Here is a 56146-nt window from a genome sequence, read left to right on the forward strand (position 1 = left end):
GCACCCGCGCCGGCGTACCAGTTGCCGTTCGTGTAGGTGGTGCCGGCCCAGGACGTGGCGCTCGCCCCCGGTCCTTCCGCCGAGGCACGGTTCCCGGAGGGGACCCCGGCCTCGAACGTGGCCTCGGGCAGCACCGGGTTCGGTGCGTAGATGTCGAGCAGCGCGTCGTAGAGGTCGGTGCCGGCCGTGTCGAGATCGGTCTGCAGAGACCTGGCCCTGGACCAGAGCCGGTCGTTCTCAGCCGCGAGTCCGGGGGCGTCGCGCCACGTGCTCCAGGTCTCGTCGTCGATCGAACCGCCCGCTTTGGCGAAGTCGTCCATCGCCTCGGCGCGCGTGACGAAGTCCCTGACGTCGGCCTCGAGCGTCGCTGCCCGGGTCTTGAGCCTGCCGAGAGTGGTGCCGGCGGTCGAGAGCGCGGTCCCGAGCGCGGTCATGTTGGAGCTGATCGTGTCCATCGGTGCCGTGATCCTGGGCACCGACTGGAACACGGCCGGCGACTCGGGCGTGTGGTAGTTCGCCTCGCTCAGGCCGCTCCAGGCACCGGTCACGGCGCTCGCGGCGTCGGTGGCCCCCTGGGCCGAGCCCGTCAGGTCCGACCCGGCCGTCTCGACCGTCTCGGGGTTGCCCTTGACCTGCGGGACGTCGGTCACCTGGATCATCGCGTACGTCATGGCGCCACCGGGAGGTCGGTCCGACCGGTCGTCTCGACGCTCGGCCTGCCGAAGCCCGACTGGTAGGTGGTCGTCTCACCGCTCGCGCTCGTCTGGCCGGACCCGTCACTGGTGCGATGACCCGAGCCCGAGTAGGTCTCGTACGTCAGCCGCTCCCTCATCGAGCTGGTCGTCTGCGTCGTGGTCGTCGACACCTCGGTGCGGCCGTTGCTGCCGTGAGCCGTCCGGTCCGAGGTCGTGGTGGTGACGCCACCCTCGCTCGAGGCGCTCGATCGCGTCGTGGTGGTGCCCGTGCTGTTGCTGGCGTACTCGAAACCCTTGCCGCGGGTGTCGTTCGGCGAGTTGTTCGGAAGCCTGTCGTTGACGGCCGTGGCGTGCTCGTTGGCCGCCTCGTTCCACCCCTGCTCGGTGATCCCGAGGATGCTGCCGTGCTCGAAGGACACCTTGGCCTCCGTGGCCTTCTGCTCGGCGACCATCTCGGCGCTGCTGCTCTCGTAGACCGTCAGGCAGGCGCGCAGCGCTCCGACGCAGCCGGTCGCATAGGTCTTGATCGCCTTGACGTCGCGCTCGTGGTTCTCACGGAGCGTCTTCAGCCGCGCGAGGGCGCCGGCGAACTCGGGCGGCAGCCCGCCCTCGGCGTCGGTGAGCGGATCGGTGATCGAGGTCGTCACGTCGTCGAGGTCGCCGACCGCCGTCTCGGTGTCCGTGGCCACCTTGCCGGCGCTCTCGTTGTCCACCGCGTACTTGTCGCCCATGCTCTCCCCCGCCGTACCAGCCACGAACACCGACAACCCTAGTTGCGATCGGTCCGGTCGCTGAGGGCAGAGGTCCCCATCGCGGCTACCCGCCCGCGGCTCGTGCCTCCTTCATCGCCGCGGAGGCGTAGACGCCGTTGACGACGACGCCGTCGAGCCACGCCGTGACCCGGTCCGCCTCGGCTGCCAGCGCCCGGCGGGCCCGGGCGGGCACCTCCTCGAGCAGATGGACGCGCACGGCGCCGTCGGCGTCCTGCACCCAGCAGCCGACGACGCGCCCGTCCGACCACGCCGTCGAACCCGCGTTGCCGGCCGAGTCGAACGTCATCGCGCGGTGCGGTCCGATGTAGAAGTCCCGTTCCCGCCACCCCATCACGGTGGGATCCAAGGTCGGCAGCAGCGCCACCCACGGCGCCGGCGGCTCGACCGGGTCATGGTCGGCGGGCAGCAGCCAGCCGAGCGCCTCGGTGCGGTCCAGGCTCACCGGGACCGCCTCGACGTCGGCCAGGGCCGTGCGCACGGCGCCGAGGGTGCCTCCCAGCCACCACGCGAGGTCGGCCTCGGCGCCCGGGCCGAACGTGTGCAGCCAGCGCCGGACCAGCTCGGCGTAACCCTCGCGTTCGGCCATCGGCTCCGGCACCTGGCCGAGCCACGCCGACGTCGACGTCCACCGTGGCTTCGAGAGGCGCCAGTGGCCGCCGTTGTGGCCACGCTGCACCCTCGCCTGCGCGTGCAGCAGCCAGAGCACCTGGGGCGCGACCGGGGTGGCCACGCCCCACCTGCCGGCACCGCGCTGCACCTTGGCGTCCAGCACCGGCACGACCTGCCGCAGCTCCGCCGCGCTCACCTCCCGCTCACCGAGGGCGTCGACCACGAGCTCGGCGACCTCTGCCAGCCAGGCATCGCCGTCGGCAGCCAGCCCGGATGCCTGGACGTCCTTGGCGAGCCGGGCCCGCAACGACCGGGCCACCCGGGCGCTCGCGCTGCCCCACGCCGCGGGCAGCAGGTCACGCGTGAACCCGAACAACGTCTGCCGCATCGCCCCCTGCTTGACGATGGTGCGGTCCTGGTAGAGCGCGGCTTCGACGTCGGCGATCGTCACGTCCTCGACACGGGCCCGCAGCGCCAGGTGCACGCTGGCGGGCTCGGTCGCGTGCAGCACCGTCATTCCGCGGGTCGCGGCCACCACGTCGCTGAAGCGTCGCTGCGGCGCCAGCCCGTGTCGGATCCCCAGGCGCGCGCGGCGCTCGTCGTCGTCGACGTGCCGGACCGGGTGCGGTGCGGGCCGGCTCATCGACCTGCCGGGCGTCGCTGGCAGCGCGGGCAGCGGAACGAGGACCTGTTGGCGAAGGCCTCCCGCGTGATCGGCGTGCCGCAGCGGTCGCAGGGCCGGCCCTCGCGCCCGTACACCCGCAGCGACCGGTCGAAGTAGCCGCTCGAGCCGTTGACGTCCACGTACAGCGAGTCGAAGCTCGTGCCACCGGCCTTCAGCGCGGCACGCATCACGTCGGTGGCCGCGTCCAGCAGCAGCTGCACCCGGGCGGACGGCAGCCTGCTGCCCGGGCGGTCGTAGTGCAGCCGCGCCTCCCACAACGCCTCGTCCGCGTAGATGTTGCCGACCCCCGAGACCAGCTCCTGGTCCAGGAGCGCGCGTTTGACGCCGCGCTCGGAGGACCGGATGCGGCGGACCAGCGCCGCCCGCCCCGGGCTGCCCTGCGCGAGCAACGGGTCGAGCAGGTCCCTGCCGATGTGCTGCGCCACGTCCGGGAGCACCGGCTCGGACAGGCCACCACCCGCGTCGCCTCCCGGTCCGCCGTCGAGCGTGGGCACCAGGTCGGTCACGGCGAGGTGACCGAACGTGCGCTGGTCGTGGAAGTCGAGCACGCCGTCATCGGCGAACGTGATGCGCACCCGCAGGTGCGGGTGCTCCGGGAGCTGCTGTCCCTGCGGCACCCGATCGGGTAGCAGGAACTGGCCGCTCATGCCGAGGTGGGCGAACAGGGTCTCCTCGGCAGGGCCTCCGGCCTCCCGCAACGGCAGCCACAGGAACTTCCCGCGCCGCACCGCCGAGGTGAAGCGGCGGCCCACCAGCCGTGCCGCGAGCTCGTCGGCACCGCCGAGCTGGCGGCGGATCACCCGGACGCCGAGCGGCCCGCGCACCTCCACGGCGGCGATCTCACGGTCGAGAACGTGGCGCGCCAGCCCGGCGCGCACGGTCTCGACCTCAGGGAGCTCCGGCACCGCTCTGCTCGACGTGGGCGAGCAATGCCGCGTAGGCGCGCGAGGCTGCCTGCTGCTCGGCGATCTTCTTGCTGGTGCCCTCGCCGACGCCCCAGGGCACACCGCCGAGCACCAGCCGCGCCTCGAAGTAGCGCTCGTGGTCGGGGCCGCTGCCCTCGACGAGGTAGGTCGGCACGCCCAGACCGCGTTCGGCGGCCAGCTCCTGCACGCTCGTCTTCCAGTCGAGCCCGGCACCGAGGTTGACGGCGGTCTCGAGCGTCGGCCCGATCAGGGCCTCGACGACGTGCCTGGTGGGCTCGAGCCCGTGGCTCAGGTACACCGCCCCGATCAGGGCCTCGAAGGTGTCGCACAGGATCGAGTCCTTGTCGCGGCCGCCTGTCGAGAGCTCACCCTTGCCCAGCAGCGCGTAGCTGCCGAGGTCGAGCGTCCGGGCGATCTGGGCGAGCGCACGCTGCGAGACCGACGCGGCGCGCATCTTGGCGAGATCGCCCTCGGGGCGGTCGGGCAGGCGCTGGTACAGGTACTCGGTCACCACGAGACCGACGACGGCGTCGCCGAGGAACTCCAGGCGCTCGTTCGTCGGGATGCCGCCCGCCTCGTGCGCGAAGCTCCGGTGCGTCAGCGCGAGGATCAGCAGCTCCGGGTCGAGCTGGATCCCCAGCTTGTCGACCAGGTCCTGCGCCGCGGCGCTCACCGGGGCGCCTCTTCCTCGCCCTCGCTCTCCTCCCGGGAGGCGAGCGCCGACAGGGCGGCCCAACGCGGATCGAGCACCTCGTGGTGGTGGTCGGGCTCGGCGTCGTCGAGACGCACGCCGCACTCCGAGCACAGACCGGCGCAGTCGGGGTCGCACAGCGGCTGGAACGGCAGCGAGGGCACCACGGCGTCGGTGACCGTGGCCTCGAGATCGAGGAGGTCGCCGTCGAGCACCGGCAGCGGGTCGACGTCCTGGGAGTCCTCGGAGTCCCCGGCGACCGTGCGCTGGCTGCGCGTGCCCTCGTAGGCGAACAGCTCGGTGAGGTCGACCTCGACGTCCTCGGTGACCTCCCGCAGGCAGCGCACGCACTCGCCGGTCGCGACGCTGCTGGCGGTGCCGGTCACCAGCACGCCCTCGCTCACGGCCTCCAGCCGCAGGTCGAGGTGGATCGGCGTGCCGGCGGGGATCGCGATGACCTCCGAGCCGAGCGGCTCGGATGCGGCCACGGTCAGCGCGACCTGGCGCATCGAGCCTGGTCGGCGCGCGAGGTCGCGCGTGTTGATGATGAACGGGGCGGCCATCAGGACTCCTCTCCGTCGTCTCGGACGCGATCGATGCGGCTCACGCGCTGGGGCGGGGCCGCGCGCTCGTTGTCGAGCTTCGCCTTCTCGGCGCGGCTGCGCGCGCGCTCGATCAGGCGCTGCCGCCCGGCAGCGACCTGGTTGGTGATCGCACCCAGGTCGATCTCGAACTGGGCGAGCTGGCGGTCGCAGTAGTCGTCGGCCTCGCGGGCGAGGACCTCACCGCGCTCGCGGGCCTCGGCGACGATCTGCTCGGCGCGCTGGTTCGCGGCGGCGACGACCGACTCCTCGGAGACGAGGTGCTCGGCGCGGGCGCGCGCCTTCTCCAGGATCTTCGCCGCCTCGCGGCGCGCACGGTCAAGCACCGCGTCGGCATCGGCGACGAGCGTGTCGGCCTGCGAGATCTGGCTCGGCAGCACGGACTTCGCGGACTCGATCAGCTCGAGCACCTCGGCCCGGTTGATCAGCGCGGACGCCGACATCGGCATCGCCCGCGCTCCGGCGACGAGGTCGGTCAGCTCGTCGAGGATCGCGACGAGGGACTCGCCGCTGCTCGGTTCGGTCATGGGTTCTTCCCCTGGTTGCGACGGGCCTCGAGGGCACGATGGACGGCGTCGGCGACACCGGGTGGCACGAGGTCATCGATCGGCCCGCCGTGGTTGGCCACGTCACGCACCATCGAGGAGGCGATGTGCGCGAGCGCCGGGTCGCCGATCACGAACACGGTGTCGACACCACTGAGGTGCCGGTTCATCAGCGCCATCGGGTGCTCGGCGTCGAAGTCCGCACCACCACGCAGACCCTTGACGATCGCCGTGGCACCGACCTCGCGGCAGAGATCGGCGAGCAGCCCCGGCATCGGCGCCACGCGGACGCCGTCGAGCTCGGTGACAGCCGCCTCGAACAGGGCGACGCGGGTCGCAGCGTCCAGGAGCGGCGACTTGGAGGCGTTGACCCCGACCGCAACGACGACCTCGTCGAACATGCCACGAGCGCGCCGCACGACATCGAGGTGACCGAGGGTCACCGGGTCGAAGGACCCCGGACAGACCGCCACTCCCGCCATGACGCCAACCTACCGCGCGGGCGCCGCGCTATCGGCCGTGACAAGCGAAGGCAAGCCCGGGGTACCGCAACCCCTCGCGCCTACCATGGAGCGAGATGCCCGAACCCATCGAAGAAGAGGCCATGCCCCCCACGCGACTGACCGACGTCGCCCTCCTGCTTCGCCCCGAGGACGACGTCGCGATCACGACCAGCGACGTGGCCGCAGGCACCGCGCTCCTCACCGAGGACGGCGTGCTGACCGTCGCCGCCGATGTCCCGCGTGGCCACAAGCTCGCCGTCCGCGCCGTCGCCGCCGGTGAGCAGGTCCACAAGTACGGGCAGTCGATCGGTCTCGCCACCGTGATGATCGCGGCGGGCGACCACGTGCACAGCCACAACCTCGGCATGGACACCAGCGAGCGGGCCCACGAGTTCGGCACCGCACGCGTGGTCCCGACCTTCCCCGAGGGCCTGCCTCGGACGTTCCTCGGCTACGACCGGGGCGACGGTCGCATCGGCACCCGCAACTACATCGGCGTGATCACCTCGGTCAACTGCTCGGCGAGCACCGCCAAGCTGATCGCCGACCAGTTCCGTGGCCTCGGCACGTTCGACGAGTACGCATCAGTCGACGGCGTGATGGCGCTCGCGCACACCTCGGGCTGCGGGCTGGTCTCGGGGTCCGACGGCGCCGACCTGCTGCTGCGCACGCTGCGCGGCTACGCCCGGCACCCCAACTTCGGTGGTCTGCTCGTGCTCGGGCTGGGCTGCGAGATGCTGCCGGTCACCTCGCTGGTCGAGGGGCTGGGACTGCCCGAGGGCATGCACATCGAGTCGATGACGATCCAGGACACGGGCGGCGTGCGCGCCACCGTGCGGGCCGGCGTCGAGAAGATCCGGGAGATGCTGCCGGTCGTCAACCAGGCACGGCGCACCCCGCAGGACGTGAGCGAGCTGGTGCTCGCGACGAACTGCGGCGGCTCCGACGGGTACTCCGGCATCACCGCCAACCCGGCGCTCGGACTGGCCGGGGACTGGCTGGTCGCGGCCGGCGGCACCTCGGTGCTCGCCGAGACGCCCGAGGTCTACGGCGCCGAGCACCTGCTGACCCGTCGAGCCGTCTCCCCCGAGGTGGGCCAGAAGCTGCTCGACCGGCTCGAGTGGTGGAAGCACTACACCGCGGCCGGTGGCGGCACGATGGACAACAACCCGTCCCCGGGCAACAAGGCCGGCGGGCTGACGACGATCCTCGAGAAGTCGCTGGGCGCCGTCGCCAAGGGTGGCGCGGCGGAGATGGCGGCCGTCTACGAGTACGCCGAGCCGATCACCACCAAGGGGTTCGGCTTCATGGACACCCCGGGCTACGACCCGGTCTCGGTGACCGGGCTCGTGGCGGGCGGCTCCACGGTGGTCGTGTTCACCACCGGCCGCGGCTCGGTGTTCGGGTGCAAGCCCGCGCCCTCGATCAAGGTGGCGACCAACACCCCCATGTACGACCGGATGAGCGAGGACATGGACCTCAACGCCGGTCGCATCGTCGACGGCACCGCCACGCTCGAGCAGGTCGCGCGCGAGATCTACGAGCGGATCGTCGCGGTCGCCTCGGGCGAGCAGACGGTCAGCGAGGAGATGGACATCGGCCAAGAGGAGTTCATCCCCTGGCAGCTGGGCGCGGTGACCTGAGCCCTGCTCAGGCCAGCAACCAGCCCACCTCGCGGCGCAGCAGGTCGGCGCGCGTCTCGCCGTAGGCGCGCAGGTCGTGCCCGAGCGTGTCGACCACGACACGGACCCGCGTCGTCGCGCCGTCGCTCGGCTCACCTTCGTGCGCCCAGACGATCGGGTGGACGACGGCGTCGTGGACCTGGGTGACCAGCGGCACGATCGCGGTGCTCACCTCGAGGAAGGAGTAGCGCTCGTCGACCACGTCGATCTCGGCGGGCATCCCCGCGGTGATCGGGTGTGCGTTCGGGGCGACCTGCGCGGTCGCGGGCCCGCCCGGCGGGTGCATCGAGGTGCCCGGCACCCACCGACCACCCAGCACGCCGGGCCAGCGGGCCTCGTCGTAGAAGGTGTTGGTCGCGGCGTGCGTGGCGAGCACCGGGCCGCCCGCGAGCGCGTGGTCGAGCACGGCGTCACGCCACTGCGAGCCCCGGTCGCCCTCCCCCGGGATCGCGTCGGCGCCACCACCGGCGTTCACCACGACCAGCCGTGCCGGTACCGGTGCCGTGGAGTCGCTGCCGCACACCTGCACGGTCAGGCCCTCCGCGCGGAGGATCTCGGCGATGCGGGCCGAGGTCCCGGGGAAGTCGTGCCAGGGGTCTGCGTAGCGGCCCTCACCGCTGAGGACGACGACGTCGAGGTCAACCATTCCTCCACCCTACGCGGTAAGCGATTACCGTTACTATCGGGACGTGCCCCATGACCCGGTGACCCTGACCGTGGCCGACAGCGATGTCGCGACCTATCACGACGGCTCCGACCTCGCGGCCGAGCTCTCTCCCCGGCCCTATCTGCACCCGGTGCGCACACCGGCGGGCGTGGCCGTCACCGAGACCTACCCGGCCGACCACCGCCACCACTACGGCGTCAGCGCCGCGGTGGCCGACGTCGACGGCGTCACCTTCTGGGGCGGCAAGTCCTTCGTTCTGGGCCAGGGCTACACGATGCTCCCCAACCAGGGCCGTCAGGACGGACCCGTGCCGACCGTCATGGCAGGTCCGGACGGCACCGTGCTGCAGCAGCAGCTCTCCTGGACCGGGCCGGACGGCGAGGAGCTCGTCGTCGAGGACCGTGAGATCCGGCTGGCTCGCGTCGAGCGCGAGGTCCCGGCCAACCTGCTCCTGTGGCGCAGCGACCTGCGCGCCGCGCACCGGGACCTGACCTTCGGTTCCCCGGCGACCCGCGGCCGCACCGGCGCCGGCTACGGCGGCCTGTTCTGGCGCGTCGGCCCCGAGGCCCCTACGACGGTCCGCGTCGCCACCGCCGACGGCGTGGTGAGCGGCGAGGAGAACGCCCTGGGCGCCGTGGGGCCCTGGTTGACCCTGACCCAGGTCCGCGACGACGGCCCGGTCACGCTGCTGCTCGCCCAGCCCCGCCAGGACGGCGAGCACCCGCTCCCCTGGTTCGTGCGCGTCGGCGGGTACGTCGGCGCCGGGCCGGCGGTCGCGTGGGGCGAGCAGCCGGTTCCGTTCGCTCGGGGCACCACCCGGCGGCTGCAGCTGGCGGCCGCACTGGTCGACACCGACCTCGACCCGGCCGCCGCCGAGGTCCTCTACCGCGACCTGGAGCAGCTCGCGTCATGACCACCTCCACGATCCCGACCTTCGCCGTCCTGGGCGTGCACGGGTACGGCCGGCTGCACCTGGCCGAGCTGGCCACGCTCGCCGCCGAGGGCGTCGCCGAGCTGGTCGCCGTGGCGGACCCGCGCGGTGCCGAGGGGGTCGAGAGCGTGCCGGAGGGCACCCCGTGCTACCCGGATCTCGACGCGCTGCTGGCGGCCGTGGTGCCGGACGTCGTCGTGCTCGCGACGCCCATCCACACCCACGCCCCGCTCGCGATCCAGGCGATGCGGGCGGGGGCGAACGTGCTCGTCGAGAAGCCGACGGCGGCGTCGCTGGCCGAGTTCGAGCAGATGGTCGCGGTCTCAGAGGACACCGGCCGTGCGGTGCAGGTCGGCTTCCAGAGCTTCGGGTCGCACGCGTTCGCCGAGATCGAGCGGCTCTGCGCCTCGGGCACGATCGGTGAGGTGACCGGGGTCGGCGGCGTGGGCACCTGGCTGCGCACCCTCGCCTACTACCAGCGCTCGCGCTGGGCCGGCATGCGGAGCCTCGACGGCGTCCCTGTCGTCGACGGCGTCGTGACCAACCCGCTCGCGCACGCGATCGCGACCGCGCTGAAGATCGCCGGCGCTGTCCGCACCGAGGATGTCGCCAGCGTCGAGGTGGAGCTGTTCCACGCGCACGACATCGAGGCCGACGACACCTCGAGCGTGCGCGTCGTCACCGCCGCCGGGACCACCGCCACGTTCGGGCTGACGCTCTGCGCGGCCGACCAGGACAGCCCGGTGATCACGGTGCAGGGCACCGAGGGCGAGCTCGTGCTCGCCTACACGGCCGACGTGCTCGAGGTGCGCACGGCCGCGGGGACGAGCCAGCAGCGCACCGGGCGGACCAGCCTGCAGCGCAACCTCGTGGAGCACCTCGCCGACCCGGACGTACCCCTGCTGGCGCCGGTCGCGGAGACCGGCGCGTTCATGCGCGTGCTCGAGGCGGTCCGCACGGCCCCGGACCCGGTCCAGGTGGGCGAGGCCCACGTCACCTGGCTCGGCGAGGGCGACGAGGCGCACCCGGTGATCACCGACGTCGAGGCCTGGTGCCGCCGCGCCGCGGCCGAGCACAAGCTCTTCAGCGAGCTCGGCGCGCCCTGGGCGCTGCCGGCCGACCGCTGACGGCGACCCCGCCGGGCCCGGAGCTCAGCAGCGCCCAGCGCGCGAGCGCACGCGGTCAGGACCCGGCGCCGTCGAGCAGTCGTGGCATCAGCAGGCGGATCTGCTCGCCCAGCTGCTCCTCGACACCCTCCGCGCCCGCGAGGTGACGCTGGACGGCGTGCGAGAAGACGCCGTCGAAGAGCGCGTACGCGGTAGCCGCGTCGACCACCACGGATCGCTGGGCGAGCTCGCCGTAGCGGACCAGGATCCGCCACACCATGTCCCGCAGAGCGGCGTCGATCCCGGCGACCTCGCTCCGGAAGCTCGGCTCGAACAGGCTCTGGACCCGCAGGTCGTACCAGAGCCGCTGCTCGTGGGAGTCCTCGCGCATCGAGACCAGCAGGGCGGTCAGGAATCGCTCGATCAGGTCGTCGGGCCCGGTCGCGCCCGTGCCGACGTCGTCGTACCGGCGCACGCACCGCTGCTTGTACAGCTTGACGCAGTACGTGATCAGCTCGGTCTTGTCGGCGAAGTAGTAGTGCAGCACCCCGTGCGAGAACTCGGAGTGCTGCGCGATCTCGCGCAACGAGGTGTTGGCGTACCCCCGCTCGGCGAGGGTCCGCAGCGCCGCCCGGGCGAGCTCGTCCCGACGGGTGGCGACCTTGTCGGGCCTGGCGAGCGCCGGCGCTACCGCGCGACCGGTCGCCGCCTGCGGGGCGTCGGTACGGTGCGGCGCAACGGTCACAAGGCTCCACGGTAGTCCTGGGACGGGCCGACCAGCTGCGCCATCCATCTGGACAACTGTCCAAGAAAGTCTTGACGACTGTCAAGGGTTGCTGCCAAGGTGGACCTCCGGCGCACAGTCGTTCTCCTGGTCGCGCGGGTTCTGCCCGATCCGCCGCGAACGGAGATCGTCGTCTCCCGAGACGGCGCCGCTGGCGGCCGCGGAGCCCGGGACGGCATGGAGCCAGGAGCTCGCCGACGTCGCCCTGATCAGCTCACGGCCTTGCGCACCAGCGTCCGCAGCGTCTTCTCGACGTCCTCGGTCCACTCGAGCACCGCGAACGACGTGGGCCACATGACGCCGTCGTCGAGGTGGGCGCCGTCGTCGAAGTTGACGGTCGGGTAGCGGGTGTCGAACTTCGACGACGGCTGCACGAACATGATGACCTTGCCGTCACGGGCGTAGGAGGGGAACCCGTAGAACGTCTTCGGGTCCAGCTCCGGCGCCTCCTCCGAGACCACGACGTGGAACCGCTCCGAGAGCTCGCGGTCGAACCCGGACAGCGCATCGATCGCCGCCACGCACGCCTCGAGCTCCTTGGCCTTCTTGGCCGCGCCCTTGACCCCCTTGGTCGCCCGCAGCTCCTCTGCCCGCTGCTTCATCGCGTCGCGCTCGGTCTTGCTGAACCCGCTCATCGTTCCTGCTCCCTCTCGTGGTGCCTGTTGACACGTTCGAGCCTAGGAACGTCGTCGTCGGGGCGCTTCTTCGTTCCTGATCAGTTGTCGGAGCGCGGCCTACCCGCCGGCGATCTGGTTCAGCGTCCGGAGCAGCTGCCTGAACTGCCGCTCCCCCTCGGCGCTCAGCCGGACCAGCGTCTGCCCGTAGCGGTTCTTGCGCCCCTTGGTCACCTCGACCAGCCCGCGCTCCTCGAGGTCGCGCAGGATCTTCGACAGGTCCGGTGTCGACATCCCCGTCGACTCGGTCAGCGCCGGGTAGTCGGCCTGCTCGACCTGACTCAGGTGTGCGAGCGTGACGAAGCGCTTGGGTGCGACCAGCGCGGGGTCGACGTCGCGGTAGCCCATCGAGATGCTCAGCGGCGGATCAGGAGCACGAGGTAGAACCCCAGCCACACGACGGGTGCCAGGCCGGCCAGCACGAGGGACTCGGGGAACGGCGCCTCGTCACCGCGGGTGACACCCCGCCAGATCGGCAGCAGCAGCCACACGGTGAACAGCGCGACTGCGATCGTGTGGGCACCGAGGCGAGGCTCGTTCGGCCGGGATCGGCGCCCGTCCAGCCAGGTGTGCGCGACCAGCAGCGCTCCCAGCGCCGGGACCAGCGCCCACCACGGCTGCCCGGCGAGCGCCACGAGACCCGCCGCGAGGGAGAGCAGGATCGTGGCGACGGCGCAGAGATGGTCTCTCGCGCTCATCTCACGTCGACGCCGCTTCGGGACGGACGCGAGCAGGTCGCGCGCCTGCTGCGGTGCCACGACGTCCTCGGACCGCTCGCTCATGCGAGCGATCGTGGCATCTAGTTGCCGATAGTGCAACTAGATGCTCTCGGTGGCCAGCGCATCAGGAGGCGCCGGCGAACCACAACGTCGTCTCGCCGTAGACCTTGCTGTCCTCGAGGGTGAGCCCCTCGGGCCAGCTCGGCTCTCCCGCGCGGGTGGACCGCTCGAGCACGACGACGGCGCCCTGAGCCAGCCAACCGGGTCGCGTCAGGAGGCGCAGCGTCTTGTCGACCCCGAGCTCGTAGGGCGGGTCGATGAAGACCAACGTCGAGGTGCGGGTCGGCGGGTGACCCATGAGGAGCTGCTCGACCTTGCGAGCGATCACCGTGACCTGGTCCGCGAACCCGAGCGCGCTCGCGTTCGAGCGGCACACCGCGACCGCGGTGCGCGAGGAGTCCACGAGCACGGCGGTCGCGGCACCACGCGAGATCGCCTCCAGGCCCAGCGCTCCCGAGCCCGCGTACAGGTCGAGCACCTGTGCACCGTGGAGCACGCCTCGGTGGTCGAGGCGGGAGAACAGGGCTTCCCGGACCCGGTCGCTGGTCGGGCGGGTGCCGGTGGCCGGCACGGCGAGCCGCCGACCGCCCGCGGTGCCGCCGACGATCCTGGTCATCGCTTGGTGCCCGCCTGCCCGCCCTGGGCGGCCATGGCCTGGGCGAACGCGCCCTGAGGGTTCGGTACGTGCACACCGATCGCGATCGCGATCAGGGTCGCGGCCAGCTGCCACGGCAGCAGCGTCACGGGTGAGGCCACGGCCACGATGCCCAGGATCAGCGGGACGAGGCAGATCACGACGATGTCCGGCCCCTTCGCGATCATGCCGAACAGGCCGGGCGGGATCGGTGGCCCCATCGGGTTGGCGACCAGCGGCTTGGACCAGTCGGCCGGCTTGCGGTAGGCGCCGCGGATGGCGCCGGCGGCGAACACCGGGCCGGCTGCGGCGGCCAGCGGCAGCCACGGGGAGATGTCCAGACCGGTCAGCCAGGCCCAGGAGCCGACGGTCACGACGGTCCAGAGCAGCATCACGCCCCCCGGCCAGATCAGCCGGATGCGACGGATCTGCTCGGCGGCGATCGGGAACGCGCGGTCGAGCACCGGGGCCATCTCGGCGCGGCGGGCACCCTCGGCGAGCGCCAGGGCGGAGGCGTACCCGGCCACGAGGACACCGACCAGGGTGGTCCAGCTCGCCCAGCCCGCGAGCGTGACGACGATCGGGACGACCGCCCAGACGAGCACGGCGATCACGTGCCGCCGGGAGCGCAGCGTCACCAGCGCGTCACCGCTGACCAGCGCGGTCACCGGGCCGCGGACCCAGCCGAACGAGCGGGACCGGCGTCGGGCGTCGGGCTGGGAGGTGATGCTCAGCGCGCGGCCGAGCTCACGGGTGTCCAGGGAGGTGACCGCGCCCGCGGCATAGGCGGTGACCGCACCCCGCGCGCGGATCTGTGCGCCCGAGATGTCGTCGAGGTGCCGCTCGGTCGAGACGTGCAGGAACACGGCAACGACCAGGAGCACGGCCGCCGCCACGGTCGCGACCTGCGGCGAGAGCGGTGCGGGGGCGGCGGGGCGCAGCAGCACCAGGGCGATCGCGAGCAGCGGTGCCGCGACCACCAGACCCTCGCCGATCGCCACGGCCGGGTGCGCGGCCCGCCCCGAGCCGCTCACCTGCGTGCGGGCCACCGCGAGCACCGCGGTGAGCCCGATCGTGCCGCCGAGAGCGGCGGCGAAGCCGATGTCCGCGCCGCTCGCTCCCGCCATCGTGCCCGCGAGCGCGCCGATCCCGAGACCGAGCGCGGCCGCGATCACCGTGACGACGGTCAGCCGCGGACGCAGCAGCCCACGCCTGTCCACCGGCGTCGGCAGCAGCCAGGCGGCCTGCCCGCCGCCGAGGCCCACCGGCCCGAGCCGCCCGGCGAGGCTGATGGCGGCCCCGGTGGCGACCACGCCGGCGGCGATGCCGAGCCAGGCGGGGTCGAGCACCACGTCCGCTGTCGAGGACCGCAGCCTGGCACTGAGCATCTGGCTGGCACCGAACGCCATGGCTGCCGCCACCAGGAGGCTGAAGACGAACGTGTAGACCTCGCCGACGACGTCACCGATGGCACCGCCGCCGTGGGACTCGGTGGCCGCGCGGGTGAGGCGCCGCAGGTCTCGGCCGGTGAGCGGCGTGACCTCCGCGAGCCCGGTCACAGCGCCTCGATCGCCGCGGCTGCCTGCTCGGGCTTGACGACGCGCGCCTGGTCCTCACCGATGATGAGCGCCTTGGTGGCGACGGTGCGCACCAGCACCGGGTCGTGGGTCGCGAGCACCACACCGCCCTTCGCGGCCACGCGCTCATCGACCAGCCGCTCGGCGAGCCTGTCGCGCATGCCGGCATCGAGCCGCTGCTCCGGCTCGTCGAGCAGCATCAGGGTGCGCGGCCGGACGAACGCCGACGCGAGCAGCAGCCTGCGGCGCTGCCCGGAGGACAGCGCGGTCGGCAGCGCGTGCTGGCGCGGCGTGAGGCCGAACTCCTCGACCACCTCGGTGACGAGATCGCTGACCTGGGTCATGCCGTGCCCGCGCGCGGTCAGCAGCAGGTGCTCACGCACGGTGAGCGCGGGGAGGTAGGAGTCCTCGTCGAGCACCGTGGCGACCTCGGCACGGAACCGCTGAGACCGCTCGTCGACCGGTTCTCCCAGCACGTCGATATGACCGCCGAGCGGCTCGAGCAGTCCCGCGATCGCGCGCAGGAACGTCGACTTGCCGGTGCCGTTGGCGCCGACGACGGCGAGCGCCTCGCCGCGCCCGATCGCGACCTTGATCGGCGGGCAGACGGCGGACTCGGCGGTGCTGCCGTACCCGACGAGGAGTCCCGTGGCGCGGACCAGCACGTCACGCTTGTCAGACACGGTCCAAGAACTCCTCGTGGTCGGGATCGACGAGCTGCGTGATCGCGATCAGCAGCTCGGGGTGGTGCGCGAGGTTGGGGTCCTCGCTGATGAGCTCGCGGGCGTCGGCGCGTGCCTGCTCGATGATGTCGGCGTCCGCGATCACCCGCAGCAGCCGCAGCGAGGTGGCACGACCGGACTGCGCGGCCCCCAGGATGTCACCCTCACGGCGCTGCTCGAGATCGGCCTCCGCCAGTCGGAACCCGTCGAGCGTCTCCGCCAGGATCGTGAGCCGTTCCTGAGAGCTGGACCCGGCCTCGGTCCAGCTGACCACGAGGCAGGTGCCGGGCTTGCTGCCCCGGCCGACGCGACCGCGCAGCTGGTGCAGCTGGGACAGGCCGAACCTGTCGGCGTCGAGCACCACCATCATGGTGGCCTCGGGCACGTCGACGCCGACCTCGATCACGGTCGTGCTGACGAGCACCGGCACCGCGCCCCAGGCGAAGGCGGCCATCGCCGCATCCTTCTCCTCGGTGGTCAGGCGGCCGTGCATGACGCCGATCGCTGCGGGGTCGAGCCCGCTGAAGCGCCGCAGCCACGCCGCCGCGTCCTCGACGTTCGCCGTGCTGTCGGGGCCGCCGTCGACGAGCTCGGTCGCACCCGGTGACCGCTTCTGCTCGCCCTCACCGGTGAGCGAGGCGTCGACGTCGACCCCCTCCTCCTCCTGCGTGGAGGAGATCCGCGGGGCGACGACGTAGACCCGCCCGCCGCCGTCGATCTCCTCGGCGACCTTGGACCAGACCCGCTCCATCCACCGCGCGTTCCCGGCCGGGACGACATGGGTCGCGATCGGCGAGCGGCCCGCGGGGATCTCGCGCAACGTGGACACCTCGACATCGCCGAAGAACGTCATCGCGACCGAGCGCGGGATCGGCGTGGCGGTCATGTAGAGCTGGTGAGGCATGACCTTGCCCTTCGCCCGCAGCGCGTCGCGCTGCTCGACGCCGAAGCGGTGCTGCTCGTCGACGACGACGAGCCCGAGGTCGGCGAACTGGACCCGCTCCCCCAGCAGCGCGTGGGTGCCGACGACGATGCCCGCCTCCCCCGATGCGGCCTGCAGCAGCGCGGCCTTGCGTGCGGCCGCGCCGAGCGACCCGGTCAGCAGCGCGACCCGGGTGCCCTCGGACGAGCCGCCGAGCATCCCGGCCTCGCCGAGCGGACCCAGCAGGGCACGGATCGTGCGGGCGTGCTGGTGCGCGAGCACCTCGGTGGGGGCCAGCAGCGCTGCCTGCCCGCCGTTGTCGACCACCTGCAGCATCGCGCGCAGCGCGACGACCGTCTTGCCGGACCCGACCTCGCCCTGCAGCAGACGCTGCATCGGGGCGGCGGCGGCCAGGTCGGCGCCGATCTCCCCGGCGACGGCGACCTGGCCGTCGGTGAGCGTGAAGGGCAGCTGGGCGTCGAAGGCGGTGACGAGACCACCCTCGACCGCCGGGCGCGGCTGGGCGTCGAAGGCGGCGAGATCGGCCCGACGCCGTGCGAGCGCCGTCTGCAGGAGGAAGGCCTCGTCGTAGCGGAGCCGGTGCCGGGCACGGCTCGAGTCGCGCTTGTCCTCGGGCATGTGGATCGCACGGAGCGCGGCGAGCTCGGACATCAGCCCGCGCCGGCTCACGATCTCGGCCGGGACCGGGTCGAGGACCTCCGCCTCGGTCAGCGGGTCGAGCACGGTGCGGATCGCGTCGCGGATCTTCCAGGACGGCAGCTTGGTGGTGGCGCCGTAGATCGGGACCGGCCGCCCCGCCTCGCGCCGGGCGGTCTCCTCGTCGTCCCAGGAGTCCAGCGGCTCGACCTCCGGGTGGGTGAGCTCGCGCTGCCCGTGCAGACCCTGCTTGAGGGTGCCGGCGAACATCGCGACCGTGCCGACCTTGAGCTGCCGCTCGAGATGGCTCGCGAGGTAGGCCTGCCGCGCGAAGAACGTCAGCGGCAGGGTGCTCGTGCCGTCGGAGATCGTCACCGAGATGATCTGCATGCGCCGGTCGCGGGCGAACCGCTTGGTGAGGTGCACCACCTCGGCGATGTAGGTCACGGGCTCGCCAGGGGTCCCGACATCGAGCGGCGTGCACGCCCCACGCTCGACGTAGCGCCGCGGGTAGTGGCGCAGCAGATCCTCCTCGGTCTCCAGACCGAGCTTGGCCAGCTCGACGCCGGTCCGCTCACCGAAGCGACGCCCGAGCGGTGAGCGCGCACCGATGGCCTTCGCCTTGTGCCCGCTCACCCGTGCCACGCAGCGATGCTATCCGCGGCCACCGACGCCGCGGCCGCCGTGGTGGCTCAGGCCATCTCGCAGTAGTCGCACTGCCCGCTCGCCGGCAGCGTCGTGAAGTGGATCGGGCACCGCTCGGGCGCCGGCTCCTCACGCTTGGGGGGCTTGCGCGTGCGGCGCGCCAGCACCTGCGCCGTCAGCGCCGGGGTACCGCCGTCGGCGGGCAGATCGACCGCGTACCGCTGGTAGCAGAGCAGCCGGTGCTCGGCCGCGACCATCTCGATGTCGGTACCGGGCGCGCGCGCCGGCTCCTTCTGGGACTGCGGGTACAGCTTGCCCATCGTGCCGTCGTGGTGCACGCACAACGACGTGAGCGGCGGCTCGCCCGCGGCCTCGGCGCGCTTGGACACCTCGCCGAGCAACCACCCGATCCACTTGGCCACCGCCATCCGGGTGCGGATCCCCGACACCCCCTGCACGCGGGCGGCGAGCTCGTTGTGCGTCGTGACGGCGTGATACTGCTCGGCGACCCCGAGCAGGCGCTCGTGCGCGAGCGGCACCCAGATGTTGAGGGCGTCCTGGATCTCCACGGGCGAGCCGTCGCTGACGCGGTATGTCCCTCGTGGGATGGTCATCGAGCGGCGCTCGCCGTCGGCTTGCAGGTCGGTGTCATGTCCTCGACACTAGCCCTGGCTGGCGAATCGGGTGCCGCCGGCGCCCGCTCGGGCACCTGCCCTCAGCCCGGTGAGCGGTTCCGGGCACCCGCCCGACGGTCGTGGTCACTGCGCCCCTGCGGCTCGGTGTAGACTTCCGTGGTTGCCCAGGGCCGGTCGTGGCCCGGCGACCCGACGTCGAATCCTGCTGTCCACCGCGACGGCGAACAAGCTAGGAGAACCCCGTGGCCTCTACGTGTGACGTGTGCGCCAAGTCGCCGAGCTTCGGCCACAGCATCTCGCACTCCCACCGGCGGACCAAGCGCCGCTGGAACCCGAACATCCAGACCGTCCGCGCGATGGTCGGTGGCACCAAGAAGAAGCTCAGCGTCTGCACCAGCTGCCTCAAGGCCGGCAAGGTCCAGCGCGCGATCTGAGCGTCCCGCTCGTCGCCTCGAGCCGCTCACCGGTCCCGGTGGGCGGCTCTTCGCGTCCCACCACCCGTGCCCGCACCGGAGGTTCGATGTCCTGGCAGGTCCGCCGCCCGTCCGCCGCCGATGCCGACGCGATCGCGACGATCAACGTCCGCGCCTGGCAGCACGCCTACGCGGGCCTCATGCCCGCGTCCGTGCTCGAGCGCCAGGAGGTCGCGCCGCGCGCGGAGCGGCTGCGGGAGCGTCTCACCTCCGGCACCGGTGCGCCCGGGTTCGTGGCGGTGGCTCCCGACGGGGTCGTGGCCGGCTACTGCTGGTTCGGCGACTACCGCCCCGACGAGGACCTGCCCGCCCCCGGCGAGGGCTGGGGCGAGATCTACGCGATCTACGTCGATCCCGACAGGATCGGGACCGGCGCCGGCGCAACGCTGATGACGGCGGCGCTCACCGCCCTGCATCCCCGCCCGGTCGCCGTCTGGGTGCTCGAGGGCAACGCCCGCGCGCGTGCCTTCTACGAGCGGTTCGGGTTCCGGCACGATGGCACCGTCACCGACTTCGACGCCGGCGGCACCCCGGTTCCCGAGATCCGCTACGTGGGTCCGTCCTAGCCCCTACTGCTGGACGTACGTGACCAGCTGGTCGCGCTCGTCCTGGAGCTCGTCGAGCCGGTTCTTGACGACGTCACCGATCGAGACGATCGCGTGCAGGTGTCCGTCGACGAGCACGGGCAGGTGCCGCACCCGCAGGTCGGTCATCCGGCGGGCGAGCGACTCGAGCTCGTCCTCGGGGGCGCAGGTCTGCACCTCGTCGGTCATGATCTCGGCGACCGTGCGCTCCAGCACGCCCGCCCCGTCGGTATGCAGGTGGCGGACCACGTCACGCTCGGACACGATGCCCACCACGGTCGTGCCACCGTCCGGTGACACCACGAGGGCACCGATCTTGTGCTCGTCCAGCAGCGCGACCAGCTCGGCGACCCCCGTGTCCGGAGCCACCGTGACCACATCCGCGCCCTTGCGTCTGATCACTTCGGCGATACGCATGCTCCACGGTATGCCAGAGAGGACGTGCCGGTGCGGGGAACCGAGCACGGGTTGACTCGACAACCATGCGCGACCGGGACGAATTCGTCACCCGTCGGGGCGGCAACCGGTTGCCTGGTCCGGATGGTCGCGACGGGCGCCCAGTTCTTCCCGGCTCAGGCGCGGAAGTGGTCCCAGCCGAGACCGGCGACGTCCGGCGGGGCGCCGTCGACCGTGACGCGCGCACCGGCGGCGGCCTCCCGCACGGTGCCGATCGCCCGGAAGCCGCCCGGCAGCGCAGATCCGGGCGGGAAGGTGGCCAGCAGGCCGTGGTCCTCGCCGCCGGTGAGCGCGAGCGCGAGCGGATCGGTCCCGAGGGTGGCGGCGGCCGCTGCCACGGTCGCGTCCACCAGCGCGGCTGCCGTCAGATCGAGCACCACGCCCGAGGCGCGCGCCAGCCGGCCCGCGTCCCGGAGCAGGCCGTCGGAGACGTCGAGCAGGGCGGTGGCACCGGCGTCGGCGGCAGCCGGACCGTCGGCGAGCGGCGGCTCGGGCCGCAGGAACGCGCCGACCGCCTTGCCCAGCTCCGCCGCCCGACCGGCCTCGAGCGCGGCCAGACCCGCCGCGGCCCAGCCGAGGCGGCCCGAGTGCGCCAGCACGTCTCCCGGGCGGGCACCGCTGCGCAGCACCGGTCGCCGGCCACCGAGGTCACCGAGCGCGGTGACCGCCACCACGAGGCTCTCGCCCGCGGACAGGTCGCCTCCGACCACACCCACGTGCGGTCCGCAGCCCGCAGCAAGACCCTCGGCCAGCCCGAGCACCCAGGCCACCTCGGTCTGCGGTGGCAGCACGAGCCCGACCACCAGCCCCGTGGGACTCGCACCCATCGCCGCGACGTCCGCGAGGTTCTGCGCGGCGGCACGATGCCCCACGTCGGTCGCCGAGCCCCAGTCGCGGCGGAAGTGGTGGCCCTCGACGAGCAGGTCGGTGGTCACCACCACCCGTGCGTCCGGCGCCGCCAGCACGGCCGCGTCGTCGCCCGGTCCGATCTCGGTCCTGTCGCCGAACGGGAGCAGCGGGGCGAACCGGGCGATCAGCTCGGTCTCGTCGAGATCAGCGACCCGCTCGCTCGAACCGCCCACCTGCGACACTGTAGGGGACGGCAGGATCGGTCGACGAAGAGAGGTCAGGCGCGTGCGCATCCTTGTCAGCGGCGGCACCGGCATGATCGGATCGGCCCTGCGCGACGCCGCGGGCAGAGCCGGCCACGAGACCGGGCTGCTGGTGCGCGGCGAACCCCGGGGTCCGCGCGAGTGGCGCTGGGACGCGAGCCGCGGCGACGTGCCGGCCGAGGCGATCACCTGGGCCGACGCTGTGGTGAACCTCTCCGGAGCGCCGATCGGGCGACTGCCGTGGACCAAGGGCTACCGGCGTGAGCTCGTGCAGAGCCGCGTGCAGGCGACGCGCGCGCTCGCGAGCGCGATCACCCGGTCGGACTCCCCGCCGTCGGTCCTGCTCAACAGCTCGGGTGTCGGGTACTACGGCGACCGGCCCGGCGAGCGTCTCGACGAGACGTCGGGTCCGGGCAAGGGCTTCCTCGCCTACCTGAGCCGGCGCTGGGAGGCGGAGGCGCGGGCAGCCGAGTCGGACCGGACCCGGGTCGTGACGATCCGCACCGGCCTCGTGCTGGCCGACGGCGGAGCGCTCGCGCCCCTCATGCTCGCCACGCGGCTGGGGCTGGGCGCCCGGATGGGTCCGGGAACGCAGGTGTGGCCCTGGATCGCGCTCGAGGACGAGGTCGGCGGCATCCTGCACGCCCTCACCCACGAGGAGGTGAGCGGTCCGGTCAACCTGGTCGCGCCGGTCAGGAGCACCAGCGAGGACGTCTCGCGCGCGCTCGCGCACGCGATGGACCGGCCGCACCTGTTCGCGCTGCCCTCGTGGCTGCTGCGGATCCCGCTCGGCCCGGCTGCCGACGAGGTGCTGCTGCTCAGCCAGCACATCGAGCCCAGCGCCTTGCTCGGCTCCGGGTACCGGTTCCGGGTGACCGAGCTCGACGACGCGATCGCTCGGGCCCTGCGTGGTGACGACGGTGGTGGCTCCGTCGCAGCCACGGAGCTGAACGCGATGCCGAGGGACCGCTGAACGGCCGCGAGCGGGCCGACGACGGCCGCTCCGAGACCGAGAACGAACGGCTCGACCGCAACTGGTCGGAGATCCTGCAGGAGCTGCGGGTCACGCAGACCGGCACGCAGATCATCAGCGGGTTCCTGCTCGCGGTCGCCTTCCAGGAACGGTTCGACGCGCTGGACTCCTACGAGCGGGCGTTGTACCTCGCGCTGGTCGCGCTCGCCGCGCTCGCGACGGCGGTCGGCCTCGCTCCGGTGGTCGTGCACCGGGTGCTGTTCCGCAAGCTGCGCAAGGCACGCGTGGTGCAGCTGGGCAACCGCTACCTGATGGCCGCGGCGATCCTCGTCGCCACGCTCGCCATCGGGGTGAGCCACCTGATCTTCAGCTTCACCGCCGGGCGAGGCGCGGGGGTCGTGGCCGGTATCGGCGTCCTCGTGGCGGTGCTGGCCCTGTGGGTGCTGCCGCTGACGATGCGCCGCCGTGACGACGACCGGCCACGGTGACCTAGGTTGGGATCGTGGCTGGAGCGTGGCGAAGGATCGGCGTGATGGTGGCGACCGGGTGCACGCTCGTCGGCGCCACCGCGTGCGCGAACCCGGTCGGTGTGGACCCCGCCCCCAGCGCGAGCGAACCGGTGTGCGCCGAGCTGTTGCTCGAGCTGCCGGACGAGCTCGGTGGCCAGGAGCGCCGGTCGACCACCAGCCAGGCCTCCCGCGCCTGGGGTGACCCCGCGATCGTGCTGCGCTGCGGCGTGACCCCGCTGGGGCCGACGGTCGAGGGCTGCGTCACCGTGGCGAGCGGCGACGGCACCGAGGTCGACTGGGTCGTCATCGAGCACGAGGACCACGGCTCGTTCACGACCTACGGGCGGCTGCCCGCCGTCGAGGTGAGGATCCCGAGCGAGTACGCGGGCGACCAGACGATCATGACCGAGCTGAGCGCCGTCGTCGCCGACCTGCCGCGCGACGGCGACCGCGCGTGCCTGTGAGGCTCAGCGCAGCCCGACCGGACGTTCGCGCGCGAGCTCGATCAGCTCGGTGATGAGGTCGGTGTAGCTGAGCCCCTCGGCCTGCCACAGCATCGGGTACATCGAGAACGGCGTGAACCCCGGCATCGTGTTGATCTCGTTGACGAGCACGTCGCCGTCGTCGGTGTAGAAGAAGTCGACGCGGCCCAGACCCTCGCACCCCAACGCCTCGAACGTGGCGGCGGCGAGGCGCTGCATGCGGCGCACGACGTCGGGCGGGACGTCGGCGGGGACGCGGATGTCGAGGTGGTCGGCGTCGAAGTACTTGGCCTCGTAGTCGTAGAACGCGTGCTCGCTGCCGACCACGATCTCGCCCACACCGCTCGTGCGCGGCGGGTCGTCGCCGCGGCCCTGCAGGACGGCGCACTCGATCTCACGGCCGGCGATGCCGGCCTCGACGAGCACCTTGGGGTCGTGCTGCTGCGCAGCCTCGACGGCGGCGGGCAGGTCGGCGAGGTCGTCCACGCGCGTGATGCCCATCGAGGAGCCCGCGCGCGCGGGCTTGACGAAGACCGGCAGGCCGAGATCGGCGATCGCCGCGACCGCGGCCTCCCGGTCGGTGCGCCACTGCCGCGCCGTGATCGTGGTGCTGGGCCCGATCGGGATGCCGGCGCCCGCGAGCACGACCTTCATGTAGTGCTTGTCCATGCCGGCCGCCGACGCGAGCACGCCGGACCCGACGTAGCCGATCCCGGCGAGCTCGAGCATGCCCTGGATGGTGCCGTCCTCACCGAACGGGCCGTGCAGGAGCGGGAAGACGACGTCGACCTGGGCCAGCTGCTCGGGCACCCCGCCGGGCTCCACGACCGTGAGTGCGCCCGCGGCGCCCATCGGCACGGTGACCTCGGCGCCGTCGGCGGCCGTGACCTCGGGGAGCCGCCCGGGCTCGATCGCCCAGCGACCGGCCTCGTCGGCCGCCACCACCCACCGGCCCTCACGCGTGACACCGATCGGGACGACGTCGTAGCGGTCGCGGTCGATCGCCGCGAGGACACCGGCTGCGGTGGCGCAGCTGATCGTGTGCTCGGAGCTCTTGCCGCCGAACACCACGGCGACCCTGGTCCTGGTCATCGCGCACAGGCTACCCGGGCGGTCGCCCCGATCCCGCTCCCCTACGCTCGTGTTGTGACGGGCAAGCCGAACCTTCGAACCGACTCCCTCGTGGTCGCCGCGGGACGACCGCCGCGCCGGACCGGGGCACCGGTGAACCCACCGGTCGTGCTGTCCTCGACGTACATCGGTGTCGACACCCCCGGCGCCGAGGACCTCCTGTACGCCCGCTACGACACCGAGTCGTGGCGGCCGCTCGAGGACGCGATCGGAGCGCTCGAGGGCTCGACCCGGCGCGCCCTGGCCTACGGCTCCGGCATGGCGGCGATCAGCGCGGCGCTCGCGCTCGTGCGCAACGGCACCACGCTCGTGATGCCGCGGCACAGCTACAACGTGGCCCTCGTCGCCGCCCGCGCCCACGCCGAGCAGCGCGATCTCACGCTCGTCGAGGTCGACATCGCCGACACCGCCGAGGTGCAGGCCGCGCTCGAGGTGACGGACTCCCCCACGCTGTGGCTCGAGTCCCCCACCAACCCGATGCTGGAGATCGCGGACATCCCCGCACTCGTCAGCGCCACCCGGGAGCGCGGCGGTCTGGTCATCGCCGACAACACCTTCGCCACCCCGCTCGGCCAGCAGCCGCTCGCGCTCGGGGTCCACGTGGTCGTGCACTCGGTGACCAAGTACCTGGCCGGGCACTCCGACGTCGTCATGGGTGCCGCCGTCACCGACGACCCCGACCTGTGGTCGCGGCTCAAGACCCACCGCGACGTGCACGGTGCGGTGCCCGGACCGTGGGAGGCCTGGCTCGCCCTCCGTGGCCTGCGCACGCTGGCCCTTCGCGTGCAGCGCTCCCAGCAGAGCGCTCTCGACCTGGCCCAGCGCCTCGAGGAGCACCCCGCCGCGCTCGAGGTCCGCCACCCCGGGCTCGCGAGCCACCCCCAGCACGAGCGTGCCGCCGCCCAGATGACCGGCTTCGGATCGATCATCACGCTCCGGCCCCACGGGGGCGCAGCCGCGGCCGCGGCGATCGCCGGCGCGGTCGAGCTCTGGGTCCCCGGCACCAGCCTCGGCGGCGTCGAGTCGTTGATCGAGCGCCGCCGTCGGCTGCCCTCGGAGCCCGTCACGGTGCCCGAGGACCTGCTCCGCCTCTCGGTCGGCATCGAGGACGTGGAGGACCTCGCCGAGGACCTGCTGGCTGCCCTCGAGGCCAGCCAGCGGTGACCCTGCCCGAGGTCGTCCACGCGACGGCCGCCGAGCTCGCGCGCGAGCGCCACGCGGACGCCGAGGAGGACGTCCACTTCACGCGCGGGCTCGCTCGCACCGTCATCGAGGCGCTCAGCCTCCCGGGTGACGTCGTGCTCGACCCGTTCGCCGGCTTCGGCACCACCCTCGAGGTCGCGCGCGAGCTCGGACGCACCCCGCTCGGCGTCGAGCTGTTGCCCGAGCGGGTGGCGACGATCCGCGCCCGGGTGCCGGGCGCGGTCGTCGTCGAGGGCGACGCGCGCGGCCTGCTCGGCCTGGTCGACGCGTGCGCCCTGCCGGTCGCGCGCGGCTCGGTCGCGCTCGTGCTGACCTCGCCGCCCTGGATGACGGCGAACGACCATCTCGCCAACCCGCTCACCGCGTACGAGACCGACGACGGCGACTACCGCACCTACCTGGACAGCCTCACCGATGTCGCGAGGCAGGTGCGCGCGCTGCTGCGGCCGGGAGGCCATCTCGTGCTCGACGTCGCGGACATCCGGCACGAGGGGCAGCTGACCACGCTGGGCGCCGACGTCACCGCAGCGGTGTCACCGGTGCTGCGGCACATCGGCTCGGTCCCGGTCGTCTGGGACGAGCTCCCGCAGGACCTGACCTCGAACAGCCTCGTCGTGTTCTCCCGGGCTTGGTGAGGCTCGCCGCCTAGGCTGGCGCCAACCCGAGCCGAGGAGAACGCCATGCGACGCGGCACCATCACCACCCTGCTGACGCTGGCCGTCAGCGCCAGCATGCTCGCCGCGTGCGGCAACGACGGCGGGGACGACCCGACCACCGAGCCCACCAGCGACGCGACCACCACGGCCGAGCCCACCGACGAGCCGACCACGGACGAGCCCACCAGCGACGCGCCGACCGACGGCACCGACGTCCCGTCCGACGAGGGCGCCGACGGCCCGCCGTTCCCGGCGGACGCCGCCGACCAGAGCAACGAGGCGTTCGAGAACGCGCTCAAGCTGGTGGACGTCCGGGTCGCCGAGCACCCCGAGTTCGACCGGCTGGTGCTGGAGTTCGAGGGCGAGGGCGAGCCGGGTTGGCGCGTGGGCTACGTCGAGGAGGCCGCCCGTGAAGGGAGCGGCGAGCCGATCACCCTCGACGGTGACGCGATCCTGCAGGTCGCGGCCACGCACGTGATGCCGGACGACATGACCGGCTACTACGACGGCCCGCAGCAGTTCGACCCCGACACCGAGGTCATCGACGACGTGTTCGTGGACGGCGCCTTCGAGGGGTACACCACCGTGTTCCTGGGTCTGGACGAGGTCGAGGTGTTCCGGGTCTTCGTGCTCACCGAGCCCTCACGCCTGGTCGTCGACGTCCAGGACAGCTGAGCCGCCGACCGACGCTCCTGGAGCGCGTTCCTCGAGCCGGGGGGCTCGGTCTCAGCCGCGCCCGAGCTGGAGCCCTCTCGGTGACGTCGTGCACCTCGTCGTCGACGTCCTCGACGCCGACGACGGACGTCCCGGCCGGCGGCGCCAGTCCGTGGCCCGCCTCCCCCGAGCGACGGACTCGCGCTGCCCGCGCGCGTTGACGGCTGCTGCCACCCGAGCTACTGTCGGTGTTATCGAAGCGCCTTCGACATTGTCGAACGCATAGATCGAACGGCACGGTCTTCGACGACGAAGAGGGAACCCCGATGGCAGACCGCAGCGGACCGGAAGCGCAGCGCCCGGCGGTGCCGCGCACCCCGATCCAGGCGATCGACCGCGCGATCGCGCTGCTGGACGTCGTCGCCGAGGGCGGTCCCCACGGGATGACGCTCGGCGCGCTGGCCGAGAGCACAGGGCTCGCGCCGTCGACCGCTCGGACGATCCTGTCGTCGCTCGTGATGCACGGGCTGATCGCCCAGAGCGGCAGCGGCAGCAGCTACACGCTCGGCTCGCGGTTCTTCGAGCTCAACCGGCGGTTCGCCATGCAGGCGGACCTGTCGGCCGTCGCCGCACCCGTGCTGCGAGCGCTCTGGGAGCGCACGAACGAGACCGTGCACCTGGCCGTCCTGCAGGGCAACCGGCGTGTCGACCTCGCCGTGCTCGTCAGCCCGCAGCTGCTGCGCGTGGACCCGACGTCGACCGGCTACCTCGACGCCTCGGCGTCGCCGCTGTACAAGACCGCAGCCGGCAAGGTCCTGTTCGCGGGCCTGTCACGAACCGACCGGCTCGGCATGCTGCGCACCTCGGCGTGGCAGGACGAGACGCCACCGGCTCCCGAGGACCTCATGGCCGCCATGGATGCCGTGGTCACCGAGGGCTACGCCACCAACCTGGAGGAAGAGGCAGCAGGTGTCTGCGGTGTCGCAGCGCCGGTCCACGACCAGTCCGGTGCGACCATCGCCGCCGTCTGCCTCGGCTATCCCTCGACCCGTCACACCACCTCCCACGCGGGCTCCCTGCGCGACGAGGTGATCGCGGCAGCCGCGGAGCTCTCGCTGCTGCTCGGTGCCGACCCGGATCGGGCGGCGCGATGAGGGACCGGTACGACGTCGTGGTGGTCGGCGGCGGACCCGCCGGCTGGCCCGCAGCGGCGCAGGCTGCACGGCTGGGCGCGCGCACGCTGCTGGTCGAGAAGAACGGTGCCCTCGGAGGAACGACAACCGTGGCCGGCGTCGCCCTTCCCGGCCTGTTCCACGCCTGGGGTCAGCAGGTGATCGCGGGCATCGGCTGGGACGCCGTCACGCAGGCGGTGGCGGAGGCCGGCGGCACGTTGCCCGACTTCTCGCGCTGGGACCAGCCGCACTGGCGGCTCCAGGTCCCCGTGGTCCCCGGGGTGCTCGCCGGCGTCATCGACGAGAGCGTCGTGGGGTCCGGCGCCGACCTGCTGCTGCACAGCCTGATCGGCGAGGCCCGCTGGGACGGCGGGCGCTGGCGGCTCACGGTCGCGACCAAGGAGGGGCTGCACCCGGTCACCGCCGGCGTGCTCATCGACTGCACCGGCGACGCCGACGTCGTCGCCCTCGCCGGGCACACCCGCCGCACCAGCCCGCGCCGCCAGCCCGGCACGATCATGATGCGGCTGGAGGGTTACGACCTCGAGCGGCTCGACGCCGATGCCCTGCAGGCGGCCCACGACGACGCCGTTCGCCGCGGCGACCTGCTCCCGGCCGATCTCGCGCACAAGCCGGTTCGCTCGTTCCTGCGGGCGCACGGGGAGAACGCCACGCACGTGGTCGGTGTGCAGGGCGGGACGAGCGGCGACCGGACCGCAGCCGAGCTCGCCGGGCGCCGGCTGCTGCGGCGCGTGCTGCGCTTCCTGCGCGCCCAGCCCGGGCTCGAGCAGATCCGCCTGGCGTGGACCGCGATGGAGACCGGCATCCGTGAGAGCTGGTCGATCGAGGGCCACGAGAGGATCACGGTCGAGGACTACAACAGCGGGCGCGCGTGGCCCGACGCCCTCTCCTACTCGTTCTACCCGATCGACGTGCACCGCCCGGACGGGGACGGCATCGACATCCGTCCGCTCGGCTACGGCACCGTGCCGACGATCCCGCGCGGCGCGATGATCCCGGTGGGCACGCAGCAGCTGCTCGTGGCTGGCCGCGCGATCAGCGGCGACCAGGAGGCTGCCTCCGCCTACCGGGTGCAGGCCTCGTCGATGGCGATGGGTCAGGCCGCCGGTGCGCTGGCTGCGATGGCCGTGAGCCGCGCCTGTGACGTCCATGACGTCCCGGTCCCCGAGGCTCGCGAGGCGATGCGAGCCCACGGCGCGATCGTCCCCGGGGACGTCGTCGTGCCACCCCTCGACCAGAACCAGCCCCAGCCCGATCCCGCAGCGACGCGAAGGAGCACGACATGACCCCCGCACCGACCCGACCCACCCGACGGCACGTCCTGCTGGCCGCTGCAGCCGCCGGCGCGACCGGAGCGCTCACCGCGTGCAGCGGCTTCGTCAACTCCGACGGCGACGACACCGACGGCGGCGGCAGCGGCAGCGGGGGCGACACCGTCACCGCGTACGTCAACACCGAGCAGAGCGCCGGTCTGGGGGCCCTGATCGAGGCGTTCGAGGCCGAGTCGGGCCTCACGGTCGACATGTCGTCGGCGAGCACCGACGAGCTCAACCAGCAGCTGCGGGTGCAGCTGACCTCCGGCACCGCGCCGGACCTGATCCGCGTCTCCCCCGGCTTCTCGAGCCCGGTCGCCGCCGGCGTGCTCGGCCAGGAGGGTGAGCTCGCCGACCTCTCCGACGCGTCCTGGTCGGGCGACCTCACCCCCGACACCCAGTCCCTCGCCGAGGTCGACGGTCAGGTGATGGCGTTCCCGGTCAGCCGCAACGCGATCGTCATGGCGTACAACCGGGACGTCTTCGAGCAGGCAGGCGTGGCGGCGCCCACCACCTGGCCGGAGCTCCTCGCGGCGTGCGAGGCCCTCGCCGCTGCGGGCGTCACGCCCATCTCGACCCCCTTCCAGGGCGGCATCTTCTTCCAGTTCTGGGTCTACGCGATGGCCTCGACGCTCGTCTACCCGGTCAACCCCGACGTCGATGCGCAGATGGCGTCCGGCGAGACGACGTTCACCGACAGCCCCGAGTGGAACGAGGCGTTCGCGCGCATCGCCGAGCTCAACGACGCCGGCTACTTCTCCGAGGGCATGCTGGGCGTCCCGCCGGACCAGGGCATGCAGTCGGTGGCCACCGGCGAGTCCGCGATGGTGCTGCTGGTCTCGGCCGGGCTGCCGCAGCTGTACGGCTACTCCGAGGCAGGTGAGGAGGGATTCGGCGTCTTCGCCCTGCCCGCGACCGAGAACGCGGGCGACACGCACGTGCCGCTCGCGCCGGACTTCCTCGCGGTGAACGCGAACGCGACCAACCCCGAGGGCGCGCGAGCGCTGCTCGACTTCCTCGCGCAGCCGGAGAACGTCGAGGCGTACGCCAACGAGATGGGCGTGCTGCCCGGGCTCGGCGTCGAGGTCAGTCTCGAGTCGACCGCGCTGGAGCCGATCATGCCGCTGCTGGACGAGGGCCGCAGCACCGGGTACGCCAACTACCTGTGGCCCAACGGTGACGTCCAGCAGACGATGCTGCAGTCGGGGCAGGAGTGGCTCGACGGGACGATCGAGACCGCTGACCTGCTCGGCCAGATGGACGAGGAGTACGCGAAGGGCACTCCGTGACCCTCGCGCAGGCGCCGGCACCGGCGGAGGTCGAGGAGCCACCTCGACCTCGCCGGGGGCGCTCGGGAGCCGCCCGGGTCGCGCGGATCCCGTACGCGTTCGTGGTGCCCGCGCTGCTGCTGTACGGGCTCGTGGTGCTCTACCCGACCGTCGCCGGCGGCGTGTATGCCTTCACGGACTGGACGGGCCGGCGCGTCGCACCGACCTTCACCGGGCTCGCCAACTTCGCGGAGCTGCTGGCGGCGCCCGCGGCACGCTCGGCGCTGAAGAACACGCTGCTCATCGCGCTCTCGACGACGGTCCTGCAGACCGTGCTGGGGCTCGCGCTCGCGCTCGCTCTGCACTCGAGCCTGCGCAGCCGGCATCTGCTCCGCACCCTGTTCTTCGCACCGGCGCTGCTGCCGCCGGTCATCGTCGGCTTCCTCTGGCAGTACATCCTGACCCCGCAGGGCCCGCTCAACGAGGCGCTCGGCGCCGTGGGCCTGTCCGCGCTGCAGCAGAACTGGCTGGGCGACGCCTCGATCGCGCTCGCCAGCGTCATCGGGGTGATCATCTGGCAGAACGCCGGACTGACGATGGTGATCTACCTCGCCGGGCTGCAGGGGGTCCCGGCGGAGCTGTTGGAGGCGGCCGAGATCGACGGCGCGAGCCGATGGCAGCGGCTGCGGCGCGTGACGATCCCGCTGCTGATACCGGCGACCACGATCGCGATGTCGCTGACGCTGATCGGCAGCCTGAAGCTCTTCGACCAGGTCTACGTGATGACCGGCGGCGGGCCTGGCTATGCCACCGAGACGCTGTCGGTCGTCATGTACAAGGAAGCGTTCGTCTCGGGTCGCTACGGGTACGCCGCCGCGATCGCGCTGGTGCTGACGATGATCGTGTTCGCGTTCGCGCTGGTGCAGCTGCGCGGCCTGCGACGGTTCGAGGTCGACTCATGAGCGCGGCCACCGGTGTGCGGAGCACCCGCGCGCGCAGACTGACCACCGGCATCGCCGCCGAGCTCGGCATGATCGTGGTGGCGCTGCTGTTCATGTTCCCGTTCTACGTCTTCCTCTCGGTCGCGCTCAAGACGCCCGCCGACCTGGCGGCGTCCCCGCTCTCCCTGCCGACCGACCCGGCGTGGGCGAACTTCGCGGATGCCTGGCAGCGGGGCGGCCTCGAGCAGGCGCTCATCAACTCGGCGGTCGTGACCGCCCTGAGCGTCGCCGGTCTGGTCGTGTGCGGGTCGACGGCGGCGTACCTGCTCGCGAGACGTGCGCAGCGTCTCTCGCTCGGGCTGTACCTGGTGTTCCTGCTCGGCCTGATGATCCCGCTCCAGCTCGGGATGGTGCCGCTGTACCAGCTGATGCGCGATGCGAACCTGCTCCAGACCTACACCTCGCTGATCATCTTCGAGGTGGGTCACCAGCTCCCGCTCGTGATCTTCCTCTACACCGGCTTCCTGCGCGCGCTGCCCCGGGAGTACGAGGAGGCCGCGCGGGTCGACGGCGCCGGACCGTTCACGAGCTTCTGGCGCATCGTGCTGCCGCTGCTGCGGCCGATCACCGGCACCGTGGTGATCCTCAGCTCGATCAACATCTGGAATGACTTCCTGACGCCGCTGCTCTACGTGGGCGGCAGCGCGCAGCAGACGCTGCCGGTCGCGATCTTCGCGTTCCGGGGCGAGTTCGCGAGCCAGTGGCAGATCATCTTCGCCGGCATGGGGATCGCCATCCTGCCGATCCTCGTCGTCTACTTCCTGCTGCAGAAGTACATCATCAAGGGGTTCGCCAGCGGCATCAAGGGCTGAGCGAGCAAGGAGATCGAGGAGGATCCCATGACCATCATCACCACCCGACGCACGCTGCTGACCACCGGGCTGACCGCCGCGACAGGCCTGCTCGTGGGGCTTCCGCCGGCGCTTGCCGCTCCACCGCTACGACCCACCGAGGCGCCTGCCGGCACCGGCGCGCTGCCACTCGTGCCCGAGCTGGCGCGTGAGGTGGACCGGAGCTCGTTCGAGCCGCACGAGCAACGCTTCGCTCCCTACCTCGTCACGCTGGCAGCGATGGCCAACGCCATCGACGACTCCGACACCGAGCTGCGCGGCTACCAGGCCGGCGGCTGGTGGCGGACCCCGAGCGAGCCCTTCAACGCCCGGATCAGCGAGCACGTGGCCACGTTCGCGTGGTTCCTCACCGCCGAGCGCAGCTGGAACCCCTACCGGGGCGACCCCGCGCTCGTGGCGCGGCTCGACGCAGCCATCGACTACTACCTGCGACTGCAGCACGACGACGGCTCGTGGCCGGAGTACTCCCCCGACGAGCACTCGCGCGCGGCGACCGCGTTCGCGCTCGGCTACCTGTCCAAGACGCTCGATCGACTGCGGGCGGCCGATGCGCTGCCCGAGCGGCGCGACGCGATCTCCGCCTCGCTCCGCGCGGCGACCCGATGGTTCCTGGACCCCGCCAACGACGGCGTCTGGACCGGGGAGGTCCTCGAGTTCGCCAACCAGCCCGCAGCGGGCCTGGCAGGTGCCGCGAAGGCCCTCCACCTCGATCCGGACGCCGAGCTCAGCCGGTTGCTGCACGACCGCGTGCAGTACTTCCTCGAGCACGCGCAGAGCCCCGCGGGCTTCCTGTACGAGCCGCGCGGCATGGACATCGCCTACAACCTCAACGTCACCCTGACCGAGCTCCACGAGCTGCAGGTCGAGCTGGGCTCTCCGGTGATGCTGCGGACCGTCCGGCGCCTGGCCGACTGGCTCCGGTACACCGTGGCTCCCGAGCCCGGCGGCGTCGGCCTCATCTGCTTCGCCTCGGGTGCCGCGCGCACCCCGATGGACTACCTCGACGCCGTCACGCTGGATCGTCAGCAGCGTGACCTCGGCTCGGTGTTCACGCGCCAGGTGCCGGGGCTGTCCGTCTTCTACCCCGCCCAGGAGGACCGCGCGGCACAACGAACCGCCTGGGCCGCCGCGCCCGAACCGGTGGCGCCGCTCGAACCCGGCGACACCAACCCCCGGATCCCCGCGAACATCCCCTACGGCGAGCGGTACCCGACGCGCCGTCGGCGCGACGTGGCGCTGCGCACGCTGCCCGCCGTGCGCCGCTCACGCTTCACCGAGCTGCGCACCGACCCGCAGCACCAGCACTACCTGTTCGCGCGACGACCGCACCTGTACCTGGCCGCGTTCTTCGGTACGCGCCCCAACGACGTCGTCCGGGCGGGCATGGGTCTGCTCTGGCACCCGCAGGCCGGGACCTTCGTGCACGGCGCCCAGAGCTCGAACACCGCGTGCTGGGCGACCGTGCTCCCCAACGGCGGGACCGACGGCGCCTCCGACCTCACCGCGACCTACTTCGACGGCCCTTCGGCCGACGGACTTCTCGTCCCGCCCGAGCAGGTCGGCACGCTCGAGCACGACCTCGGGGTGCGCTGGACCACGACCGGCGGCAACGTCACCGGCGAGGCGCTCGTGCGCGACACCGGTGTCGTCCGTGAGATGAGCACCACGATGGACGCCGTCGAGCAGGTGCCGCTGGTGCTCGGGCCCGACGACGTCGTCCGCTGGTCCGACGGGTCGGGCGCCACCTCGGAGACGACCGCGAGCGCGAGCTCGCTGACCGTCGTCCGCGGCGACGTCACCCTGACGATCGACTGGGGCACCGCCGTCGAGGCCTCGCTCGAGGAGACCGAGCGGACGTTCTTCGCCGACGGCGCGCGCCGGTGCCACGTGCTCCGTGTCCCGGTCGGGCGCGGCCGTCGGGTCGACTACACGTTCGACTGAGCGGCAGCGCTGCGCCAGGCCACCGTGCCGGTAGCCGGCACCGAACGCCGTCAGCGGGGTGGCAGAGGCTGCCCGACGAACGGCACCGCCGGCGGGGCCTCGCCACGGATCCCGGCGAGCTGCGCGGTGATGCGCGCCATCATGCGTGTGGTCGCCTCCTCCCACGCGGCCGGGTCGTCGGCCCGCTCCACCAGGTCGCTCAGGTCGACCGGTGGGCCGGCGACGACGTCCGACGGCGTGCGCGGGAAGGGCCTGAATCCCTTGCCGCTGACGGGGATCACCTCGTGCGCGCCCCACTGCGCGATCGGCACCACGGCGGCGCCGGTGCGCAGGGCCAGTCGTGCGGCTCCGGTCTTGGCGCGCATGGGCCAGATGTCGGGGTCCTGGGTCGTGGTGCCCTCGGGGAAGATCAGCACGGCGTACCCGGCCGCGATCGCGGTCTCGGCGCCGGCGAGCGCACCTCGCGCACCGGCTGAGCCCCGGTGCACCGGCACGGCCCTCACCTGGCGCACCACCCAGCCGACGACCGGGTACCGCCACAAGGAGTCCTTCGCCAGCACGGCCGGCCACACGTCGTGATCGACGAGGAAGTGGATCAAGGTGAACGGGTCGAACACCGAGATGTGGTTCGCCACGATGATGAACGGACCGTCCGGCAGGTTCTCGGCACCGCGCCACCGGGGGCGGGTGACCAGCCGCATCAGTGGTCGCAGCACCGCGACGACCGCCCGGAACACCCACGGCGGGCGCGGGCGCCCACCGGTCACAGCCACCCGCGCTCGCGAGCGACGCGCACGGCCTCGTGCCGGTTGGTGACCCCCAGCTTGGCGACGGCGGCGGACAGGTAGTTGCGCACCGTGCCCGGTGAGAGATGGGCACGGGAGGCGATCTCCTCGACCGGGGCGCCGTCGGCGGCCAGCTCGAGCACGTCGCTCTCGCGGGTGGTCAGCGGGCTGGCGCCGGCAGCGATCGCGTCGGCAGCGAGCTCAGGGTCCACGTAGCGGCCGCCCTTGTGCACGGTCCGGACCGCGTCGGCGAGCACGGTGGCCGAGGACGTCTTCGGCAGGAAGCCGCGCACCCCGGTCTCGAGCGCACGCCGCAGGTAGCCCGGGCGTCCATGGCTGGTGACGATCATGCACCGGCACGTGGGCAGCTGGGTGGCCAGCTTCTCGGCGACCTCGATGCCGTCGAGGCCCGGCATCTGCAGATCGAGCAGGGCGATGTCCGGCTGGTGCCGGAGCGCGGCCGCGAGCGCCTCGTCACCGCTGCTCGCGACGGCGACCACCTCGATGTCCTCCTGCAGCCCGAGCAGCGCGGCGACGGCGTCGCGGATCAGCGTCTCGTCGTCGGCCAGCAGCACGGAGATGGTCATGGGGCCTCATCCTTCCGCAGACCCAGCGGCACCTCGGCCGTGACGGTGAACACGCCGTCGCGGGCCACGACGCCGAACGTGCCCCCGCGCGCGGAGAGCCGCTCGCGGAGGCCGCGCAACCCGTTGCCGCTGCCGATGGGATCAGCGATCGCAGGCGCGCCGTCGTTCTCGATACGCACGAGACAGCGATCCGCCTGCACACGGATATCGATATCGCACCGTGTTGCGGCTGCATGACGCACCACGTTGGTCACCGCCTCCCGCACCACCCACGCGACCGCTTCGGCGCTCCCCTCCGGCAGGGTGAGTCCCTCACCCGCGACGCGACACTCGACCCCGGCCGAGCGGAGCAGCGCGCGGGCGCCCGCGATCTCGGTGTCGAGGTCGGCCGATCGGTAGCCCTGGATGACCCCTCGGACCTCGCGCAGGGCGTCGTGGGCGAGCTGGCGCACCTCGAGCATCTCGGCGGAGCCTCGCGGATCACCACGCTCGGCCAGCGCGGCCGCCAGCTCGCTCTTGACCGCGACGGTGGACAGCGTCCGACCGAACACGTCGTGCAGATCCCGGGAGAACCGCAGTCGTTCCTCCGCGACCGCGAGTCGGCCGGCGACCGCGCGGGCCTCGTCGAGCTGCCAGACGACGGCCATCATCCATCCCGACATCCGGCACGAGGCCGCGACGGCCGTGATGCTGAACGTGGCGATGATCAGCGTCGGCACCACCCTCACCGGCGCGGTGCCGATGGCGAGCTGCACGAGCGCTGCGATGACGCCGGTACCGATCGCCAGCGCCAGCAGCGTCCGCACCCGTGCCGGGATCGGGGAGATCGCCATCACCGCGATGGCGAGCGGGATCAGCAGCCCCACGCCGAGGGCCTCGGTGCGCCCCGGGTAGACCTGCAGCGCGATGGCCCCGCACACCAGCGTCGCGGCAGCGAGCCACCACATCCGGCCGACCGGCCACACGGCGCGGTTGTTGTAGACCCGCATCGCGGGCACGAACACCCGTGCTGCAAGGATCGCCTGCACCGCGACCGCGCCCGGGTAGGCAAGCACCCAGTCGTTCGTGTAGGGAGTGCCACCGGTGATCAGCGTCAGCGCCAGGAACGGCGGCAGCGCGAACACGAAGTAGATGGACCACCGCGTCATCATCTCGAAGCGTTCGGGCTGCGTCCGCCCGAGCCAGCGGGCGGCCGATGATGGCACAGTCACCGGGTCAACCTACCTGCGGGGTTCCCACGGCATCATGCGCTGGACCAGGTACCCGCCGATGGCGATCCAGGCCAGCAGCACGATCGTCGGCTGCAGGCCGCCCACGAAGGACTGCACGAAGTCGAGAGTGCCGCCGTCGGCGGTCGTGCCGGTGAGGCCGAGCGTCATCAGCTCGTTGGTCGCGGCCAGGGGCGTCAGCTCGGCCACCGTGCGGAGCGCGTCGGGCATCAGCGCGAACGGGAACGTGGCACCGGAGAAGAAGATCAGCACGGCGAGCGGGAGCAGGGTGGTGATCTGCGCGGCCTCGACGGTCCGGGTGATGATCGCCGTCGCGTACCCGAGCACGGCGAGCGCGCCGAACCCGAGCAGCAGACCGAGCAGCATCAGCAGCGGGTTGACGACCGTGGGTGCGCCGACCAGCAGCGTCACCGCCACGGCTCCGAGCACGACCTGCGCGAGGATGACCGACAGCGAGGGTGCCGCCATCGCGGTCAGCACCTCCCAGCGCCGGAGCTCACCGACGGTGAGGCGCTTGAGCATCAGCTCCTCGCGCCGCGCGACCGCGGTGGTGCACAGGTTGTAGTACCCGGCGAAGACGATCGCGAAGACGACCAGCGACCCGAGCAGGCTCGCGACGAAGGCGGACCGGTTCTCGTTCATGCCGGGCATCTGGAACGAGTTGATCAGCACGACCATGAGCGGGCCCAGGGCCAGCGCGTTGAACAGCGCGGTCTTGTTCCGGACGAGCATCGTCATCTCGAGCTTGGCGAGCGCGACGACGCGGCGGACGGCGGAGCCTCCCTCCGAGGGTCGGGCGGGGCTGAGCGTGGTGGCGGTCATGACGGACTCCTGTGGTCTCGTGGTCTCGGCGGGTTCGAGGTGACGGGTCACGCAGCGGCGGGCTCGGGCTGTGCCGCCGCTCCGCTGCTCGCCGCGATCGACAGGAACGCCTGCTCGAGCGAGGCGGCGCGCGCGTCGAGGTCAGCGATGCTGACCCCGTGCTCGCGGGCCCAGCTCAGCAGCGTGTACATGTCCTCCTGCAGCTGCGGCGTGGTGATGACGTAGCGCGTGCCGGTGCTCCCCCGCTCGAGCTGCGTGCTGCCCAGCAGCGGCGGCGGAGCAGGCGCGTCCGACGGGATGGTCATGGTGATCCGGGCGGGCTCGTCGGCGACGATGTCGGCGACCGTTCCCTGGCGGACGATCCGACCGGCGTGCATGATCGCGAGCCGGTCGGACAGCTCCTCCGCCTCCTCCAGGTAGTGGGTCGTCAGCACCACCGTGACGCCGTCGTCGAGGCGGTCGCGCACGATGCTCCAGGCGTCCCGACGCGACTCGGGGTCCAGGCCGGTGGTGGGCTCGTCGAGGAACAGCATCTCGGGCCGCCCGAGCAGCGCGAGCGCGAGGTCGAGACGGCGGCGCTCACCGCCGGACAGGCTCGAGACGGCCACCCCGGCGCGGTGCGAGAGCCCGACGGCGGCCAGCACGTCGTCGTCGCTGCGACGACTCTGGGTGGCGGCCCAGGTCGTGACCATCTCGCCGGCGCGGACGTCGGCGGGGAACCCCGCCTCCTGCAGCATGATGCCAGTGCGGGCCCGGACCTGCGCCCGCTGCCGGAAGGGGTCCTGCCCGAACACCCGGACCTCGCCGGCGCTCGCCGGGGCGATGCCCTCCACGACCTCCAGGAGCGAGGTCTTGCCGGCACCGTTGGTGCCCAGCAGCGCGAACAGCTCACCCTGCTCGACCCGCAGGTCGACGCCGCGGACGGCCTCGAACGGCGCGCCCGAGCCGCGATAGGTGCGGCGGACGCCGCTGGCGGTGATCACTGGTGCGTTCATGCCATCCAGCATGCCGGTGCGGTCGGCCCGATCCCAGTGCCTGCCCTCACCGGTTCGGCTGCGCGCATCATGGATCGCACATGACGGACGTCACAGCTACCGTGGGGCGATGAACCGTCTGACCCCGTACCTCACCGTGAACGACGGCGCCGCAGCCATCGCGTTCTACGCCGCGGCCTTCGACGCCCACGAGGTGGGCGAGCGCTACACCGAGGAGGATGGCAAGGTCGGGCACGCGACGCTGCAGATCGGCGACGCGGTGCTCTTCCTGTCCGACGAGTACCACGAGTACGGCGCCTACGCCCCGGCCACCCTCGGCCACAGCACCGTGGCGCTCGCACTCACCGTCCAGGACGTCGACGCCGCCTACGCCCGCGCCGTGGCCGCCGGCGCCACGATCGATCGTGAACCGGCTGATCAGGGCCCCGGTGAGCGGCGTGGCTGGCTCGTCGACCCGTTCGGGCACCGGTGGTGCCTCGAGGAGCAGGCGTGACCGACGGCGATGCCACGTTCGAGCTCGTGCTCGACATCAGGGCTCACCTGGGTGAGGGCCCGGTGTGGGACGAGGCGGCGCAGCAGCTGGTGTGGGTCAACCTCATCCGCGGCGAGGTGCACCGGTTCGACCCCGCGTCAGGCACCGACACGCACCTGAGTGTCGGGACCCCCGTCGGCGCTGCCGCGCTGCGGGACTCCGGCGGCTACGTGCTGGCGGTCGAGCGGGGCTTCGCCACGTTGTCGGACTCCGGTGACCTGCAGCCGCTGGTCGATCTCGGGCTCGGCCCGACCCACCGCGCCAACGACGGCAAGTGCGACCCGTTCGGCCGCTTCTGGGCCGGCACGAACGCCTACGACTTCGCACCGGGCCGGTCGACCCTGTGGCGGCTCGACCCCGACGGCACCGTGACAGCGGCCGTGACCGGGCTGACGCTGTCGAACGGGCTCGGATGGAGCCCGGACCACGGCACGATGTACGTGATCGACACCATGCCGGGGCAGCTGTGGGCTTACGACTTCGACGGCGAGCACGGTGAGCTCGGCAACGGCCGCGTGCTCGTCGACTTCCTCGACGGCGAGCTCCCCGACGGCATGACGGTCGACGCCGAGGGTGGTCTGTGGGTGGCCATGTACGGGGGCGGCGAGATCCGGCGCTATCGCCCCGACGGCCGGGTCGACGCCCGCCTGGAGGTGCCGGTCGCCAACCCGAGCTCGTGCGCGTTCGGCGGCCCCGACCTCGGGGACCTCTACGTCACGACCGGCCACCAGCTCGACGACCCTGCCGAGCTCGAGGCAGGTTCCCACCTGGGCGGCCTGTTCCGGTGCCGCCCCGGGGTCACCGGCATGCCCGCGGGGACGTACGCCGCATGAGGCTGGCCGAGCTGGTCCAGAGCCGTCCGGACCCGTTGTGGACGCTCATGAAGCAGTGCGGCGTCGACGACGCCGTGGTGCTGCTCGACGGCGCCGAGCAGGAGATGCGGTGGCTGCGCGCCGTCGGAGCGCCGCCGCCGACGTTCACCGACGAGCGCCCCTGGGGCGAGGCCGCCATCACGGCGCACCAGGAACGGCTGGCGGACCACGGCCTGACGATGGCCGCGATCGAGGACACCCCACCGCTGGACGCCGTCCGCCTCGGCGGGCCGCAGCGCGACGAGCAGATCTCCCACGTCATCGAGCAGGTCCGCGCGATGGGCCGGCTCGGTGTCCCGGTGCTCTGCTACAACTGGATGGCCGTCACCTCCTGGGCCCGCACCGACGTGGCCGTCCGGATCCGTGGCGGCGCGCTCTCGACCGGGTACACCCGGGCCGGAGACCTCGCGCTCCCGCCGGTCGTCGAACCCGGCAGCATCACCGAGGACCAACTGTGGGACGGGCTGGCGTACTTCCTCGACGCGGTCGTGCCCGAGGCCGAGCAGGCCGGCGTCCGGCTGGCCCTGCACCCCGACGATCCGCCGCGCGCGGAGAGCCGCGGCGTGCCGCGCATCATCCGGTCGGTCGAGGCGTTCCGCCGGGTGCTCGACCTGCACCCCTCCCCCGCGAACGCCGTCACCCTGTGCCAGGGGAACGTCGCGCTGATGAGCGACGACCTGCCCGCGGTGATCCGGGAGCTGGGGCGCCGCGAGGCCATCGCGTTCGTCCACTTCCGCGACGTCCGCGGTACCGCCGACGACTTCGTGGAGACCTTCCACGACGACGGTCAGACCGATCTGGCCGCGTGCGTCGAGGCCTACGCCGAGATCGGCTTCGACGGCCCGCTCCGCCCCGACCACGTCCCGACGCTCGCCGGTGAGGACAACCACCGACCCGGCTACGCCACGATGGGACGGCTCTTCGCCCTCGGTTACATCAAGGCGCTACGGCAGGTCGCCTACGGGCGGTGACGCCGGCTGCCGCTGACCCAGGGTCGGCAGCAGCTGGGCCAGCAGCAGGGTCGACAGCGCCGAGGAGTCGGTGCCACCACCGCTGGCATCGGTCTTGACGATGACGGGACGAGGAGCGGCCTCGGCGAGCTGCGCACCCACGTCGAGTCGCCGTCGGGCCAGCTCGTAGCCGAGCACCGCACGGTTGTCCTTGTAGGCGGTGGCGAGCTGCTCGCGCGCCTTGGCCTCACCCTGCGCGGCGACGAGGTTGGTGCGCGCCCGCGTCTCGATCTCGTACCGGATCTTCTGCGCCTCCGTCTCGCGCTCCTCGAGCATCTGCGCGACGTCCTGACGGGCCCGGTTGAGCGAGGCCTTCACCTCGACGATCTTCGCGTCGCGCACCTTCTTGCTGCGCTCGATCTCCATCAGCAGGGTGTCGACACGGCGCTTGCGCGCGAGCTCCCACTCCTTCTCGTACGCGGCCGCCTCCTTGGCCACACGCTCGCGCGTGGCCAGGTGCTCGCGATACTCCTCGGGCAGCTGCACGTCGGGGATGTTGCAGCCGATGATCTGCACGCCGTACGGGGTCAGCTGCCGGTTGAGCAGGTCCTGCATGTCTTTGACGTCGGAGCCCCGCAGGTCGTACGCGCGCTCGGTCCGCACCTGGCGCGAGCGCTGGCGGATCGCGTCCTGCACGGAGTTGGACAGCACCAGGTCGAAGTTCCCGGCGCCGATCGTCTGCACGAACCGGATCGCGTCGAGGATGCGGAACCGCAGGAAGAACTCGATCGACTTCAGCGGCACGTTCTCGTGCGTCGGAGAGGACAGCACCGGAGCCGAGTACGGGATCTCCGTGGTCACGTCGACCACGTAGGCGACTCGCTTCCACGGGTGCCACAGGTAGTGCCGACCGGGTGAGAGCCCCGGCCCTGAGATCGCGCCGAAGGTGGTCAGCACGCCGATCGTGCCCTCCTCGATCTCCACGATCGAGGACCGCCACCACCACAGCGCGGCGACCAGCACCAGCACGATCCCGCCGATCAGCGTCGCGGTGCCCAGCCGACCCCAACCGTTGGCCATCAGCATCGCGGTGCTGGCGAACGCCCAGACGCCGAGCCACACCGGCACCAGCCACCTGGTGCCGCGGCTGTCGCGCGGGATGACCACGGGCACGAGGGCACCGCCGTCGCCGCCGCGCAGCAGCGCGGCGACGTCGTTCCAGCCCGCCAACGCCTCCTTGATCGAGCTCATCCGCGCGCCCGAGACCGACCGGCTCGTCACCTGCTGCTCAGTCATCGTTCGCCTCCGGCTGCTCGCTCAGCTCGTTCGGGTCCATCGCCACCGAGCGTCGGATCTCCTCGACCCGCTCCGCTCCCGGCGTCTCGTCCTCCTCGCGAGAGGTGACGATCTCCACCTGCGTCTCCTCCGGTGGCTTCAACAGCTCCTCGATCCGTTCCTCCCGGCTGCTCACGCGCGCTGCGATCTCCTCGCTGCGGGCGCTGATGACCTGCATGTCCTCGCCGGAGAACAGCTGCTGGTCGGCACCGCCGACCAGGTCGCGCGCGATCGCCAGGTAGTCGACGCCGTCGCCGTCGCCACCCACCCGCACGATCTGCGGCAGCGAGCCCGAGAGCGACTCCAGCTTGGACAGCACGTCCTGCTGGAACGTGTACTCGAGGATCTCGGGAGCCAGCGCCGCGCTCATCGCCCTGATGTCGAGCGCCTGGGCCTCGAGCAGCGCCGCGTTGGCCTTCGCCGTGGACTCGGACTCCACGAACCGCTGCCGCGCCAACGCGTTCGCACGGTTCGTCTCGCGCTCGAGCGCGGTGTCCATCTGGGCCTGGTAGCGGGCGATGTCCGCCTGGATCGCCGACAGCGTCTCGTTGAGCGAGGCGAGGTCCTTGTTCAGGTCGCCCTCGTTCTGCTCCTTGCGCAGCTGGAGCTCGTACTCGTAGGTGTACGCCTCCTTCGCCACCCGCACCATCTCGGGTGCGGCGAGGTCCATCCGGTACTCCTGGCTCGCCGGCTCCGCGTGCGTGATGTTCGCCGTGGTGAGCTGGACCGCGGGCTGGAACTGGGCGTTCAGCTGCTCGAGCAGCCGCGACGTGCTCTCACCGACCAGGTCGTAGATGCCCGAGGCCTCCTGGTCGTAGATCAGCGATCGGGTCGTCTCCGAGATCGCGTTGTTCAGCTTGTCCTGGAAGCCCTGCACCGCGCCGAGCACGAACACGAACTCGCGCGCGTTGGTGATCTTGAACTGCAGGAACAGGTCGACGCTGGCCTGCACGCCGGACTTCGTGGGCGCCTGCCGGATCGGGGCGTTGAACGGGTACTCCCGCGTGGTGTTGATGATGTAGGAGACCCGCTTCCACGGGTTGAGCAGTGTCACGAGGCCGGGGCCGACCTCGGCCTCGACCTTGCCGAACCGGGAGATCAGCGCCCGGCAGCCCTCGGGGACCATCACCATGCCCTGGCGCCAGTACCGGTACCCCGCGGTCAGCAGCACCAGCACCCAGTAGTGCAGCCCGAAGATGGCGGTCGACAGGCCGTCCGTCGGCAGCAGCGCGACGTAGCCGGCGACGCCGAGCAGCACCGCCAGGATGACCGGCAGCAGCCCGCGCACGCGCCGCGTCTTGGGCATCACCATCGGCGTGATCACGTGGAGGTGGCCGGTGGGTCCGGTCTCGTAGTGGCTGCGCGAGAGGACCTCGGCGGCCTCGTCGATCGAGCAGGACACCGCCGCGATGCGGGTGCCCGCGGCGTTGCCCTCCGGCCGCGCACCCGGGAAGTCGGCCGGGTTGACGCCGAAGGACTGCGCCGCCTGCCCGAGCTGGCCGCCCTCGGCTGCCGCCCCCATGGCCTGCCCGACGGCGTTCCTCACGTTCGGGTGCTGCGCGATCCTTCGCGCGGCGTCCGACAGCTGTTGCGACATCGACCGATCACTCTCCCCTGCCTGTGGCGGGACCGACGCCCCCCGCACATCGATCCTGTCACAGGCCGGCGATCTCGCAGGCGATCCAGCCGGGCACTCCTGCCCGTCAGGGCCTGATCTCGAAGACCGTGTTGAAGGGTGTCGACGCGGCGACGCGGAACCGGGTGAAGCCCGCCTGGCTGACGACCTCACGGATCCGTGCGGGGCCCGCCTGGGTCCCGAGAGCCGCGCCCACGGGCTGCGAGAGTGAGGCGGGTGTGCACAGCAGCGCGGAGAACCCGTAGTAGGCCCGGCCGAGCGGGGTCAGGTTGTCCTCGACCGCATCGCCGGCGGCCGGCTCGACCACCATCCAGGTGCCGTCGGGCTCCAGCGCCGCACGGACAGCCCGCGCGGCACCCACCGGGTCGCCCATGTCGTGCAGGCAGTCGAACATCGTGATCAGCTGGTAGCGGGCGTCACCGAGCTGCTGTGCGGGCACCGTCTCGAAGACGACCCGGTCCGCCACTCCAGCCTCGGCCGCTCGCGCGCGGGCGGTCTCGATCGACGCGGCGTGCAGGTCGGAGCCGACGAACCTCGATCGGGGGAACGCCTGCGCCATCAGCACCGTCGATGCTCCGTGGCCGCACCCCACGTCGGCCACCCTGGCGCCCGCCGTGAGCATGTCGACCACCCCGTCGAGCGCCGGCAGCCATCCGGACACCAGGTTGGCGGCGTACCCGGGCCTGAAGAACCGTTCGCACCCGACGTGCACGTCGGCGTCGTGCTCGTGCCAGCCGACGCCGGTACCCGCCCGCGCCGCCTGCACCACCCGGTCGGTGTCGTGGACCGTGCCGAGCGCGATCTGGAAGAACCCGGGCAGGTACGCCGGGCTGGTCTCGTCGGTCAGCGCGACCGCGTGCTCCGGCGGCAGCGAGTACCGGCCGTCGGCGGGGTCGTACTCGACGATCCGTCCCGCGGCCTGCGCGTTGAGCCACTCCCGCGCGTACGGCTCCGGGGTACCGGTGCGCGAGGCGAGCTCGGCCGAGGTCGTCGGCCCGTGCGACGCGAGGTCGCGGTAGTAGCCGAGCTGGTCGCCCATGCGGACCAGCGCGGTGTTCAGGGTCGCACCGACCTCGTCCACCGCCCGGAAGACGAAGGCCATCAGCTTGTCGGTGTCGATCTGTGCAGCGGTCATGTCCGTGCCTCTCTCGTGGTTGGAGGCCCTGAACGTAGGAGTCGCGGGTATTAGTATCAACACTGAGAACTGATGGAGGATCAGTGACGCTGATGACGCAGGTGCGCGCGATCCAGGTCCTCACCGAGCTCGGCCGCGAGGGCTCCTTCTCGGGCGCCGCCCAGGCTGTCGGGATCACCCAGTCGGCGGCCAGCCAGCACATCGCTGCGCTCGAGGGCCACGTCGGGACGATTCTCGTGGACCGTGGCGTCCGGCCGCTGGAGCTGACCGAGGCCGGCGCGGTGCTGGCCCGCCACGGCGCCGCGATCCTGACGCATCTCGACGACGCCCAGCAGAGTCTCGACGAGATCGTCGGGCGCCAGGCCGGTCGCCTCCGTATCGGGAGCTTCCCGACGGCGCTCACCAGCTTCGTCCCCCAGGTCCTCAGCCGGCTCCGGGCGGTCAGTCCCGATCTGGAGCTGACGGTCGTCGACGACCACATGCCCGCGCTGCTCCCACGCCTGGAGAGCGGCGAGCTCGACATGGCGGTGGTCTACGAGGCTGCCGGGACGCCGTCGGCCATCACGCACCGGCTGACGGTCGTGCCGCTCTTCGAGGACCCCTACCGCGCGCTGCTGCCCGTCCGTCACCGGCTCGCTCGCACGGACCGGCGTCTCCGCCTCGCCGACCTGAAGGACGAGCCCTGGGTGGGTGGCCGTCCCGGCAGCGCGTGGTACCGGATCCTGCTCGCGGCCTGTCGGGCTGACGGCTTCGAGCCGCGCGCGCTGCTGAGCACCGATGACCACCGCGCCGTGCAGGCGTTCGTCGCGGCCGGGCTGGGGATCGGCGTGGTCCCCGGGCTCGCCGCCGCGCAAGCACCTGCGGGGGTCACCGTGCGCGACCTGCACCCGGGCGGGCCGGTCCGTCGCATCGGTGTCGCGCATCGCTCCGGCGGGCCGGTTCCCGCGCCGATCCGGACCGCGGTGGCGTTGCTGCAGCAGGTCACGGCGGGTCGCTGAGCATCGGCAGCACGTCTCGTGCCACCCGCTCCAGACCCCGCTCCGGATCGCCCAGCGGCCAGAGGAAAAGCGTGTGCACGCCGGCGTCCTGGTACGCCCGGACCAACCGGGCACAGCTCGACGGCGACCCGACCAGCACCCTCTCGGCCAGAGTCCCGGCGGGCACGCCGGTGATCTCGGAGAGCCACGCCAGGCGCCGCCGGCTCTCGTCGGCATCGTCGGTCACCGCGGTCCACATCGTCGCGACGCCGGCCTGGAGGCCGTGCTCGGCGCAGCGTGCGGCGACCACCGCCGGCGTCGTGTGCGCCGCCGACGCGAGCCACCCGTCGGCGCGCGCTGCCGTGCGCCGGAGCACCGCCGACGAGCCCCAGCTCCCGACCCAGATCGGGGGACCGCCGGGTAGCGACGCGTGCAGCTGGTCCACGGCGTCCCAGAACAGCGGCCACCGCAGCTCGAAGTCGTGCCCGGTGGCCTCGTAGTCGGCTCGCGATGACCCGGCACCGACGCCGAGCAGGAGCCTGCCTCCGGAGAGGGCGTCCAGCGCCAGGGCTGCGCTGGCGAGCACCTCGGGCCCGCGGACCACGGGGAGCGCGACCGTCGTCGCGAGCGTCATGCCCTCTGCCGCCTCGAGGACGCTCGACAGCGCGACGATGCTGTCCAACCACGGGTAGCGGTAGACGAGGTGGTCGTTGGCCGCCACGGCCTCGAAGCCGAGATCGCGCGCGAGCGCCACGTAGCCGGTCATGGCGCGTAGCTCCCACCCCCGACCCTCGAGGTCGAGGACGGGCAGGTGCGCGCCGAGCCTCACACCGTGCGGCTTCCTAGACGCTCTCGAACTTCGCCCCGAGCGCCTCGAGCTTGCCCTCGAAGTTCTCGTAGCCGCGGTTGATCAGCTCGATCCCGCGCACGCTGGAGATGCCGTCGGCGGTGAGCGCGGCGATCAGGTGGCTGAACCCGCCTCGCAGGTCGGGGACCACGATGTCGGCGGCGCGCAGGGGCGTCGGCCCCGAGATGATCGCCGAGTGGAAGAAGTTCTTCTGGCCGAACCGGCACGGGGTTCCGCCGAGGCACTCCCGGTACACCTGGATGGTGGCGCCCATCTCCGTGAGCGCCTCGGTGAAGCCGAAGCGGTTCTCGTAGACGGTCTCGTGGACGATCGACAGCCCTGTCGCCTGGGTGAGCGCCACGACCAGGGGCTGCTGCCAGTCGGTCATGAAGCCCGGGTGCACGTCGGTCTCGAGCGCGATCGCCTTGAGCTCGGTGCCTGGGTGGTGGAACCTGATGCCGTCGTCGTCGATCTCGAAGGCGCCACCGACCTTGCGGAAGGTGTTGAGGAACGTGATCATGTCGGCCTGGTGCGCACCGCGGACGTAGATGTCTCCGCGCGTCGACAGTGCTGCGGACGCCCAGGAGGCGGCCTCGATCCGGTCCGGGAGCGCCGTGAAGGTGTAGCCGGTGAGCGCCTCGACGCCCTCCACGCGGATGATCCGCCCCGGATCGACCGAGATGATCGCGCCCATGCGTTGCAGCAGCGCGATCAGGTCCATGATCTCGGGCTCGATCGCGGCGTTGCGCAGCTCGGTCTTGCCACGCGCGCGGACCGCGGTGAGCAGCAGCTGCTCGGTCGCTCCGACGCTCGGGTACGGCAGCTCGACCTGGGTGCCGGTCAGCCCGTGCGGTGCGGTGATGCTGATCCCGGACTCGAGCTTGTCCACCCGGGCACCGAACTCGCGCAGGATGCTCAGGTGGTAGTCGATCGGCCGGTCACCGATGTGGCATCCGCCGAGGTCAGGGATGAACGCCTCGCCGAGGCGGTGCAGCAGCGGGCCGCACAGCAGGATCGGGATCCGGGAGGAGCCCGCGTGGGCGTTGACCTCCGCCATCACCGCGGTCTCGACGTGCTGAGGATCCATCGAGACGACGCCGCTGCTGCGGTCCCACTCGACGCCGACGCCGTGCAGACCCAGGATGCTGGCGACGACCTGGACGTCCTTGATCTGCGGGACGTTGCGCAGCTCGCTGGGAGTCTCACCGAGGACGGCCGCGACCATCGCCTTCGACACGAAGTTCTTCGCGCCCCTCACCGTGATCTCACCGGTGAGCGGGGTTCCGCCGTGGACCCGCAGCTCGCTCATCACCCGTCCGTTCCTCGCCAGGCCCGACTGGTTCACGGGCGCCGCCAGCCTACGTCGAACTCCCCGCGGCCCGCGGGCAGGCTCGGCGTGATCGATGTCGCGGGCTCCTCTTTCTCGGCGCCGTCGGGGCGGGCGCGCCGGCGCTCAGAGCCAGGGAAAGCCGTGCGGATCCGCGACGGCACGCTGACCGAGGACCGCCTGATCGTGATGTCGGATCGCGTCCAGGAGCGGGAACTCGGCCGGTCGGACCCGCACCACGGCGACGGGCCGGACCTCGCCGGGGTGGAAGAGCTGCAGGATGCGCAGCCGCCCGGCCGGGTGCTCCCGCTCGGGTTGACGCTCGAAGCCGGCGACGGGCATGAGATAGACCGCACCGTCACGCCACGGCTCGGCGTCGGGAGAGTCGACCGAGAAGAAGTACCACGGGCCGGTCTCCGCGCCGGTGGCCGGGTCGGCCAGCGTGAACGCCGCGTTCAGGAGCGAGGTGACGCGCGTCCTGTCGACGATGGCGAAGTAGAACGGCCACAACCCGTCCGCGGCGGCGTAGACGCCACGGCGGTCGCCGAAGCTGTCGACGTCGTTGGCCTGCCGAGGCTCGAACATCCGGATGTCGGTGGTGCCCGACCCGTGCAGGGCGAACCGGCCGGTGGCCGCGGCATGGACCAGCAGCTGCCAAACCGGGCGCGCGGTCCGGCCGGTCAGGTCGATCGGGCCGGCGTCGTCGGACAGGCCGTCCAGCTCCGCCAGCAGCAGGTCGAACTCTGCTGCGGCCTCAGGTGGCACGCGGCCCGGTGCAGCCAGGTACACGTCGTCGAGCACGTGACCAGGCTAGCGAGCCAGGATCAGCGGCCGACCGGTGTGATGGGAAGCGCGATCGGACGCGCTGCCTTGATCTCGACCGTCGGGAGGTGCTTGGCGGGCAGCGTGGCGGGCTTGTGGCTCGGCCTCGACTGCTCGAACGCGGTGATGTCCTCCTCGTGCGCGAGCGTCAGGCCGATGTCGTCGAGGCCCTCCATCAGGCGCCAGCGCGTGTAGTCGTCGACCTGGAAGGGCGCCACGATGTCGCGGCACGTGACCGTGCGGGCACCCAGATCGACCGTGACCTCGGTCCCCGGCTCGGACTCCAGGACCTTCCAGATCAGCTCGATGTCCTCCTGCGCGAGCTGAGCTGCGAGCAGCCCCTGCTTGCCGGAGTTGCCGCGGAAGATGTCGGCGAACCGGTGGGACAGCACCACGCGGAACCCGTAGTCCTTGAGCGCCCAGACGGCGTGCTCGCGCGAGGAACCGGTGCCGAAGTCGGGACCGGCGACCAGCACCGAGCCCGCGCGGTAGGCGTCCTGGTTCAGCACGAAACCGGGGTCGTTGCGCCAGGCCGAGAACAGCGCGTCCTCGAAGCCGGTGCGGGTGACCCGCTTGAGGTAGACGGCCGGGATGATCTGGTCCGTGTCGACGTTGCCGCGTCGCAGCGGCACACCGATGCCGGTGTGGGTGGTGAACTTCTCCATGGGAATCCTCCTCAGACCTGGACCGGGACCTGCGGGTCCAGCGGCGCGAGCGGGGACCCGTCGAGCTCGGCCACGTCGAGCGCGGCGAACGTCGGGTCGTCGGCAGCGAGGTCGGCGACCGAGGACAGGGTGCCGCGGATCGCGGTGGCGGCCGCCACGAGCGGCGAGACCAGGTGGGTCCGGCCACCCTTGCCCTGCCGCCCCTCGAAGTTGCGGTTCGACGTGGACGCCGCCCGCTCCCCCGGCTGCAGCTGATCGGGGTTCATGCCCAGGCACATCGAGCAGCCGGCGTTGCGCCACTCCGCACCGAAGTCCAGGAAGATCTGGTCGAGCCCCTCGGCCTCGGCCTGCAGGCGCACCCGGGCCGAGGCGGGCACCACCAGCACTCGGACGTCGTCGTTCTTGCGACGGCCCTGGAACACCTTGGCGACCGAGCGCAGGTCCTCGATGCGGCCGTTGGTGCAGGAGCCGATGAAGACGGTGTCGACCGGGATCTCACGCAACGGCTGGCCGGGGATCAGACCCATGTACTCGATGGCCCGCTCGGCGGCGACGCGCTCGTTCTCCTCGGCGATCTCCTCCGGCACCGGCACCGTCGCGGAGATCGGCAGCCCCTGCCCGGGGTTGGTGCCCCAGGTGACGAAGGGCTCCAGGTCGCTCGCGCGCAGCTCGATCTCGACGTCGAAAATGGCGTCGTCATCGGTGCGCAGCGTGCGCCAGTGCTCGAGCGCCGCGTCCCAGTCCGCACCCTCGGGCGCGTGCGGGCGACCCCGCAGGTACTCGAAGGTGGTCTCGTCCGGGGCGATCATGCCGGCACGAGCGCCGGCCTCGATCGACATGTTGCAGACCGTCATGCGCGCCTCCATCGACAGCGCGCGGATCGCCTCGCCCCGGTACTCCAGGACGTAGCCCTGGCCGCCGCCGGTGCCGATCTTGGCGATGATCGCCAGGATGATGTCCTTGCTCGTGGTCCCCGGCGGCAGCTGACCCTCGACGTTGATCGCCATCGTCTTGAACGGCGCCAGCGGCAGCGTCTGCGTGGCGAGCACGTGCTCGACCTCGGAGGTGCCGATACCGAACGCGAGCGCGCCGAACGCGCCGTGGGTCGAGGTGTGCGAGTCGCCGCACACCACGGTCATGCCCGGTTGCGTCAGCCCGAGCTGCGGGCCCACCTGGTGCACGATCCCCTGGTCGGCGTCGCCGAGCGAGTGGATCCGCACACCGAACTCGGCGGCGTTGTTGCGCAGCGTCTGGATCTGCGTCCGCGAGGTCAGGTCCGCGATCGGCAGATCGATGTCGAGGGTGGGGGTGTTGTGGTCCTCGGTCGCGAGCGTGAGGTCGGGCCGGCGCACACGCCGGCCTGCGAGCCGCAGCCCCTCGAACGCCTGAGGGCTGGTCACCTCGTGCACGAGGTGAAGGTCGATGTAGAGCAGGTCAGGGGCACCGTCGTCGCCTCGACGTACGACGTGCTCGGCCCATACCTTCTCTGCGAGTGTCCCGGCCATGATCGTTCGACCACCTTTCGTTCCGTCCAGTGTCCGAGGGTTCTCCCCAGTCCGGACTTGCGTCTCATCCTCCGAGACGGCAGTATCGGGGTATGGACAACTCTAGCGGAGTCGGCGTCCTGGACAAGGCTGCGATCGTCCTCAGCGCTCTCGAGGCCGGTCCAGCGACGCTCGCCCAGCTCGTCGCATCGACACACCTGGCTCGGCCGACGGCGCACCGTCTCGCCGTCGCCCTCGAGCACCATCGTCTCGTCTCCCGCGACATGCAGGGCCGCTTCGTGCTCGGACCGCGGCTCGGCGAGCTCGCCGCTGCCGCGGGCGAGGACCGTCTGCTCGCTGCGGCCGGACCCGTGCTCGGCGCCCTGCGCGACCACACCGGGGAGAGCGCGCAGCTGTACCGCCGCCAGGGCGACCAGCGCATCTGCGTGGCCGCGGCCGAGAAGCAGATGGGTCTGCGCGACTCGATCCCGGTCGGTGCGACGCTGACGATGCTCGCGGGCTCGGCCGCCCAGATCCTGCTGGCCTGGGAGGAGCCCGACCGGCTCCACCGGGGTCTGCAGGGCGCCAAGTTCACCGCGACGATCCTGTCCGGCGTGCGGCGTCGCGGCTGGGCCCAGAGCGTGAGCGAGCGCGAGCTCGGGGTGGCCTCGGTCAGCGCACCCGTGCGCGGCCCGAGCAGCCGTGTCATCGCCGCGGTCTCGGTCTCGGGTCCCGTCGAGCGCATGAGCCGCCAGCCCGGTCGTCTGCACGCCGCGTCGGTGGTCGCCGCCGCCAACCGCCTCTCCGACGTGCTGAAGAAGGCCGAAGAGGGCTGACCCCCTCCCCTGCCCCGCCCCTTTTCACCGGGTCGAGGTGATCGGGGACCTTTTGGCGGCAGCGGATCACCTCGAATCGGGTGGGGTTGACCGCGCACGGGGCGTTCGCGCACCGGTTGACCGCGCGTGGGGTTGTGGGGTTGACCTTGACACCGTGTCACGGGATGGAGTCGGTCTCGCCATGTTGACCATCGGAGATCTCGCTCACCGCACCGGGGTATCGCGGCGGATGCTGCGGCACTGGGAGGCCGAGGGCTTGCTGAGCCCTGCCGGCGTCGACCCCGCCACCGGCTACCGCCGCTACGCGCCCGCCCAGGCCGGGAGGGTGCACGCCATCTCGGCGTTGCGCTCGCTCGGTTTCGGGCTGGACGCGATCCGCGACCTGCTCGACCCGACCTTGACCACGCCGCGGCTTCTCGAGTCCCTGCGGGCTCGGGAGAACGAGCTGGCGAGGCGGATCGAGGCCGACCGGGTGGCGCTCGGTGAGGTGCAGCGTCGTCTCCGATCCATCGAAGAGGGACTCCAGATGACCACCCGCACGCTCCAGCTCCACCCGCTCCCGCCCACGCGTCTGGCCCAGCTCAGCACGAGCGTGCGGGACGAGAGCGAGATCGGCCACGCCGTCGTCGATCTCAGCGCTCAGGTCCGTACCCGGATGGCGGCCGACGGCCGCCCGTGGGACGGCTCGGTCGTCCGCACCTACGAGGCGGCGCCCGGCCACGGCCCGATCACGGTCACCGTCGGGATCGAGATGCCCGACGGCGAACCGCCCGCCGGTCTGGCCGCTTCCGTGCTCGCCGCGGAGCCGGAGGGTGCCTCGATCACCTACGACGGCGCCCTCACCGACGAGGCGGACGCCTGGCGCGCGCTCGACGCCGCGCTCGAGCCGCACGGGCTCGTCACCGGCAGCCGCTATCGCGTGCTGGTCACCCCGAGCACGGTGACGCTGCAGGCACCCGTGACCGGCGCGGCCGACTGCGGCTGAGGTCGCGCGTCAGGGGGCGGACTCGCGCACGGCCAGCGTGTGAGGCGCGATGACGTGGGCGGGCTCCGCCCCCCGACCGACGCCCGGGTGCCGCTGCCGCTCCTCGATCAGCTCGAGGGCACGACGTGCGATGTGCGCCATGTCCGGGGCGATCGAGGTCAGGCTCGGCGTGGAGTAGGCGGCGTCGCGGGAGTTGTCGAAACCCACCAGGGCGACGTCCGTCGGCACGTCGATGCCGTGCGTCAGCAGCGCGCGTGCGGCACCCAGCGCCAGCTCGTCGTTGAACCCGAGGATCGCGTCGAACACGGCACCGCTCTCGATCAGCTCGGCGGTGGCGCGCTCCCCCGCGTCCCGGTGCCACGGCCCGGAGCCCACCATCAGCTCCGGCAGCAGCTCGACGCCGTGCTCTGCCGCCGCCTCGCGCGCGCCGCGCACACGCGCAGCAGCCACGGCGGTGCTCCCCGTGCCCAGCAACGCCACCCGACGTCGACCCGAGGCCAGCAGGTGGGTCATCGCGGTGCGGGCCGCGCCGGCGTTGCTGATCGTGATGTGGTCCACGGCGGTGCCGCTGATGTTCTCCCCGAGCAGCACGAACGGACCCCCGCCCGACAGCCCCCGAAGGTCCGCCTCCGTCATGCCCTGGCCGACCATGATGACGCCGTCGGCCAGCCCCCGCGCGGTCGCCATGATCTCCAGCTCACGCTCCCGCTGGCCCCGGGTGACCTGCACCTGGATGGTGACGCCTCGCGCCGCGGCGGCGTCGATCAGCTGCTCCGCCAGCTCGGCGAAGTAGTTGACGCGGAACTCCGGGACCGCCAGGACCACCGTGCCGCGGCGGCCGGTGCGCAGGTGACGCGCCGCGGTGTTGAGCTGGTAGCCGAGCCGATCGATCGATTGCTCGACCCGGGCACGGGTGTCGGGAGCGACGCGCTTGGCGCCGGTGAGGACGTTCGAGACGGTCTTCATCGACACGCCTGCGTCCGCGGCGACCTCGCGCATCGTCACCCGGGCGCTCGACGGCGCTTCATAAGTGTCTGGACGGTTGGGGGTTCGCCGGGCTGGTTCCGCCGCGTCGCCCCGCTCCCGTGTCGCCTCGCTCGTCCGGTCGTGCAGCACGCCGACGACGCGCGCCATGCCTCGCCAGGTGGTCGTGCTCGGCGCCACGTGCGTGCCTGACGACGCGTGCTCGGGCGGCACGAGGCGTAGCCGCTCACCTCGCGGGTGCGGTCGGAGGGTCACGCCCTGGTCGTCGCGGTCGACCTCCTCGAGCACGTCGACCTCGAGTGGCGGCTCGCACAGCAGCCGCAGGCGCCCGTTCGCGAGCGGCTGCACCCCGTGGGCCTGCCACGCCCGCACCACGGTGGCCGCGCCGACGCCGAGCGACGCCGCCAACGACCGGGAGGTCCACCGGTCGGCGCCCTCCGGCGCCGTCAGGGATGCGAGCACGATCCTCCAGGCGTCGACCCGGGGCGGACGGCCGCTGCGCCGCCGGTCACGAAGCCCGGCCATGCCGTCGGCGGCGTACCGACGACGCCAGCTGACCACGCTCTGCCGGGCCACCCCGGCGATGGCGGCGATCTCGGTGTTGCTGCGCCCCTCGGCCGCGAGAAGGACCACACGGGCGCGCACCGCCTCCGCACCTGTCCCACTCGCCGCCTCGCGCAGCGACCTCGCCTCCGAGGCGTCGAGCGCCACTGCCGCAGCTCCGCGTCGTCGCGCCATCACGTCTCTCGGGCTCCTGACCATATGTGTCCACGTACTAATGAATCGCCGCCCCGCCGAGGTTATCAGCAGCGTCCGATCGCGCCGTTGCCGTCGTGTCAGCAGATTGGTCGGGAGGACTGCTGCTCAACCGTTGATGGAGGATCTCGGGCTTGACCGTCCCGCCGGAACGCCCCTACGGTGCTCCGGTACAACGATGGAACATCGAAGGAGATGCTCGTGCACACCCCCAGTCGACGCATGGTTCTCGGCGGCTCCGCGGCAGCGGTGCTCGCCGCGCTCGCCGCCTGCAGTCGCTCCTCGACGTCCGGGAGCTCGGGCTCGACGCCACCGCCCGCGTCCGGCGGTGCGCTGCAGTGGTGGGACCACTTCGAGCCGCTGGAAGGAGCCCTGCAGGGCATCTTCGACACCTGGTCGTCGGGTGCGGACGGTGAGGTCGAGCGCACCGTCTACAACCCGAACGAGATGGGCCAGGCGCTGCAGCTCGCGCTCGGCAGCGACCAGATGCCCGACGTCTTCAGCAACCTCACGGGCATCCCCACGCCCGCACTGGTCGCGCGCGGGTTGATCTCGCCGGTCACCCTGGGCGCCGACGCCCAGGCGTCGACGTCGGCCAGCCTCTTCGAGGGCGTCCACACCTTCGACGGCGACGTCTACTCGGTCCCGATCTTCTCCCACCAGCAGCACTCGACGCTGGCCTGGTTCGATGTCGAGCAGCTCGAGAGGGCAGGCGGCGACCCCGAGGCCGCGACCCAGACCTGGGACGAGTTCCGCCGCATCCTGCGTGAGATCGGTGCAGGCGGGCAGACGGCGGGCTGGGCCTGGAACATCGCCTTCGACGGGCGTCTGCAGGAACAGCTGGTGGATCTCGCACAGGGCGCCGGGCAGGCGCTCGCGCTCAACACGGCCGGCGTCAACCCTGCGGACATCACCGACCCGAGCACCGGGGAGTACGTCTTCCACGGGGAGGGCTTCCTGCAGGCGCTGGAGTTCCTCCAGTCCCTGGTCACCGACGGGGCCATGCTGCCGGCCTCGACGTCCCTGGACGCGAGGGAGGCGCGAGCACGCTGGGCCGCCGGCGAGGCGGCCGTGTTCTTCGACGGCCCGTGGAACTCCGGAGTCCTGGCCGGCCAGTTCGCCGACTTCCTGCCCCGCGTCGGCGTCACGAACATGCCCACCCCCGACGGCGCGGGCTACTCCGCCCGCGGCCCCTCGTCCGGCCAGTTCTGGCAGTCGAGCACGAGCGGGCACGGCGAGGGGGTCAGCGCGCTGTTCTCGCTGCTGGCCACCCCGGAGTTCGCGCAGGCGCTCGCCGGGAACATGGACCAGCCACCGGCCGACCTCTCGGTCGTCGCAGGC

General features: G+C 72.2%; 59 protein-coding genes (2 of these 59 only partly in view). 24 read left to right on the top strand and 35 right to left on the bottom strand.

Translation table 11 applies throughout. The features are described 5' to 3' along the window. From GPA04_RS05210 to coaD, 8 genes are all read right to left on the bottom strand, one after another. Positions 1-671 carry the 5' portion of a hypothetical protein gene (locus tag GPA04_RS05210; protein ID WP_156222998.1) on the bottom strand. Its footprint begins 568 nt before the window's first position, so 671 of the gene's 1239 nt are visible here — the first part of the coding sequence; it begins with the start codon at positions 669-671; its stop codon lies off the left edge, out of view. After that, positions 668-1450 (bottom strand): hypothetical protein, encoded by a 783-nt coding sequence (locus GPA04_RS05215; RefSeq protein WP_162458508.1) that lies wholly within the window; start codon positions 1448-1450, stop codon positions 668-670. The genes GPA04_RS05210 and GPA04_RS05215 overlap by 4 nt, the downstream gene beginning before the upstream one ends. Before the next feature lie 61 nt (positions 1451-1511). After that, on the bottom strand, positions 1512-2720 hold the full coding sequence (locus tag GPA04_RS05220; protein WP_156223000.1) for a winged helix DNA-binding domain-containing protein: 1209 nt from the start codon (positions 2718-2720) through the stop codon (positions 1512-1514). Continuing rightward, positions 2717-3667, bottom strand: a complete 951-nt coding sequence (gene mutM, locus GPA04_RS05225; protein ID WP_156223001.1) for a bifunctional DNA-formamidopyrimidine glycosylase/DNA-(apurinic or apyrimidinic site) lyase — start codon at positions 3665-3667, stop codon at positions 2717-2719. Before mutM ends, GPA04_RS05220 begins: the two co-directional genes overlap by 4 nt. Beyond that, entirely contained in the window at positions 3651-4361 is a 711-nt protein-coding gene (gene rnc, locus GPA04_RS05230) for a ribonuclease III (RefSeq protein ID WP_156223002.1), read from the bottom strand. The genes mutM and rnc overlap by 17 nt, the downstream gene beginning before the upstream one ends. Next, positions 4358-4942 (bottom strand): YceD family protein, encoded by a 585-nt coding sequence (locus tag GPA04_RS05235; RefSeq protein WP_156223003.1) that lies wholly within the window; start codon positions 4940-4942, stop codon positions 4358-4360. Before GPA04_RS05235 ends, rnc begins: the two co-directional genes overlap by 4 nt. After that, complete coding sequence (locus GPA04_RS05240; protein WP_241680619.1) at positions 4942-5508, bottom strand: F0F1 ATP synthase subunit B family protein; 567 nt, start codon at positions 5506-5508, stop codon at positions 4942-4944. The genes GPA04_RS05235 and GPA04_RS05240 overlap by 1 nt, the downstream gene beginning before the upstream one ends. After that, entirely contained in the window at positions 5505-6008 is a 504-nt protein-coding gene (coaD, locus tag GPA04_RS05245; protein WP_156223004.1) for a pantetheine-phosphate adenylyltransferase, read from the bottom strand. Before coaD ends, GPA04_RS05240 begins: the two co-directional genes overlap by 4 nt. A 122-nt stretch (positions 6009-6130) precedes the next feature. Between coaD and GPA04_RS05250 the strand changes: the two genes are divergently transcribed. Further along, positions 6131-7672 carry a UxaA family hydrolase gene (locus GPA04_RS05250; protein WP_156223005.1) on the top strand — a complete coding sequence of 514 codons (1542 nt, stop codon included), beginning with the start codon at positions 6131-6133 and terminating at the stop codon, positions 7670-7672. Positions 7673-7679: 7 nt separating this feature from the next. Here the strand turns inward: GPA04_RS05250 and GPA04_RS05255 are convergent, their stop codons facing one another. Then, positions 7680-8357, bottom strand: coding sequence for a ThuA domain-containing protein (locus GPA04_RS05255; RefSeq protein WP_156223006.1), 678 nt, complete (start codon positions 8355-8357; stop codon positions 7680-7682). A gap of 43 nt (positions 8358-8400) precedes the next feature. On the opposite strand from GPA04_RS05255, the gene GPA04_RS05260 reads away from it, so the two are divergent. Further along, the gene (locus GPA04_RS05260) at positions 8401-9291 is read left to right on the top strand and encodes a DUF6807 domain-containing protein (protein ID WP_162458523.1); all 891 of its coding nucleotides are present in this window, start codon (positions 8401-8403) and stop codon (positions 9289-9291) included. After that, complete coding sequence (locus tag GPA04_RS05265; protein WP_156223008.1) at positions 9288-10436, top strand: Gfo/Idh/MocA family protein; 1149 nt, start codon at positions 9288-9290, stop codon at positions 10434-10436. The genes GPA04_RS05260 and GPA04_RS05265 overlap by 4 nt, the downstream gene beginning before the upstream one ends. A 55-nt stretch (positions 10437-10491) precedes the next feature. Here the strand turns inward: GPA04_RS05265 and GPA04_RS05270 are convergent, their stop codons facing one another. The 9 genes from GPA04_RS05270 to GPA04_RS05310 all read right to left on the bottom strand — a co-directional run bounded on the left by GPA04_RS05270 (position 10492) and on the right by GPA04_RS05310 (position 18423). Further along, the gene (locus GPA04_RS05270) at positions 10492-11160 is read right to left on the bottom strand and encodes a TetR/AcrR family transcriptional regulator (protein WP_241680620.1); all 669 of its coding nucleotides are present in this window, start codon (positions 11158-11160) and stop codon (positions 10492-10494) included. Between the two features lie 248 nt (positions 11161-11408). Further along, positions 11409-11834, bottom strand: a complete 426-nt coding sequence (locus GPA04_RS05275; RefSeq protein WP_156223010.1) for a hypothetical protein — start codon at positions 11832-11834, stop codon at positions 11409-11411. Positions 11835-11933: 99 nt separating this feature from the next. Beyond that, positions 11934-12221, bottom strand: coding sequence for a transcriptional regulator (locus tag GPA04_RS05280; RefSeq protein WP_156223011.1), 288 nt, complete (start codon positions 12219-12221; stop codon positions 11934-11936). An 8-nt stretch (positions 12222-12229) separates the two neighbouring features. Continuing rightward, the gene (locus GPA04_RS05285) at positions 12230-12655 is read right to left on the bottom strand and encodes a hypothetical protein (protein WP_156223012.1); all 426 of its coding nucleotides are present in this window, start codon (positions 12653-12655) and stop codon (positions 12230-12232) included. 61 nt (positions 12656-12716) lie between these two features. After that, positions 12717-13268 carry a 16S rRNA (guanine(966)-N(2))-methyltransferase RsmD gene (rsmD, locus tag GPA04_RS05290; RefSeq protein WP_156223013.1) on the bottom strand — a complete coding sequence of 184 codons (552 nt, stop codon included), beginning with the start codon at positions 13266-13268 and terminating at the stop codon, positions 12717-12719. After that, the gene (locus tag GPA04_RS05295) at positions 13265-14845 is read right to left on the bottom strand and encodes a DUF6297 family protein (RefSeq protein WP_156223014.1); all 1581 of its coding nucleotides are present in this window, start codon (positions 14843-14845) and stop codon (positions 13265-13267) included. The genes rsmD and GPA04_RS05295 overlap by 4 nt, the downstream gene beginning before the upstream one ends. Then, a complete protein-coding gene (locus GPA04_RS05300; RefSeq protein ID WP_156223015.1) occupies positions 14842-15546 on the bottom strand; it encodes an ABC transporter ATP-binding protein in 705 nt (234 codons plus the stop codon). The genes GPA04_RS05295 and GPA04_RS05300 overlap by 4 nt, the downstream gene beginning before the upstream one ends. Then, positions 15539-17809, bottom strand: coding sequence for an ATP-dependent DNA helicase RecG (locus tag GPA04_RS05305; protein ID WP_241680621.1), 2271 nt, complete (start codon positions 17807-17809; stop codon positions 15539-15541). Before GPA04_RS05305 ends, GPA04_RS05300 begins: the two co-directional genes overlap by 8 nt. 47 nt (positions 17810-17856) lie before the next feature. Then, a complete protein-coding gene (locus GPA04_RS05310; protein WP_156223016.1) occupies positions 17857-18423 on the bottom strand; it encodes a hypothetical protein in 567 nt (188 codons plus the stop codon). A 263-nt stretch (positions 18424-18686) separates the two neighbouring features. On the opposite strand from GPA04_RS05310, the gene rpmB reads away from it, so the two are divergent. Then, positions 18687-18878 carry a 50S ribosomal protein L28 gene (gene rpmB, locus GPA04_RS05315; RefSeq protein WP_156223017.1) on the top strand — a complete coding sequence of 64 codons (192 nt, stop codon included), beginning with the start codon at positions 18687-18689 and terminating at the stop codon, positions 18876-18878. Positions 18879-18964: 86 nt separating this feature from the next. Beyond that, positions 18965-19483: a GNAT family N-acetyltransferase gene (locus GPA04_RS05320; RefSeq protein ID WP_156223018.1), complete on the top strand. Its 519-nt coding sequence runs from the start codon at positions 18965-18967 to the stop codon at positions 19481-19483. A gap of 3 nt (positions 19484-19486) precedes the next feature. Here GPA04_RS05320 and GPA04_RS05325 read toward each other — a convergent pair whose 3' ends face one another. Both GPA04_RS05325 and GPA04_RS05330 read right to left on the bottom strand, forming a co-directional pair. Next, positions 19487-19918, bottom strand: coding sequence for a CBS domain-containing protein (locus GPA04_RS05325; protein ID WP_156223019.1), 432 nt, complete (start codon positions 19916-19918; stop codon positions 19487-19489). Positions 19919-20073: 155 nt separating this feature from the next. Further along, on the bottom strand, positions 20074-21039 hold the full coding sequence (locus GPA04_RS05330; RefSeq protein ID WP_241680622.1) for a thiamine-phosphate kinase: 966 nt from the start codon (positions 21037-21039) through the stop codon (positions 20074-20076). Positions 21040-21091: 52 nt separating this feature from the next. On the opposite strand from GPA04_RS05330, the gene GPA04_RS05335 reads away from it, so the two are divergent. From GPA04_RS05335 to GPA04_RS05345, 3 genes are read left to right on the top strand one after another with little or no spacing between them, the layout of a single operon-like run. Then, positions 21092-22042 (top strand): TIGR01777 family oxidoreductase, encoded by a 951-nt coding sequence (locus tag GPA04_RS05335; RefSeq protein WP_156223021.1) that lies wholly within the window; start codon positions 21092-21094, stop codon positions 22040-22042. Next, positions 22039-22530 carry a DUF6328 family protein gene (locus GPA04_RS05340; protein WP_156223022.1) on the top strand — a complete coding sequence of 164 codons (492 nt, stop codon included), beginning with the start codon at positions 22039-22041 and terminating at the stop codon, positions 22528-22530. The genes GPA04_RS05335 and GPA04_RS05340 overlap by 4 nt, the downstream gene beginning before the upstream one ends. Before the next feature lie 14 nt (positions 22531-22544). Then, positions 22545-23015, top strand: a complete 471-nt coding sequence (locus GPA04_RS05345; protein WP_241680623.1) for a DUF3515 family protein — start codon at positions 22545-22547, stop codon at positions 23013-23015. Between the two features lie 3 nt (positions 23016-23018). Here the strand turns inward: GPA04_RS05345 and GPA04_RS05350 are convergent, their stop codons facing one another. Beyond that, positions 23019-24125 (bottom strand): D-alanine--D-alanine ligase family protein, encoded by a 1107-nt coding sequence (locus tag GPA04_RS05350; protein WP_156223023.1) that lies wholly within the window; start codon positions 24123-24125, stop codon positions 23019-23021. 54 nt (positions 24126-24179) lie between these two features. On the opposite strand from GPA04_RS05350, the gene GPA04_RS05355 reads away from it, so the two are divergent. From GPA04_RS05355 to GPA04_RS05395, 9 genes are all read left to right on the top strand, one after another. Then, on the top strand, positions 24180-25328 hold the full coding sequence (locus GPA04_RS05355) for a trans-sulfuration enzyme family protein (protein ID WP_156223024.1): 1149 nt from the start codon (positions 24180-24182) through the stop codon (positions 25326-25328). Beyond that, complete coding sequence (locus tag GPA04_RS05360) at positions 25325-26002, top strand: DNA methyltransferase (RefSeq protein WP_156223025.1); 678 nt, start codon at positions 25325-25327, stop codon at positions 26000-26002. The genes GPA04_RS05355 and GPA04_RS05360 overlap by 4 nt, the downstream gene beginning before the upstream one ends. A gap of 45 nt (positions 26003-26047) precedes the next feature. Beyond that, entirely contained in the window at positions 26048-26698 is a 651-nt protein-coding gene (locus GPA04_RS05365; protein WP_156223026.1) for an AMIN-like domain-containing (lipo)protein, read from the top strand. Positions 26699-27003: 305 nt separating this feature from the next. Next, on the top strand, positions 27004-27831 hold the full coding sequence (locus GPA04_RS05370) for an IclR family transcriptional regulator (RefSeq protein WP_156223027.1): 828 nt from the start codon (positions 27004-27006) through the stop codon (positions 27829-27831). Continuing rightward, a complete protein-coding gene (locus GPA04_RS05375; protein ID WP_156223028.1) occupies positions 27828-29156 on the top strand; it encodes an FAD-dependent oxidoreductase in 1329 nt (442 codons plus the stop codon). Before GPA04_RS05370 ends, GPA04_RS05375 begins: the two co-directional genes overlap by 4 nt. Next, on the top strand, positions 29153-30472 hold the full coding sequence (locus GPA04_RS05380) for an ABC transporter substrate-binding protein (protein WP_156223029.1): 1320 nt from the start codon (positions 29153-29155) through the stop codon (positions 30470-30472). Before GPA04_RS05375 ends, GPA04_RS05380 begins: the two co-directional genes overlap by 4 nt. Next, the gene (locus tag GPA04_RS05385; protein WP_156223030.1) at positions 30469-31413 is read left to right on the top strand and encodes a carbohydrate ABC transporter permease; all 945 of its coding nucleotides are present in this window, start codon (positions 30469-30471) and stop codon (positions 31411-31413) included. Before GPA04_RS05380 ends, GPA04_RS05385 begins: the two co-directional genes overlap by 4 nt. Further along, positions 31410-32264 carry a carbohydrate ABC transporter permease gene (locus tag GPA04_RS05390; RefSeq protein WP_156223031.1) on the top strand — a complete coding sequence of 285 codons (855 nt, stop codon included), beginning with the start codon at positions 31410-31412 and terminating at the stop codon, positions 32262-32264. The genes GPA04_RS05385 and GPA04_RS05390 overlap by 4 nt, the downstream gene beginning before the upstream one ends. A gap of 27 nt (positions 32265-32291) precedes the next feature. Further along, positions 32292-34244, top strand: a complete 1953-nt coding sequence (locus GPA04_RS05395; protein WP_156223032.1) for a hypothetical protein — start codon at positions 32292-32294, stop codon at positions 34242-34244. 50 nt (positions 34245-34294) lie between these two features. Here GPA04_RS05395 and GPA04_RS05400 read toward each other — a convergent pair whose 3' ends face one another. Genes GPA04_RS05400 through GPA04_RS05420 form a run of 5 tightly spaced genes read right to left on the bottom strand, consistent with a single transcriptional unit; the run spans position 34295 to position 38662 of the window. Next, complete coding sequence (locus tag GPA04_RS05400; protein WP_241680624.1) at positions 34295-35017, bottom strand: lysophospholipid acyltransferase family protein; 723 nt, start codon at positions 35015-35017, stop codon at positions 34295-34297. Beyond that, a complete protein-coding gene (locus GPA04_RS05405) occupies positions 35008-35616 on the bottom strand; it encodes a response regulator transcription factor (protein WP_156223033.1) in 609 nt (202 codons plus the stop codon). The genes GPA04_RS05400 and GPA04_RS05405 overlap by 10 nt, the downstream gene beginning before the upstream one ends. Continuing rightward, complete coding sequence (locus GPA04_RS05410) at positions 35613-36827, bottom strand: sensor histidine kinase (RefSeq protein ID WP_156223034.1); 1215 nt, start codon at positions 36825-36827, stop codon at positions 35613-35615. The genes GPA04_RS05405 and GPA04_RS05410 overlap by 4 nt, the downstream gene beginning before the upstream one ends. A gap of 9 nt (positions 36828-36836) precedes the next feature. Next, positions 36837-37667, bottom strand: a complete 831-nt coding sequence (locus tag GPA04_RS05415) for an ABC transporter permease (RefSeq protein WP_156223035.1) — start codon at positions 37665-37667, stop codon at positions 36837-36839. A gap of 47 nt (positions 37668-37714) precedes the next feature. Next, positions 37715-38662 (bottom strand): ABC transporter ATP-binding protein, encoded by a 948-nt coding sequence (locus GPA04_RS05420; protein WP_206674119.1) that lies wholly within the window; start codon positions 38660-38662, stop codon positions 37715-37717. Positions 38663-38771: 109 nt separating this feature from the next. Between GPA04_RS05420 and GPA04_RS05425 the strand changes: the two genes are divergently transcribed. The 3 genes from GPA04_RS05425 to GPA04_RS05435 are packed head-to-tail and all read left to right on the top strand — an operon-like array spanning position 38772 to position 41037. Next, positions 38772-39155: a VOC family protein gene (locus GPA04_RS05425; RefSeq protein WP_162458524.1), complete on the top strand. Its 384-nt coding sequence runs from the start codon at positions 38772-38774 to the stop codon at positions 39153-39155. Beyond that, entirely contained in the window at positions 39152-40027 is an 876-nt protein-coding gene (locus GPA04_RS05430; protein ID WP_162458525.1) for an SMP-30/gluconolactonase/LRE family protein, read from the top strand. The genes GPA04_RS05425 and GPA04_RS05430 overlap by 4 nt, the downstream gene beginning before the upstream one ends. Continuing rightward, positions 40024-41037, top strand: a complete 1014-nt coding sequence (locus tag GPA04_RS05435; RefSeq protein WP_156223039.1) for a mannonate dehydratase — start codon at positions 40024-40026, stop codon at positions 41035-41037. Before GPA04_RS05430 ends, GPA04_RS05435 begins: the two co-directional genes overlap by 4 nt. Here GPA04_RS05435 and GPA04_RS05440 read toward each other — a convergent pair. The 3 genes from GPA04_RS05440 to GPA04_RS05450 all read right to left on the bottom strand — a co-directional run bounded on the left by GPA04_RS05440 (position 41011) and on the right by GPA04_RS05450 (position 45122). Then, a complete protein-coding gene (locus GPA04_RS05440; RefSeq protein WP_206674120.1) occupies positions 41011-42312 on the bottom strand; it encodes an SPFH domain-containing protein in 1302 nt (433 codons plus the stop codon). The two genes, GPA04_RS05435 and GPA04_RS05440, sit on opposite strands and share 27 nt — an antisense overlap. Then, on the bottom strand, positions 42305-43948 hold the full coding sequence (locus tag GPA04_RS05445) for an SPFH domain-containing protein (RefSeq protein ID WP_156223040.1): 1644 nt from the start codon (positions 43946-43948) through the stop codon (positions 42305-42307). The genes GPA04_RS05440 and GPA04_RS05445 overlap by 8 nt, the downstream gene beginning before the upstream one ends. 106 nt (positions 43949-44054) lie before the next feature. Beyond that, positions 44055-45122, bottom strand: a complete 1068-nt coding sequence (locus GPA04_RS05450; RefSeq protein WP_156223041.1) for a class I SAM-dependent methyltransferase — start codon at positions 45120-45122, stop codon at positions 44055-44057. Between the two features lie 92 nt (positions 45123-45214). On the opposite strand from GPA04_RS05450, the gene GPA04_RS05455 reads away from it, so the two are divergent. Continuing rightward, positions 45215-46120, top strand: coding sequence for a LysR family transcriptional regulator (locus GPA04_RS05455; RefSeq protein WP_241680632.1), 906 nt, complete (start codon positions 45215-45217; stop codon positions 46118-46120). Here GPA04_RS05455 and GPA04_RS05460 read toward each other — a convergent pair. The 5 genes from GPA04_RS05460 to leuC all read right to left on the bottom strand — a co-directional run bounded on the left by GPA04_RS05460 (position 46104) and on the right by leuC (position 51265). Continuing rightward, positions 46104-46928, bottom strand: a complete 825-nt coding sequence (locus GPA04_RS05460) for an LLM class flavin-dependent oxidoreductase (protein ID WP_156223043.1) — start codon at positions 46926-46928, stop codon at positions 46104-46106. The genes GPA04_RS05455 and GPA04_RS05460 overlap by 17 nt on opposite strands. Positions 46929-46941: 13 nt before the next feature. After that, on the bottom strand, positions 46942-48255 hold the full coding sequence (gene murA / locus GPA04_RS05465; protein ID WP_156223044.1) for a UDP-N-acetylglucosamine 1-carboxyvinyltransferase: 1314 nt from the start codon (positions 48253-48255) through the stop codon (positions 46942-46944). 144 nt (positions 48256-48399) lie between these two features. Continuing rightward, positions 48400-49074, bottom strand: coding sequence for a hypothetical protein (locus GPA04_RS05470; protein ID WP_156223045.1), 675 nt, complete (start codon positions 49072-49074; stop codon positions 48400-48402). A 23-nt stretch (positions 49075-49097) separates the two neighbouring features. Then, positions 49098-49760 carry a 3-isopropylmalate dehydratase small subunit gene (leuD, locus tag GPA04_RS05475; RefSeq protein WP_156223046.1) on the bottom strand — a complete coding sequence of 221 codons (663 nt, stop codon included), beginning with the start codon at positions 49758-49760 and terminating at the stop codon, positions 49098-49100. Between the two features lie 11 nt (positions 49761-49771). Continuing rightward, the gene (leuC, locus tag GPA04_RS05480) at positions 49772-51265 is read right to left on the bottom strand and encodes a 3-isopropylmalate dehydratase large subunit (protein WP_156223047.1); all 1494 of its coding nucleotides are present in this window, start codon (positions 51263-51265) and stop codon (positions 49772-49774) included. 92 nt (positions 51266-51357) lie between these two features. On the opposite strand from leuC, the gene GPA04_RS05485 reads away from it, so the two are divergent. Beyond that, complete coding sequence (locus GPA04_RS05485; RefSeq protein ID WP_156223048.1) at positions 51358-52080, top strand: IclR family transcriptional regulator; 723 nt, start codon at positions 51358-51360, stop codon at positions 52078-52080. A 181-nt stretch (positions 52081-52261) separates the two neighbouring features. Next, positions 52262-53065 carry a MerR family transcriptional regulator gene (locus tag GPA04_RS05490; RefSeq protein ID WP_156223049.1) on the top strand — a complete coding sequence of 268 codons (804 nt, stop codon included), beginning with the start codon at positions 52262-52264 and terminating at the stop codon, positions 53063-53065. Positions 53066-53074: 9 nt separating this feature from the next. On the opposite strand, the gene GPA04_RS05495 is transcribed toward GPA04_RS05490, so the two are convergent. Further along, positions 53075-54787 (bottom strand): substrate-binding domain-containing protein, encoded by a 1713-nt coding sequence (locus tag GPA04_RS05495; RefSeq protein WP_206674121.1) that lies wholly within the window; start codon positions 54785-54787, stop codon positions 53075-53077. Between the two features lie 219 nt (positions 54788-55006). On the opposite strand from GPA04_RS05495, the gene GPA04_RS05500 reads away from it, so the two are divergent. Further along, positions 55007-56146 carry the 5' portion of an ABC transporter substrate-binding protein gene (locus tag GPA04_RS05500; RefSeq protein ID WP_162458527.1) on the top strand. Its footprint extends 333 nt past the window's final position, so 1140 of the gene's 1473 nt are visible here — the first part of the coding sequence; the start codon lies at positions 55007-55009; the stop codon falls past the right edge of the window.

Origin of the sequence: Pseudactinotalea suaedae, assembly GCF_009733815.1 — a bacterium.
Classification (GTDB): domain Bacteria; phylum Actinomycetota; class Actinomycetes; order Actinomycetales; family Beutenbergiaceae; genus Pseudactinotalea; species Pseudactinotalea suaedae.

Bases quoted from the DNA above. Each gene is read 5' to 3' on its own strand.
- GPA04_RS05375 (WP_156223028.1), top strand. From the start codon at position 27,828: ATGAGGGACCGGTACGACGTCGTGGTGGTCGGCGGCGGACCCGCCGGC.
- GPA04_RS05380 (WP_156223029.1), top strand. From the start codon at position 29,153: ATGACCCCCGCACCGACCCGACCCACCCGACGGCACGTCCTGCTGGCC.
- GPA04_RS05405 (WP_156223033.1), bottom strand. From the start codon at position 35,616: ATGACCATCTCCGTGCTGCTGGCCGACGACGAGACGCTGATCCGCGAC.
- GPA04_RS05455 (WP_241680632.1), top strand. From the start codon at position 45,215: ATGACGCAGGTGCGCGCGATCCAGGTCCTCACCGAGCTCGGCCGCGAG.
- GPA04_RS05255 (WP_156223006.1), bottom strand. From the start codon at position 8,357: ATGGTTGACCTCGACGTCGTCGTCCTCAGCGGTGAGGGCCGCTACGCA.
- GPA04_RS05485 (WP_156223048.1), top strand. From the start codon at position 51,358: ATGGACAACTCTAGCGGAGTCGGCGTCCTGGACAAGGCTGCGATCGTC.
- GPA04_RS05240 (WP_241680619.1), bottom strand. From the start codon at position 5,508: ATGACCGAACCGAGCAGCGGCGAGTCCCTCGTCGCGATCCTCGACGAG.
- GPA04_RS05265 (WP_156223008.1), top strand. From the start codon at position 9,288: ATGACCACCTCCACGATCCCGACCTTCGCCGTCCTGGGCGTGCACGGG.
- GPA04_RS05495 (WP_206674121.1), bottom strand. From the start codon at position 54,787: ATGGCGCGACGACGCGGAGCTGCGGCAGTGGCGCTCGACGCCTCGGAG.
- murA (WP_156223044.1), bottom strand. From the start codon at position 48,255: ATGAGCGAGCTGCGGGTCCACGGCGGAACCCCGCTCACCGGTGAGATC.
- GPA04_RS05390 (WP_156223031.1), top strand. From the start codon at position 31,410: ATGAGCGCGGCCACCGGTGTGCGGAGCACCCGCGCGCGCAGACTGACC.
- leuC (WP_156223047.1), bottom strand. From the start codon at position 51,265: ATGGCCGGGACACTCGCAGAGAAGGTATGGGCCGAGCACGTCGTACGT.
- GPA04_RS05275 (WP_156223010.1), bottom strand. From the start codon at position 11,834: ATGAGCGGGTTCAGCAAGACCGAGCGCGACGCGATGAAGCAGCGGGCA.
- GPA04_RS05235 (WP_156223003.1), bottom strand. From the start codon at position 4,942: ATGGCCGCCCCGTTCATCATCAACACGCGCGACCTCGCGCGCCGACCA.
- leuD (WP_156223046.1), bottom strand. From the start codon at position 49,760: ATGGAGAAGTTCACCACCCACACCGGCATCGGTGTGCCGCTGCGACGC.
- GPA04_RS05450 (WP_156223041.1), bottom strand. From the start codon at position 45,122: ATGACCGCTGCACAGATCGACACCGACAAGCTGATGGCCTTCGTCTTC.
- GPA04_RS05365 (WP_156223026.1), top strand. From the start codon at position 26,048: ATGCGACGCGGCACCATCACCACCCTGCTGACGCTGGCCGTCAGCGCC.
- GPA04_RS05320 (WP_156223018.1), top strand. From the start codon at position 18,965: ATGTCCTGGCAGGTCCGCCGCCCGTCCGCCGCCGATGCCGACGCGATC.
- GPA04_RS05440 (WP_206674120.1), bottom strand. From the start codon at position 42,312: ATGACTGAGCAGCAGGTGACGAGCCGGTCGGTCTCGGGCGCGCGGATG.
- GPA04_RS05415 (WP_156223035.1), bottom strand. From the start codon at position 37,667: ATGACCGCCACCACGCTCAGCCCCGCCCGACCCTCGGAGGGAGGCTCC.
- GPA04_RS05370 (WP_156223027.1), top strand. From the start codon at position 27,004: ATGGCAGACCGCAGCGGACCGGAAGCGCAGCGCCCGGCGGTGCCGCGC.
- rsmD (WP_156223013.1), bottom strand. From the start codon at position 13,268: ATGACCAGGATCGTCGGCGGCACCGCGGGCGGTCGGCGGCTCGCCGTG.
- GPA04_RS05350 (WP_156223023.1), bottom strand. From the start codon at position 24,125: ATGACCAGGACCAGGGTCGCCGTGGTGTTCGGCGGCAAGAGCTCCGAG.
- GPA04_RS05325 (WP_156223019.1), bottom strand. From the start codon at position 19,918: ATGCGTATCGCCGAAGTGATCAGACGCAAGGGCGCGGATGTGGTCACG.
- GPA04_RS05445 (WP_156223040.1), bottom strand. From the start codon at position 43,948: ATGTCGCAACAGCTGTCGGACGCCGCGCGAAGGATCGCGCAGCACCCG.
- GPA04_RS05285 (WP_156223012.1), bottom strand. From the start codon at position 12,655: ATGAGCGAGCGGTCCGAGGACGTCGTGGCACCGCAGCAGGCGCGCGAC.
- GPA04_RS05490 (WP_156223049.1), top strand. From the start codon at position 52,262: ATGTTGACCATCGGAGATCTCGCTCACCGCACCGGGGTATCGCGGCGG.
- GPA04_RS05280 (WP_156223011.1), bottom strand. From the start codon at position 12,221: ATGGGCTACCGCGACGTCGACCCCGCGCTGGTCGCACCCAAGCGCTTC.
- GPA04_RS05310 (WP_156223016.1), bottom strand. From the start codon at position 18,423: ATGACCATCCCACGAGGGACATACCGCGTCAGCGACGGCTCGCCCGTG.
- GPA04_RS05425 (WP_162458524.1), top strand. From the start codon at position 38,772: ATGAACCGTCTGACCCCGTACCTCACCGTGAACGACGGCGCCGCAGCC.
- GPA04_RS05420 (WP_206674119.1), bottom strand. From the start codon at position 38,662: ATGAACGCACCAGTGATCACCGCCAGCGGCGTCCGCCGCACCTATCGC.
- GPA04_RS05435 (WP_156223039.1), top strand. From the start codon at position 40,024: ATGAGGCTGGCCGAGCTGGTCCAGAGCCGTCCGGACCCGTTGTGGACG.
- GPA04_RS05220 (WP_156223000.1), bottom strand. From the start codon at position 2,720: ATGAGCCGGCCCGCACCGCACCCGGTCCGGCACGTCGACGACGACGAG.
- coaD (WP_156223004.1), bottom strand. From the start codon at position 6,008: ATGGCGGGAGTGGCGGTCTGTCCGGGGTCCTTCGACCCGGTGACCCTC.
- GPA04_RS05250 (WP_156223005.1), top strand. From the start codon at position 6,131: ATGCCCCCCACGCGACTGACCGACGTCGCCCTCCTGCTTCGCCCCGAG.
- GPA04_RS05395 (WP_156223032.1), top strand. From the start codon at position 32,292: ATGACCATCATCACCACCCGACGCACGCTGCTGACCACCGGGCTGACC.